37 protein-coding genes are annotated in these 43,969 nt (G+C 27.5%); 19 read left to right on the top strand and 18 right to left on the bottom strand.

Features of this window, described 5'->3' with window-relative positions; translation table 11 throughout:
• Positions 1-335 precede the first annotated feature (335 nt).
• Positions 336-512, top strand: coding sequence for a hypothetical protein (locus tag X274_RS11980; RefSeq protein ID WP_156166148.1), 177 nt, complete (start codon positions 336-338; stop codon positions 510-512).
• Positions 513-685: 173 nt separating this feature from the next.
• On the opposite strand, the gene X274_RS05915 is transcribed toward X274_RS11980, so the two are convergent.
• The 6 genes from X274_RS05915 to X274_RS05890 form a co-directional block, all read right to left on the bottom strand.
• Positions 686-1,027 carry a hypothetical protein gene (locus tag X274_RS05915; RefSeq protein WP_156166147.1) on the bottom strand — a complete coding sequence of 114 codons (342 nt, stop codon included), beginning with the start codon at positions 1,025-1,027 and terminating at the stop codon, positions 686-688.
• Between the two features lie 188 nt (positions 1,028-1,215).
• Complete coding sequence (locus X274_RS11555; protein WP_052913201.1) at positions 1,216-2,454, bottom strand: isoamylase early set domain-containing protein; 1,239 nt, start codon at positions 2,452-2,454, stop codon at positions 1,216-1,218.
• 12 nt (positions 2,455-2,466) lie between these two features.
• Positions 2,467-3,849: a hypothetical protein gene (locus tag X274_RS05905; protein ID WP_047265892.1), complete on the bottom strand. Its 1,383-nt coding sequence runs from the start codon at positions 3,847-3,849 to the stop codon at positions 2,467-2,469.
• A complete protein-coding gene (locus X274_RS05900) occupies positions 3,846-4,571 on the bottom strand; it encodes a hypothetical protein (protein WP_047265891.1) in 726 nt (241 codons plus the stop codon). Before X274_RS05900 ends, X274_RS05905 begins: the two co-directional genes overlap by 4 nt.
• Positions 4,572-4,642: 71 nt before the next feature.
• Positions 4,643-6,532 carry a hypothetical protein gene (locus tag X274_RS05895; RefSeq protein WP_047265890.1) on the bottom strand — a complete coding sequence of 630 codons (1,890 nt, stop codon included), beginning with the start codon at positions 6,530-6,532 and terminating at the stop codon, positions 4,643-4,645.
• Positions 6,533-6,710: 178 nt separating this feature from the next.
• Positions 6,711-7,643 (bottom strand): enolase C-terminal domain-like protein, encoded by a 933-nt coding sequence (locus tag X274_RS05890; RefSeq protein ID WP_047265889.1) that lies wholly within the window; start codon positions 7,641-7,643, stop codon positions 6,711-6,713.
• A 129-nt stretch (positions 7,644-7,772) separates the two neighbouring features.
• Here X274_RS05890 and X274_RS05885 point away from each other — a divergent pair, with 129 nt between their 5' ends.
• The 10 genes from X274_RS05885 (at position 7,773) to X274_RS05840 (ending at position 17,625) form a co-directional block, all read left to right on the top strand.
• A complete protein-coding gene (locus tag X274_RS05885) occupies positions 7,773-9,467 on the top strand; it encodes a cache domain-containing protein (RefSeq protein WP_047265888.1) in 1,695 nt (564 codons plus the stop codon).
• Positions 9,461-10,207, top strand: coding sequence for a GGDEF domain-containing protein (locus X274_RS05880; protein ID WP_335337578.1), 747 nt, complete (start codon positions 9,461-9,463; stop codon positions 10,205-10,207). Before X274_RS05885 ends, X274_RS05880 begins: the two co-directional genes overlap by 7 nt.
• Positions 10,185-10,730: a SiaB family protein kinase gene (locus X274_RS05875; protein WP_047265886.1), complete on the top strand. Its 546-nt coding sequence runs from the start codon at positions 10,185-10,187 to the stop codon at positions 10,728-10,730. The genes X274_RS05880 and X274_RS05875 overlap by 23 nt, the downstream gene beginning before the upstream one ends.
• A gap of 15 nt (positions 10,731-10,745) precedes the next feature.
• Positions 10,746-11,126 carry a DUF1987 domain-containing protein gene (locus X274_RS05870; RefSeq protein ID WP_047265885.1) on the top strand — a complete coding sequence of 127 codons (381 nt, stop codon included), beginning with the start codon at positions 10,746-10,748 and terminating at the stop codon, positions 11,124-11,126.
• A gap of 29 nt (positions 11,127-11,155) precedes the next feature.
• Positions 11,156-12,685: an ATP-binding protein gene (locus tag X274_RS05865; RefSeq protein WP_047265884.1), complete on the top strand. Its 1,530-nt coding sequence runs from the start codon at positions 11,156-11,158 to the stop codon at positions 12,683-12,685.
• A gap of 2 nt (positions 12,686-12,687) precedes the next feature.
• Complete coding sequence (locus X274_RS11550) at positions 12,688-13,335, top strand: response regulator (RefSeq protein WP_052913199.1); 648 nt, start codon at positions 12,688-12,690, stop codon at positions 13,333-13,335.
• A gap of 16 nt (positions 13,336-13,351) precedes the next feature.
• Positions 13,352-13,774 carry a Mini-ribonuclease 3 gene (locus tag X274_RS05855; protein WP_047265883.1) on the top strand — a complete coding sequence of 141 codons (423 nt, stop codon included), beginning with the start codon at positions 13,352-13,354 and terminating at the stop codon, positions 13,772-13,774.
• Positions 13,774-14,493, top strand: a complete 720-nt coding sequence (gene rlmB, locus X274_RS05850; protein WP_047265882.1) for a 23S rRNA (guanosine(2251)-2'-O)-methyltransferase RlmB — start codon at positions 13,774-13,776, stop codon at positions 14,491-14,493. Before X274_RS05855 ends, rlmB begins: the two co-directional genes overlap by 1 nt.
• A gap of 5 nt (positions 14,494-14,498) precedes the next feature.
• Entirely contained in the window at positions 14,499-16,385 is a 1,887-nt protein-coding gene (mutL, locus tag X274_RS05845) for a DNA mismatch repair endonuclease MutL (RefSeq protein WP_047265881.1), read from the top strand.
• A 271-nt stretch (positions 16,386-16,656) separates the two neighbouring features.
• Positions 16,657-17,625 carry an asparagine synthetase A gene (locus X274_RS05840; RefSeq protein WP_047265880.1) on the top strand — a complete coding sequence of 323 codons (969 nt, stop codon included), beginning with the start codon at positions 16,657-16,659 and terminating at the stop codon, positions 17,623-17,625.
• A 120-nt stretch (positions 17,626-17,745) separates the two neighbouring features.
• Here X274_RS05840 and X274_RS11545 read toward each other — a convergent pair whose 3' ends face one another.
• Positions 17,746-19,833, bottom strand: a complete 2,088-nt coding sequence (locus X274_RS11545) for a HAMP domain-containing methyl-accepting chemotaxis protein (protein WP_052913198.1) — start codon at positions 19,831-19,833, stop codon at positions 17,746-17,748.
• Between the two features lie 254 nt (positions 19,834-20,087).
• Between X274_RS11545 and X274_RS05830 the strand changes: the two genes are divergently transcribed.
• Together X274_RS05830 and X274_RS05825 are read left to right on the top strand one after the other, a co-directional pair.
• Complete coding sequence (locus X274_RS05830; RefSeq protein ID WP_047265879.1) at positions 20,088-22,202, top strand: hypothetical protein; 2,115 nt, start codon at positions 20,088-20,090, stop codon at positions 22,200-22,202.
• A 22-nt stretch (positions 22,203-22,224) separates the two neighbouring features.
• Positions 22,225-23,418: a flagellin N-terminal helical domain-containing protein gene (locus X274_RS05825; protein ID WP_047265878.1), complete on the top strand. Its 1,194-nt coding sequence runs from the start codon at positions 22,225-22,227 to the stop codon at positions 23,416-23,418.
• 32 nt (positions 23,419-23,450) lie between these two features.
• Here X274_RS05825 and X274_RS05820 read toward each other — a convergent pair whose 3' ends face one another.
• The 3 genes from X274_RS05820 to panC are packed head-to-tail and all read right to left on the bottom strand — an operon-like array spanning position 23,451 to position 26,632.
• Positions 23,451-23,918 carry a chemotaxis protein CheW gene (locus X274_RS05820; protein WP_047265877.1) on the bottom strand — a complete coding sequence of 156 codons (468 nt, stop codon included), beginning with the start codon at positions 23,916-23,918 and terminating at the stop codon, positions 23,451-23,453.
• Positions 23,899-25,779, bottom strand: a complete 1,881-nt coding sequence (locus X274_RS05815) for a methyl-accepting chemotaxis protein (protein ID WP_047265876.1) — start codon at positions 25,777-25,779, stop codon at positions 23,899-23,901. Before X274_RS05815 ends, X274_RS05820 begins: the two co-directional genes overlap by 20 nt.
• Positions 25,780-25,789: 10 nt before the next feature.
• Positions 25,790-26,632 (bottom strand): pantoate--beta-alanine ligase, encoded by an 843-nt coding sequence (gene panC / locus X274_RS05810; protein WP_047265875.1) that lies wholly within the window; start codon positions 26,630-26,632, stop codon positions 25,790-25,792.
• A 528-nt stretch (positions 26,633-27,160) separates the two neighbouring features.
• Between panC and X274_RS05805 the strand changes: the two genes are divergently transcribed.
• Complete coding sequence (locus X274_RS05805) at positions 27,161-30,919, top strand: glucodextranase DOMON-like domain-containing protein (protein ID WP_052913197.1); 3,759 nt, start codon at positions 27,161-27,163, stop codon at positions 30,917-30,919.
• A 51-nt stretch (positions 30,920-30,970) separates the two neighbouring features.
• Here X274_RS05805 and tmk read toward each other — a convergent pair whose 3' ends face one another.
• The 7 genes from tmk to ispD are packed head-to-tail and all read right to left on the bottom strand — an operon-like array spanning position 30,971 to position 37,421.
• The gene (gene tmk / locus X274_RS05800; RefSeq protein WP_047265874.1) at positions 30,971-31,567 is read right to left on the bottom strand and encodes a dTMP kinase; all 597 of its coding nucleotides are present in this window, start codon (positions 31,565-31,567) and stop codon (positions 30,971-30,973) included.
• 11 nt (positions 31,568-31,578) lie between these two features.
• Positions 31,579-32,259, bottom strand: a complete 681-nt coding sequence (locus X274_RS05795; RefSeq protein WP_047265873.1) for a tRNA1(Val) (adenine(37)-N6)-methyltransferase — start codon at positions 32,257-32,259, stop codon at positions 31,579-31,581.
• A complete protein-coding gene (locus X274_RS05790; protein WP_047265872.1) occupies positions 32,256-34,028 on the bottom strand; it encodes a hypothetical protein in 1,773 nt (590 codons plus the stop codon). Before X274_RS05790 ends, X274_RS05795 begins: the two co-directional genes overlap by 4 nt.
• Positions 34,029-34,889, bottom strand: a complete 861-nt coding sequence (gene hflC / locus X274_RS05785; protein ID WP_047265871.1) for a protease modulator HflC — start codon at positions 34,887-34,889, stop codon at positions 34,029-34,031.
• Complete coding sequence (gene hflK, locus X274_RS05780; RefSeq protein WP_084822651.1) at positions 34,886-35,869, bottom strand: FtsH protease activity modulator HflK; 984 nt, start codon at positions 35,867-35,869, stop codon at positions 34,886-34,888. The genes hflC and hflK overlap by 4 nt, the downstream gene beginning before the upstream one ends.
• A 12-nt stretch (positions 35,870-35,881) precedes the next feature.
• Complete coding sequence (locus X274_RS05775; RefSeq protein WP_047265870.1) at positions 35,882-36,733, bottom strand: deoxyribonuclease IV; 852 nt, start codon at positions 36,731-36,733, stop codon at positions 35,882-35,884.
• Complete coding sequence (gene ispD / locus X274_RS05770) at positions 36,726-37,421, bottom strand: 2-C-methyl-D-erythritol 4-phosphate cytidylyltransferase (RefSeq protein WP_047265869.1); 696 nt, start codon at positions 37,419-37,421, stop codon at positions 36,726-36,728. The genes X274_RS05775 and ispD overlap by 8 nt, the downstream gene beginning before the upstream one ends.
• Positions 37,422-37,509: 88 nt before the next feature.
• On the opposite strand from ispD, the gene X274_RS05765 reads away from it, so the two are divergent.
• Genes X274_RS05765 through gatB form a run of 5 tightly spaced genes read left to right on the top strand, consistent with a single transcriptional unit; the run spans position 37,510 to position 43,515 of the window.
• Complete coding sequence (locus tag X274_RS05765) at positions 37,510-38,454, top strand: ROK family protein (RefSeq protein WP_047265868.1); 945 nt, start codon at positions 37,510-37,512, stop codon at positions 38,452-38,454.
• Between the two features lie 43 nt (positions 38,455-38,497).
• Positions 38,498-39,208, top strand: coding sequence for a rhomboid family intramembrane serine protease (locus X274_RS05760; protein ID WP_052913196.1), 711 nt, complete (start codon positions 38,498-38,500; stop codon positions 39,206-39,208).
• A gap of 3 nt (positions 39,209-39,211) precedes the next feature.
• Positions 39,212-40,723 carry an HD domain-containing protein gene (locus X274_RS05755; RefSeq protein ID WP_047265867.1) on the top strand — a complete coding sequence of 504 codons (1,512 nt, stop codon included), beginning with the start codon at positions 39,212-39,214 and terminating at the stop codon, positions 40,721-40,723.
• Positions 40,724-40,737: 14 nt separating this feature from the next.
• A complete protein-coding gene (gene gatA, locus X274_RS05750) occupies positions 40,738-42,081 on the top strand; it encodes an Asp-tRNA(Asn)/Glu-tRNA(Gln) amidotransferase subunit GatA (protein ID WP_052913195.1) in 1,344 nt (447 codons plus the stop codon).
• Positions 42,082-43,515: an Asp-tRNA(Asn)/Glu-tRNA(Gln) amidotransferase subunit GatB gene (gatB, locus tag X274_RS05745; RefSeq protein ID WP_047265865.1), complete on the top strand. Its 1,434-nt coding sequence runs from the start codon at positions 42,082-42,084 to the stop codon at positions 43,513-43,515.
• Between the two features lie 125 nt (positions 43,516-43,640).
• On the opposite strand, the gene X274_RS05740 is transcribed toward gatB, so the two are convergent.
• The coding region (locus X274_RS05740; protein ID WP_335337577.1) for an HD-GYP domain-containing protein at positions 43,641-43,969 on the bottom strand (329 nt) is incomplete at its 5' end.

Raw genomic sequence — 43,969 nt, 5'->3', positions numbered from 1 at the left:
TATAATTGTTTTTGTTGGTAAAGAAGCAAAATATATTGAGGAAGTAAAATAAAAACGTACTCACCCCTTACAAAATTTGGACAAAAAATAAGAAAGTGATATCATAAAATTTACGATGTCCAAAAAGTAAAGTCGCTCAAACAATACATCGTGTATTGTTTCGCGGCATTACATCCATGTAATTTTGACGACTTCCATTCACCCTTAGATTTTTTTGGATAAAAAATCTAAGGGGAAAAGATTTATAATTATATAATAAAAATCTTTTATCCTATACCCGCGGTAGCGTGTAAGGGCAATCTTCGAGCCTTCATTTCATTTTAGACTTTTTAGACATGCTAATATTTTATAGAAAACAAAAATTTAAACAAATAGCCCAGCGTATCAGAGCAATAGCTCAAAAAATTTTTATAAAATCAAAATTATTTAAACCAATACCCGAAGTTATGGTTATGAATGTAGTTTCTATTTTTGTATATTTTGAAAAATTACCTGTCATGAAAAAAGATTAATAAAAATATCTCCAAGAAATATTTCAGGAGAAAGAAATACTCGTTGAATTTATTAACATGCATCAATATTGATAAAAATGCCAGAATTTCCAGCATTTTTATTATTTTACCTTTGATGGACTTTCAAAATCTGTTTTTATAAAATATATGTTTATTTTTATATAAAATTATATTTATTTAGAAGTTTTTTCTATATAATGTTCGTAATTAAGATCTATATAATTAAATGATTCTTTTATCTTTTTCGCCCAATTTAATGTTATTGGATGTTCTATTCTTGATGATATCATTGTTTCCAAACCCAAACTTTCAGCAACTTTTAAATACTCAGAAGTTTTTAATAATCCCCCAAATTTTGTGATTTCAAATACTAATCCTGTAGAAATATCTTTTAATCTTATTATATCCTGAAGTGTTTTAAAGGATTCATCCCAAAAAACAGGATATTTCGTCAAAAGGTCTTTTACTGCAAATTCACTCCCAACAGGTATTTGAATCAATTTTAAAAACGGCATGTTCTATCCATTCTTTCTTTAAATATTTTAATATACTTCTTTCCTGCCAATAATATACGTCTCTTTTTCTATTCATAAATTCTCCTCCGTTTGTGTTCAAAAAAAATTTTTCTAATCAATTATATGTTATGATTATTATACCATAAATAAAATGAGGCTTTCGCCTCATTTTATTATTATTATATTAATTAAAATTCTGCTTTTGCAGATATGAATAAATAATAATTTTCAAAATCCATATCAAAATCATGCCCTATTTTAAGTTCTGCAAGAACATTACTATTAATAAATTCGACTCCAATTTTATAACCTAAATTATTTGAATTATCATAATACATATCTGTTAAAATATTTATATTTTCTAAAATTGGTAAATTTAGGCCACCTATTAAAAAATATGTATTTTCAGATATATTATAATTTCCGCTTATTTCTAAAAGTGATGTTATCTTTGAATAAAACTCTATATTCTTATTTACAAGAGTATAAATACCTTCGATATATAAATTATCATTAATAAAATCTGCTTTTAAATATTCCAAAGAATCTGAATATTTACCTTCAATACCAACATTCAAAGTTTCCGCTCTTATATATAAATTCATTGTAGTTTCATCAGTTGCAGGTAAATATCCTAAATAAATATATGTATTTTCAAAACCTACCCTTGCAGTAGTGAAATACTTTAATTCATTATTTTCAGAATAAATATCAACAACAACATCAGCTACTCTTAATTTAATACCACCATAAAATCCTGTTTTATTATATTCAATATTGGTTTCATAAAATTTCCATAAAGTATTAGCTGATGAATTATTGAATAATCCAAAAACAAATCTATTATTCTCCCATCTTACTTTTAATGACTCTAATCTAAATTGCCACGAACTGTTATCCGCGACCAAATTAGCTTCAAATTTCATACCTGATTTTTCAGGATTTATTTTTAAATTAAAAACATGACTTAAAGTTGGCGTTTTCAATGAATATGTGTCGGTATCTATCTTTGATTTTAAATCGAACACATATGATCCATTTATAATACCAGATTCTTGTTTAGTTGCTTTTTTTATTTTTAACTCGCCATTTTCTAAAACTAATGAAAATGCACCATTTTTCCCACCAAACCCATCTGGTGCATAGTCTGGAGCTTCTGGATCTTCTTTCCAATCAGTTCCATTTATTACAAATTTATATTGATAGTCACCTGGTGAAAGTTTCAATGTTATCCTCCATATACCACCTTTTATTTTTTTCATTTGCAATGCTGTAGAATCCCAATTATTGAAACTACCAGCTAAATATACAGAAGAAGCTGTTAAATCCTTATACTCAAAAACTACAACACCTTTATACACATATACCTTAGAAAAAGACACTATTGATAATATAATTAAAAATACTGTTAATAATACTTTTTTCATCAAATACACCTCCTAAAATCCTGTTTTAACTGTCAAAGATAATTGTTTTTTAAACTCTTTTGATGCACCAAAATTACCGTCTCCTAAACTTAAGGATAATTCCATATTAGAAAAGCCTGTATATTTTGCTTCTAAATACATAGTTTTATATCTCTCTATTACTCCATATATATACATGCCTTTTCCAAATAGATTTAAATTCCCAAATGATTTTGATAATGAACCATATAACACCTCTGAAAAACCTCCACCGTATACTGTTGAATTTTCTATATTAACATCTTTATTTCCAAAAATATAGGATATATCATAATAATAACCTAATAAATTCCCTTTTAAATTTGAAGAAAATGAGAAATCACCATATTTCTTGATATTAGTCCAATCATCTTCTATTCCTTTTTTATATACAGATAAATTCAACTTACCAAATAGTGGTAAATCAAATGGTAAGTTTATTGTCCATTCCAGATCGTTTAAATTATATTTATCATTCGCAACAGGTATTCCTATGTAAAGATAATTATAGTTATTATAATTAAAATAACCTTTTAATTGACTTAGAGAAAAATTTTCAACAGAAATCTTGTTATTTTTAAAATAATAATCAAAATCAAAAATAATCCCTACTTTGTTTAAGGTTAACTCATTTCTAATATTATTATAAAAACTATCCGGCAGATATGTTTTATTAAAAGCCGGTGCTAAATATTTTAGAAATATTGCATTACTAATTCTACCTAAATTTACTCTATTACCCCAAAAAAGAAGATAATTATCTTCTAAATAAAACTTATCTTTATCATATGAATAACCAAATTCACCAAAAAATTGTGTTTTACCTAAATTTAAATTGTAATCATAAAACCTCCAGTTTATATAATTATATTTTGTGTAATATTCTTTCGAGTAAATAAAGCTATAATAAAAGTTTCCTAAAGGAATTCCTCTAACATGTGAAATCAAAAATGATGACGATCCTCCATCTTTTTTAAATAAAAAATTTTCTGTGTTTCCTATTGGAAGATCATATTTTAATACTAATCCATCGACCGCCCCTATTTTTTCATTATTAAACGCATTTATCCAATCAGTTGTATTAACACTTTTTTTCTTCCATAACGTTTTAAATAAGTTACTCCCGAATTTAAAATCAAATTCACCATCTGTAATATAATATTTATCATCATCACCTTTATTCAAATTTAAACTACCGGAAAAATCCGAACCGTCCGGTTTAATATACAAATCTAATTTTAACCCATTTTCATAAAACTGTGCGGGAGATGATTCCATGGTGTATGTCCATGAAGTTTCAAAATTTCCATTGATTTGTGTATTTGATAGTCCCATTATTGCTAATAGTAAAAAAATTAATACTATTATTTTTTTCATTGAGAATCACCAACCTTAATTTCTTCAATTTCCACATAACTAATTAGAGAATAAAATTTAATCTTAAATCCTGTCACATTATTTTTAAAAGTATATTTTTGATTTTGAGATGAATCAGAATATACTTCACCATTATATATCATTTGCCATGGCATCCAAGTTGTCGAAACAGGAATTTTATATTCTATATTATCTCCTTTGTTATATGAAGAATTAATAGTTATTTCAAAGTAATCACCCATATTATTCATTTGTTTTGGAGTCCAATTGTTAAAAGTACCTGCTGCGTACCAGTTCATATTTAAATTTGTATCATCTCCTACTCCTACGGCTTTTCCCGCTTCTAATTTATCCAGATCTAGATATACTGTAATCTGATTTTGAGTTACTGCTGATTTTAATATTGGAATAGAATCTGAAACAATATTACCGTCACTTTTTACATAATATACCTTATAATATCCAATATTAAACTTATTTCCATTATTATCAATTTCATTAAATATTATATTTGATGCATCGATAGTTGCTTTATATAATTTCAAATTTTCATCGTATGTAAATTTACTATTTTCTATCAATGTTTTATCATCTGTTTGTAACCAATTATTCCCGTCGTATCCTACATATATACCTTCAGGAACAGATAAATCAAGAACTTTCATTAAACAACCTGAAAATAAAAAAACAGAAAAAAATAACAGTATCAATACTTTTTTCAAAAACATCACCTCCATTTACTTTAAAAAAACCCACCCCAAATTTGAGGTGGGGATATTAATCATGAAATATTCTATTGTATTGTATATTCTACCATATTAATAATTGTTAAAGGTACATTCCAATCCCAATTTTCAGGATAAGGATTATTTGGAATTGTATCTGGGGATGAAGAACCATCTCCTCCTACTATTGTTCCAACAAATTTTATCTTATTCCCTTTTGCCAAACCAAGATCTGATAATTTAATCTTAACTTCCATCACCGGATCAACATTAACTTTTTGAGCCATTTTTCCAGATATATCTGTTTTTGTTGCTGCCCCTTCGACAACCCATAGTTGCGGATCTCCATGTTCCCAAGAGGCTATAAAGAAATGTATAGGTGTTCCATCCTGAGTCTGGATGACTCTTGGCCAGCCTCCAAAATTCATATTTGTTGCTCCTCCAGTAGCACCATCTACAGAAAAATATATAATAAAACCATTGCTTGAAGCTTTATATTTTGCTCCTATATATAAGTATTTATCATCATTTGCAACACCTATCCAATTTACGTCATTGTCTGATCCCCATTTGCTATCATCTGTAGCCTCATCAAGAACTGTCTTTGTTGCATAATCTGTCCAATCTGATAAATCCCCATCTATAATTATTTGTCCAGGTGCTGCTATATCATTTTCATCTCTCGGAACAACTTTTAATTGATCATAATTATACATTACAACTCCAGTAATATTATAAGTTATATCAGTACTGAATTCTGTTGTCGTATAATTTTTTACAACAATTGTTGCACCATTTGATTCAAAAGTAGCATTATTATATCCATCATCTATATTTTTACATACACCTTCAAATTTTACTAATTTTCCATAATAATCCCAATTGTCAGCTATTTCAACCCCGCTTATGTCTACGGGGATTATTTCTACATTTGATTTCAAAACAGTTACAGAAGCTGTATCGTTTAAATTATATTTATATACATTATTAATTGAATTTATGAAATGACTTACCGATCCTTCAACATATACTAAATCACCTATATTCAAATTAGCAATATTAGCAGGCTTGTATATTTCAATTCCTTTTGTCTCATCTTGAATAAATACATATGTGCTATATTTATAGTTCACAATACCAATAGAGGAAGCATCATGTGTTCCATTTACATCTATATCATTAACAACTTCGGAGATTGATTTAATTTCGTCTAAAGGTTCAACAATTAATTTTGAAAAATGTGGATCAAATTTTATTCTCGCTCCCATTGTATAATTTCCAGAGGTAAATGCTAAAGTATTTCCACCCGTTCCATAGTAATGATTTTCACTAAATATAAATGGCCCATTGTCCCAATTATTAACTCCTAAACCAATTTTGAATTCAAGCGGATTTCCGGGTCCAAAAATTGTTTTTGTAGATTTTTCTGTTGTATAACTCCCCTCTGTCATTTCAACAAAGTCCCACCCTGTTGGAATTCCAGCAAAATATATTGGAGAAGCGTCTTTAGTATTATCTCCCATTACTCCTGCTATTGTTTTATGATCAGTTGTTGTGTCTGCCGAAGGATCAAAATAGAATATTACCTTATCCATATTTTTAACAACATTTGGATCTATTGGAACACTTGGATCAAACTTTTCAAATCCACCATATGCAATTGAACTATCTCCTGTTATTTGAACAACTTTCCACCACCATACTTTTTCATCATTAGTTGGTGCTGGAACATTATCTATTAAATCTGATCCGGCAATTTCTAATTTATATGTTCCATCGTTTTGCTGTGAAAATTTCCAGTCAGGAATTAAATCAAATTTAAATCCTTCTTCGCTATTAGAAAAATAAAGATAATATCCATCTTCTAGTTTAGTAGGTTCTTCGGGTTTTGGAAAACATCCTACTAAAAATAAAGATAATAATACAGTAATGCTAAAAAAAATAAAAATCTTTTTCATAATTTCCCCTCCTGTTATAAGAATTTTGTTATCTTTTTGTTGCAATAATATTATACCTCTTTACTTTTAAGCAAGAAACGCGAAAAAAAGTTATTATATATAATTTTATTATATTATTTATAATTATTTAATATTAACAGCAAAATCCTTAAAAAAAATAAGGAATCCTTTGGATTCCTTACTTAGACGTTTTTTCTATATAATGTTCGTAATTAAGATCTATATAATTAAATGATTCTTTTATCTTTTTCGCCCAATTTAATGTTATTGGATGTTCTATTCTTGATGATATCATTGTTTCCAAACCCAAACTTTCAGCAACTTTTAAATACTCAGAAGTTTTTAATAATCCCCCAAATTTTGTAATTTCAAATACCAATCCTGTAGAAATATCTTTTAATCTTATTATATCCTGAAGTGTTTTAAAGGATTCATCCCAAAAAACAGGATATTTCGTCAAAAGGTCTTTTACTGCAAATTCACTCCCAACAGGTAATGGTTGTTCTATTGCTACTACGTCAAGGCCTTTAAATACATCAAGTATTTTTTTTACTTCGTAGTGGTTAAACATACCTTTAAAATCTATCCATATTTTGTATTTATCAATATTTGCTTTTAATATCTCTAATTCTTCTAAAGATATTTTTTCAATGAATTCAATTTTAATTATTAATGCATCTATTAATTCATCATAAATGGCATATCCCATATCATTATAAACATATAATTTTTTCATCTCTTCGTTTAAATCTTTTTTTGAAAAAAGTATTTTTGACAAATCTAAATTTTTAGAATTTAGGATATAATCAGCAATAGCAATTTCAACGGCTGTTTTTGATGACATATCAAATTTAACTATATTACTCATTACTTTTTCAAAGTCTGCATAATTGTTCAAATCTTCCCATTCTTCGGTTAATTTTCTCATCTTCTCAATTATAGCCATTGTTGTTTTGTATGTTTCACCAAAATCAGAATTTGGCGTTCCAGCACCTATACCAATTATTCCACTTGAATTTATTTTGAAAACCGCATGTTCTATCCATTCTTTCTTTAAATATTTTAATATACTTCTTTCCTGCCAATAATATACATCTCTTTTTCTATTCATGATATTCCTCCTGATTTTAAGTATTTATAATTTATAGTAATTAAAAAAATATTTAAGTATTTATACTTTTTTCTGATATAATAAATATATAATATTAAAATAAATATATGAGATATGGGGGTTAATATTATGACAAACAGGCATAAAATCATTTTCCCATTATTATTTATATCTATGTTATTGATAATAGGGATGGGATTGTTTTTTTCTATTAACTATTATAATATAAATTTAAGCAAAGCGCAAGACTATATTAAAAGTGAGAATTCTGTTGTTGCTACATTCATCGATGATTATTTTACAGAATTAATTCATTTTGCAGAAACATTTGCAAAAGATAAAGATTTTATCAATGCTGGATTTTCTAAAAAAAGCGAGGAGAAAGTTTTAGAAATATTGAAAAATTACAAGAATTCAAATAAAAATATCGCTTACATTTATACTGGTTATAAAAACAAAAAATTAGTTATTAACGATTGGGAAGTACCTGAAGAATATGATCCAACAATTAGACCATGGTATATTGAAGGTATTAAAAATCCTAAAAGTGTATATATCGGAACACCTTATAAAGAATATAAAACAAAAATATGGTTAATCTCTACAGGAAAAGCTTTAATTAACGAGAAAAATGAAGTAGTTGGTGTCTTATCTATAGATTGCTCTCTTAGTGATTTTGTAAACTTAATAAACTCCGAATTAAGTTACAAAACAGGACAAACTTTTGTTATTAATGACAAAGGAACTATAATTCTACACAAAAATATAGAAAATATAAACAAAAAATTTGAATATATTCATTTCGTCGGATCAAAAGGAATTATAAAAGATAATATTAATAATAAGAGCTATTACATAGCTTATACTAAATTAAATTCCTCTGGATGGTATATTGTTACTATGGTAGAGAAAGCTGAAGTCATGTCACCTATATATAAAGGCGTAATTTCTTATTCAATTATATCTATTTCTTTACTTTTATCTTTTGTTATATTACAAAGTATATTAATATCTAATTTCAGGTTAAAAAAGTTGGTTGAAGAAAGAACAAAAGAATTAGAACAAAAAAACAAAAGAATTATGGACAGCATTTTATATGCTAAAAATATTCAAAATTCTATATTACCATCTGAAAAAATTCTAAAAAACAAATTCAAAGATTTTTTTATACTATGGAAACCTTCAAATATTGTAGGTGGCGATTTTTATTGGTATAAAGAAAGAAATGATGGTTCATTCTATATTGCAGTAGTTGATTGTACTGGTCATGGGGTGCCTGGAGCTTTGATGACAATGACTGCAAATTCTATATTAAACAGAATTATAGACGATACAAATTTAGTTAGTCCTTCAGATATACTTCAAAAATTAAATATTTTATTTAAAAATGCTATTAACTCTTATAATAATGATTATAGATATGATGATGGAATGGAAATAGGACTTTGTTATATTTCGAATAACAAATTAACATATAGTGGTGCTGGTATATCTTTGTATTATACAAAAGATAATAAAACCATAAGAGTAAAAGGAGATAATAAGGGTATTGGATATAAAAGGTCTAAAACTGATTATATCTTTAGTGAACATATTATTGAAATTGAAAGTAACACGAATTTTTATATAACTTCTGATGGATATGAAGATCAAAATAATCCCGAAGGAAAAAGGTTAGGCAGAAAAAATTTTGTTAATTTATTAAATAACATTTATAAAGAGCCGATGGATAAACAGAAAGAAGAAATTGAAAAATTTCTGAAAAATTATATGAAAAATGAAGAACAAAGAGATGACATTACTGTTATAGGTTTCAAATTATAGGTGGTGATATTATTTATTTAAAAAAAGAATTTGAAATTATAAAAAAGGCTGAGAATACTTTAAAGAAAAATCCTTCTTATGATTCTTTAAAAGAATCATATAGATCTTTATTAGATGAATATAAAAAATTACTTGATGAATATTACAAATTAATTCATATCTCAGATATTCAGGATAATTATCTTTTTGAACTAAAGGAGAAATTAGAAAGAAAAAATATTTATTTAAAAAATTTATCTGAAAAAGACACATTAACTGGATTGTATAATAGACTAAAATTCGATGAAATCATTAACTATCAAATCAATTTATATAAAAGAGAAGGAAGAAAGTTTTCCTTAATTATGATGGACTTAGATAAATTTAAGAAAATTAATGATGCATTTGGACATAATATTGGTGATAGAATTTTAATAGAACTTTCAAAGATATTAAGAAGAAACCTAAGAAAAATCGACTTTGTTTTCAGATGGGGAGGAGACGAATTTTTAATAATCTTGCCTAATACCAACTTAAAATCTGCTATAAAAGTGGCTCATAAACTTAAAAAAATTATTTTATTAGATAAAAATTTAAAAAACATAACCGCAAGTATTGGATTAACTGTTTATAACGGAGAAAACATCGACGAAATAATAAATATAGCTGATACTGCATTATATAATTCAAAAAATTCTGGAAGAAATAAAATATTTTTCTATCAAAGGGGGGAGTTTTTTGAATCCGAAAAACATTCTTGAAATTAAAGATCAAATTCGAAAAAATAATATTATTATGAGTTTTATAGGGCCATTTTCTCAAGGTATAATAGAAGAAATAGGAAGAGCATTGAGAGAATATATAAAAAATGATAAAAATCATAACACATCTTCTAACAATATTTTTTCTGTATTTATTGAACAAAGTCAAAACATTAAAAACTATGAACGAATTTTATCTAAAAAAGAAATCAATCATGTATTTTTAGAATCAATAATATTAATTGGAAAAAACGAACAAAACTATTTTATCAGTTCTGGAAATATAGTAAAAAAAGAGGATATACAAAATCTTAAAGAGCGTATAGATGAGATAAATTCTTTAAGTAAAGATGAAATTAAGTTATTATATAAAAAACGATTAAGAGAAAATTTTAAAAGCAAAACCGGCGGCGCTGGCTTGGGATTTCTTGAAATGGCTAAAAGGGCTTCAAATAAATTTGAATATGATTTTATTAAACTAGATAATAATTATTATTATTTTATTCTAATAATAACGGTTTAAATAGGAGGTATTAAAATGGAAAAATTAATTATTAAACCAACTAAATCTACACCAGAAATAATATTTGATCCTGAAAAAAACATCTTATCTATTAAAGGTGAATCATATCCAGAAAATTCCTTTGATTTTTATAATCCTATATTTGAATGGTTAGAAAATTATATAAATAATTTAGATACTGAAACAGAAGTTATTTTTAATTTTGATATTAGTTATTTAAATACCAGTAGCACAAAATCAATTATGTTTATATTAGATATTTTAGAAGAAGCTTATAACAAGAATAAAAATGTGAAAATTAATTGGTATTATGATGAAGATAATGAATTTTCTTATGAAATAGCGGAAAATTTCATGGAAGATTTAACCATACCCTTTACACTAATAAAAAAATAGTGAGATTATTCTCCCAAAGAGGTGTTTTAATGGACAGCATCTTTTCAAATGAATATAAGAAATTAGAAAATCATAAAAATTTTTTAAAAAATAATAGTTTTTCTGTGGAGAATTTAATTGATAAATATGAATGTTTGATCAAAGATTATGAGCACTTATTGAGTCAAACAAAAAAGATTTCTAAGATAAGCGATATTAATCAAATGATGTTAATTGAAACAAAAAAAAGATTAGGGTTATTATTGGACAACTCTGATGAAGGCTTTTTAATGTTTGGAAAAGATTTCTTGATTCACAAAGAATATAGCAAGGAATGTTTAAATATTTTTGAAACAGAAGATATTTCAAAAAGAAATATTTTAGAATTATTATATAATTCGGATTATGAAATTGAAAAGAAGATATTATCTCATATTTTTGAAAATGATGAAAAGGATGATGTGTATTTAGAATTATTGCCAAGTGAAGTTAAGATAAATAATAAAATATTAAAAGTAAAATATAAGATTATTTATTTAGATTCTGTAAAAAGAGTTATGTGCATAATACAAGACATTACGGAAAAAAAAGAATTAGAGGAAAAAATAGAAAATGAAAAAAATAATACAAAAATGTTATTGAATGTTGTAATGAATAGAGATATTTTAAAAAAGAATATAGAGGATTATATTAGATATGTTACAAAACAGATATATAATGATATATCTGTATATTCAATTCAAGATTTTATTATGAATTTTTATAAAAATATACATACTTATAAAGGGTTGTTTCTGCAATGGCACTTTATAAAAACCGGAAAAAAATTAGATAAACTTGAAAACGAATTAGATTTATTAAAAAAATCAAATATAAAAGATAAAAATAAAGTAGTAATTTTTATAAAAGACAGAAAGTTAAATGCTTTTCTAAATGAAGAATTGAATTTTATCAATAGTGTTTTAGGAAAAGATTTTCTAAAAAACGAAATGATCTGGATAGATAAAAATAAAATAATAATTTTAGAAAAATATATTGAAAATGTTTTACCAGAAAAATATTCTCAATTAATATTGGCAGAAATAAAAAAACTTTATTTCAAAGATATAAAAGATGTGTTAGATGTATATAAAAAGTATACCTTTGAATTAGCAGAGAAATTTGAAAAAAAGATTAATTCGTTTGAAATTGATTCTAACTTGTTTATAGATATTGATGATTATTATGACTTTATAAAGTCATTAATCCATATATTTAGAAATATTGTCATACATGGCATAGAAAGACCAGAGGAAAGACTTATTTTAAATAAAACGCCAGGTGGTAATATTAAATGTAAAGTATATGAGAAAGAAAATATTATTCACATTATAATATCAGATGATGGAAAGGGTATAAAAAATATAAATAAAATATTTGAATATGGCTATACATCAAAATATGAATCAAATATATACGCTGGTAAAGGAATTGGGTTATATTCCGTAAAAAATGAAGTTGAAATTTTAAAAGGTAAAATTTCCGTTTATTCCGAACCAAATAAAGGTACAACTTTTAACATCGCAATTCCCAGGAGGTAACTATGTCAAAAATATTGATTATTGAAGATAATATAAATATTAGAAATGTTTTAAAAAAGTATTTAAAAGAATTAGGACATGAAATTGTTGGAGAATTTGATGATATATTCGGTATTGTCAACAAATGCCAAAAACTAAAACCAGATATTATAACCCTAGATTTGTACTTAAAAAATACCGATGGAATAAACGCTATAAAACTTTTAAAAAAAACATACCCTAATTTAAAAATAATTGTTATAAGCGTTTCTAATAAAAAAACAGAAATATTTAAAGCATTGAATTATGGAGCTGATTATTTTATAATTAAACCAGTAGATAAAGAAAAATTAAAGAAAGCTTTCGAGAAAATTCAAATATCTCAAAGCAAAATTTCTAAAATTAGGAGATTGTATAAAAGAGAAGAAGAAAATATTTTGGACGTAAAAAATTTTAATAGTACTCTAACAATTTATATAAAAAAACCATTAAATGGCAAAACCATAGAAAAAATTAATAAAGTTGTAGATGGATTATTAATAATTAAACCTTTAAAAATTGTATTTAGCTATTTTGATGAAAATGAAAGCGTAGGAAAAATAGAGAAATCATTAAATGATATTATAATAAAAATTAGAAATCATGGTGGAATTGTAGAAATTGAAAAATAGTTGAAGGGAGCACAAAATGAGTGAATTTAATAATTTAGGTAAGTTATTCGAAAGTAAGATTAAAGATTTAAGAGAGGTGCCTGTAGACACCTTTGCATATATTGGAGATGCTGTAATTAATTTATATTTTATAAATTATATTATAGATACTGGTAGAAAAAAAGCAGGTAAGTTACATAATGAAAGTAAAAATTATGTTAGTGCAAAAGCACAAGCTAAAATAGTTGATAATATTTTAAATTCTTTCAACGAAGAAGAAAAAAATATATATAAAAGAGGACTTAATTCAAAAGGCGCTAAAAAGCGTGGAAATGATTTAGAATATAGAAAAGCAACTGCATTTGAAACTGTTGTTGGATATCTGTTTTTAAAAAAAGATTATACAAGATTAAATGAAATTTTAGAAAGTTCTAAAAACGTATTAGGGGAGAGAAAATAATGTATGTATATGGCAGAAATGTATTAAAAGAAATTATAAATGCGCATTATCCTGTAAAAAATATTTATTTTACCGATAGTAAAAAAACAGATAAAACATTTAAAGAATTAATTGAATTGACCAAAAAACATAAATATTCATTCTCTTTTGCACCTGATAATGTTCTACAAAAAATGGTTAATGTTTCAAAACATCAAGGTGTTGTAATAGATATTGGAAAAGAATTTAAATATGTTGATGAAACTATTCTGAATAATTTAAGAGAAAACGCTACAATTGTAATCCTGGATCAAATTCAGGATCCTCATAATTTCGGCGCCATTATTAGATCTTCTCTCGCTGCTGATGCTGATTTAATAGTTATTCCTAAGGATAACTCCGTTGAAGTAACCTCAACTGTTATTAAAGTTTCAGTAGGGTTGGCTTTTAGAATTCCTATTTTAAAAGTAACTAATATTTCAAGATTTATTGAGACTATTAAAAAACACGGGTTTTGGGTATATGGTGCTGACATGAGTCATAATATATACTATGAAACAAATTTAACTGGAAATGTTGCTATTGTTATGGGAAATGAAGGAAGTGGTATTAGAGAAAAGATTAAATCAAAATGTGATGCTTTAATTTCTATTCCAATGGCAAACAATGTTGATTCATTAAATGTATCTGTTAGTGCAGGTATTATATTATTTGAAATTTTCAGACAGAAAAGCAGGTGATTTTTATGGCTATTGTTAAATTACCCGAATCGGTAATAATGAAAATCGCTGCTGGTGAAGTAGTTACCGGAACTTTTGCTGTTGTAAAAGAACTATTTGAAAACGCCATTGATGCCTATGCTGATAAAATTACTGTTGAAATAAAAGATGGTGGAAAAACATATATTAGAATTACAGATAATGGTGTAGGAATGTCTGAAGAGGAAATATTACTGGCTGTTCAACCACATACTACAAGTAAAATAAAAGACGTTAATGATTTATATAACATTCATACATACGGATTTAGAGGCGAAGCTTTAGCTGCTATTTCAAGAGTTTCAAGAATGAAAATAACATCTAAGAGAAAAACTGATGATATAGCTACAAGTGTTGAATTTGTGGGCGGGGAACCTATCAACTCTAAAAAAATAGCAGCTTCCAATGGCACAACAATAGAAGTGAGAGATTTATTTTTCAATTTACCTGCAAGAAGGAAATTTTTAAAATCTCCTGCTGTAGAAAGCAGGATGGTTACTGAAATTATTGAAAAATTCATACTGGCATCTAAAGTTGGTATTGATTATATAAAAGATAATAGAGTAGTATATTCTGTATCAAAAGATATCCCTTTAATTGAGAAAATAAATACTATATTTCCAGAAACAAACAAAGAAGATTTCTTTGAAATAAACCTTGAAGAAAAATGGTTTAAAATTAAAGGTTATATCTCACATCCAAGAGTAACAAGAAATAATAGAACTGCACAGGTATTTTTTATAAACAATAGATATATCCGTTCTGGAGAATTATTTGCAGTATTTGAAGCGGGTTATGGTGAAATGCTTGAATCAAGACGTCATCCATATGGAATTATATTTTTTGAAATCGATCCAAAAGAGGTGGATGTTAACGTTCATCCTCAAAAACTTGAGGTAAAAATTTCTGAGTCAAGAATTATTTATAATAGATTTAAAAAAATTATACGTGAGATGCTTATAAAAGAAACAAGATTTAAAATGTCTATTGACATTGAAAAAAGTAAAATTAAGCAAAATACTACCGATCATATAAGTTTAGAACGAGATTTAGATAAAAAAATAAATAATAATAATTCTTTTATTAAAGGAAACTCATACAATCAAATTCCAACAATATCAGAAAAAGAAGAAAAATATAATACATTTTTAATTAAAAAGAAAAAAGATAATAGAATAAATTTACATATTCAAAATGAAAAAAAGGTTAATAATTTCAAAGAAAAAAATACGCTAAAAAATCTTATTAATAGTAATATCATAAATAATATAAAACCGATTGAATCCAAAAAAGAAAAAACACCGAACTTAGACTACTATAAAATAATAGGCGTTGTTGCCAGTAGATATATAATCCTGGAGTTAAAGGATTCTATTCATTTTGTAGATTTTCATGCTGCGCATGAAAGGGTGTTATATGAAGATTTAAAAAAGGAATTTTTTGAAAATGGAAATATAACAACACAGATGGTAATGTTACCAATAGAACTAAATCTTGATGCAGTTAGAAAAGATATTTTGGAAGAACATATCGAAAAATTAAGAAAATTGGGATTTGAAATAACAAAAAATAGCGATGAATACTTTATTATGGGATTTCCATCCAATTTAAGAATAAATGATCCTCAAGCAACGATAATTGAAATACTTGATGAGTTACGACTTGAAGGTATAGAATCTTTAGACAAGGTATTTGACCATGCAATAGCCACAATGGCATGCAGAGCAGCGGTAAAAACCGGTGATGACCCTGTAGGGCTTGAAAAATTAGTTTCAAAAATTATTGAATATAATATCTTAACTTGTCCTCATGGAAGACCTATTTCAATGGAACTTTCTTTTAAGAAATTGGATGAATTTTTTGAACGTAGTTGACAATAGCAAAAAAATATAGTATAATATGAAAAAATCTTATAGGTGGTGTAACATATGATTATAATATTATCAATAAAATTAAATAATTTCAATAATAATAATATCAACCAGCGTTGGTGTAACGCGAGGTAGCTCGTTTTATATACAATCACCGGCGCTGGATGTTTTCATACCAGCGCCGGTTTTTTATTTAAATATAAAATAATTGAAAAACATATTACGGAGAGGGAGAGATTCTTATAAATTTAATTTTTTGAAGGGAGAGGGTATTATGACTAAAAAAACTATTGAAAGTAGGGAAAGAAAGGTTGACACTGTTGAATTGGTAAAAGAATATTTAGAAAATTCTGTTTTTAAAGACGCTACATTAATCCAACATGAAATTTTGAAAAGTATCAGACATGCACTGGATGAAAAAGGATTTGTGGAGTTGCTACCTGTTACTGTTTCTCCAATAACAGATCCACTAAACCATCCGCATTTTGAAGCTGAATTTGAATATTATGGTCAAAAATATTCAGTTACTAAATCTATGATATTGCACAAACAGGTTGCTGTTCTAGTTCATAAGAAAATTTATATAGTCTCACCAAATGTAAGACTTGAAACCGAAGATAAGATGGATTCTGGAAGACATTTATTTGATTTTGTTCAAATTGATATGGAAATGTTGGAGGCAAGCAGAGAAGAAGTTTTTGATGTAATGGAAGATGCTATTATTTATACAATCAAAAATATAAGAAAAAAATTCCCGGAAATAATTAGAAAATATCATCCATCATTAAAAACACCTTCTAAACCTTTTAAACGTTATACTGTTAAAGAACTAAAAGAGAAATATGGTGAAGATGATTATGAAAAAATTGCTTCTTTAAATGCTGATGAGCCATTTTGGATGATTGACATTCCTCTATTAGAAAGAGAATTTTATGATAAACAGGACCCTGAAAGACCTGATGTTTTACTTGATTTTGATTTAATTTATCCAGAAGGTTTTGAAGAAGCTGTTTCAGGTGGAGAAAGGGAACATGAATATGAACAGATATTAAAAAGAATGAAATTGAAAAATACACCACCCGAACAATTTGAAGATTATTTAAAAGTAGCAAAAGCTGGCATATTAAAGCATTCTGCTGGATGCGGCATTGGAATAGAAAGATTTACAAGATGGATACTTTCACTTGACCATGTGGAGAAAACGAGACTATTTGCCAAAACACCTGGAAAACACTCAATATAATAAAAGGGGCATTAGCCCCTTTTATTATATTGAAATTATTATTAATTTTATATTTTTGTAATTTTGCTTTTTATTTACTCACTATAATAAAGGTGCATGTAAATGTACCTTTATTATATGTTATATCTTGAATTTGTTTATTAAATTCATCAATGATTTGGATAATTTATTTCCTTCTTCTGCATTTTCATTAACCTGTCTGGAACTTTCATTTTGTTGTTCTATCGCATTTACCATATATTTAACCTGATCAGATATTTCGGATATCACTTTTGATATTCTATCCATAGCAGCAGCCATTTCTTCTGTAGATGCACTTTGTTCTTCTGCAGCAGAAGATAACTCATGTACTTTCATAACCATTTCTTCAACTCTATCATGAATTATTTTAAACTGCGAAACTATATTTTCTGATTCATCATCGATATTTTTAATGACTTTTACTACTTTGTTTGTTGCTTCGTTAGCGCTTAATGCTCCATCTTTTACTGAAATCAATATCTTTGCTATTTCTTCCGTAGATGCTTTACTCTGTTCTGCAAGCTTTCTAATTTCATCAGCAACAACAGCAAATCCTTTTCCAGCTTCACCAGCCCTTGCCGCTTCTATTGCTGCGTTTAGAGCCAACAGATTTGTTTGCTCTGTTATTTGATTTATAGTTTCTACTATATTACCAATATTTTGTACTTTCTCGGCTAATTCATTTACTTTTTCCTGAGTGTTTTGTGATTCTGTTACTGCATTTTCAACTATATCGACTATTTTCTTTACTGATTTCTCACCATTCACTGCAGCTTCTGATGTTTCATTTGCTTTATAGGATAATTCTTCTGCATTTGTAGATATCATTTGAGCAGAACTTGCAATTTCTTCAACCCCAGACGAAACTTCCTCAACAGATGCAGATGCATCTTCTGTATTTGATTCTATAACTTTTGATTGTGAAGCTAAATCTTCTGAAATTGCATTTTGTTCTTCGGATATTGAGGCTAGTGTATTAGAGGATAACGCCAGTTTATCAGATGCATTGTATATTTGTTTCATTGAATCTCGTAAATCACATGCCATTTTGTCCAATGCGCTGGCCATTTGAGCAATTTCATCTTTTCCCTTTATTTTAAAGGCTACTGTTAAATCTCCTTTTCCAAATGATTGGATTTTTTTCATCAATGTTCTTATTGAGGTTATTATGTTCTTTATAATTAACCAACCAAATATAATAGAGATTAAAACTCCTATACCTATTGAAGAGATAACCACTATTAACGCCTGTTTCACTTTTGAAACTGTTTCTTCACCTTTATGAAGAGCTTCTGTTTTATTATAAGCAACTATTTTTTTCAACACATTTGCCGTTTCCTCAAACAAAGGAAGATTAATATTTAAACTTTGATCTGCCATTTGCTCTTTTAATTGTAAAGCTTCATCTGCTATTTGATTTATTGTTTCAAAAGTTTCGAATATATTTTCTAAATACGGTATAAGAGAATTATTATATACTCTCTGCATTAATGCTATCTGTTTTTCATTCTTCTTTTTTATAACATTGTTTATAGTTTTTGCTGTTTTTAAAAATCCTTCATTATATTTTTTCATATCACTTAACATATCAATTAAATAATCATTTTCTGTTTTATAAGAATCTAACCATTTACCAAAAGCACTATTTCTTGGATTCAACTCTTCGTTAAAAGGCTCTTTTTCAAGGATTGCTTTTTCAATTATCCAGGCCAGTCTATACAATTCGCTTTCATATGTTTTTATATCAAGTTTTAAAGATTTCGGATCCAATATTTTTGTTTCATCTAATTGTTTTGATAAGTTCATAAATTTTGTATGTTCTTTTTTCCATATACTTAATTTGTTTTTATAGTCTTTCCAATATTTTGATTCTTCTACAGACAGATTAAAACTTTCATATTCTTTAATTAACTGATTAATTGAATCCCATATTTCTTTCATTCTTTTGTATTCTTCTTCTCTTAATTTTGCATCAGTCAAACCTAATAAAGTCATTTCAGACTTTTCTATAGATGTTTGAAGCTGATGTATTGACAATATTTTTTGAACTTTAGGTAAGTTTTTATTGGCAATATCTAAAACATAGTTTTTTATATTATTTGTAGACAGCAACCCTAAAACTCCTATTATTATTGCAATTACTACTATTACCGAAAATCCAGAAATTATTTTAGCCTTTAAGCTCATATAATCATCACCTCCAATGTTGTGTACAGTATTATATCAATAATATACTAAAAAATCAAAAACCAATTTTAAACATATATTGACAAGTACATATAAATAATGACAATCTATGTCAAAAATTTATTTAAAATTTTATAATTTTATTTTACTGTATATTTTTAATTATTTTTAATATTCTATCTTTGATATTTATTTAGGAAAATTTCTTTCTTTAAAGAATGATAAATTGAAAGATTATTCCATGGAGGGATTCTATGAAAAAAGTTCTATATATAGTGATAATTATATTATTATTCATATTTTCATCCTGTTTAAAACCTGTTGAATCAAAATTTAAAATAGTTGTAGAAATCTCCTTTTCAGCACAAACAAAGACTGTGATAAATAAGGATATAAATGATGCAACAGGTGAAATTATATTAAGAATAGATTCTCCCCTTGCAAATATTGGACAGGCTTATTTAAAAATAATAAATACTGAAAACACTGAGAATATCAAAACTATTAATTTAAATCCTTTGAATCAAAACACTTTATCTGGCACATATAAATTAACAGAGCCAGGAAAATATGAAATAATTGGTATTTTTAATATCGGTGGAGAAGAACATACAAGTAAAAATAAATTATATATTAATGTTTATGATTATAAAAAAGAATTAGAACCTTCTTTAAAATTCAAAAATGTAGAGGATGGGAGTTTTATTGAGAATAACGAATATTATCCATATAGAAATTATTCCATAATTGTATCCATTGATCCGAAAATTATATATAGCAGTGATTTTTCATACAAAATATTCTTGGATAATTCTTTAATTGAAAATGGTACTTTAAAAAACAAAACTTTTGAATCAACACCAATATTTTTAAAAAAGAAAAATCACATTGTCTCTGTTGAAGTATATGACACAACGAATAATGGGTTTGGAAGAACAACGGTAGAACTAAATCCTAAAAATATAGATACTTCTTTTAATTTAATAACAAAAATTCATAAAAATGATTTCAATGGGCCAATTATAACAAATAATTCAACTTTGTCAACTATTGATCCAATATATATTGTGATGGATATAAAAGAAAATTATGATTTACCAGCATCCTATCTTTTTAATATATCCAATGGTGATAATGAAATAACCCAAGTTACTACCGAAAAAAAACAATTCAAATATGGTCCAATATATTTGAATGATGGTATTAATAATTTAAATATAATCGCTAAAAATTTAATTTCAAAAGATTCAACTGAAAATAATTATACATTTAATGTGGAAAAGATCGAAGAATTTTCTGCTACTCTCAATATATATAAAAAAGATTATCTTGATAATGAAATAAAAATAGATGATAAATCGTTATTAACTGATAAGGATCCTATTTTTTTCAAAGTGTTAGTTAATAAAAATTATGATTTTTCAAATGATTTAAATTATAAATTTTTATTGAAAAAAGATGGTATTGATTATAAAAAACTGGATATAACAACTAATAGTACTATTTTAGAAACAGAAAAGATGCTTTTAAATTCTGGAAATTATGAACTCGAATTAACAATAACAAAATCCGATACGAGTTTTTCAAAAAAATTTTATAAGACCTTTAAAGTTTCTAAATCTATTAATAATTTTAACTTAAATTTTTCTTTAATACAGAAAAATTCAGATGCAAGCACTACTTTATATTATTTACCTGAAAAAATTATCGTTGATCCAGAGTCCACCAGATTAAATGATTTTGATGTGAATTTTGATATAAAATCGGAATATTCATATCCAGCAACCTATGTATATTCTATTTATATTAATAATAATGAATTGTTTAAATCAAATCCTGTTCAAACGAGAACATTTAAATATACCTCTTATGAATTTCCAGAAGGGCATAATTATATTCAACTTAAAGTTAAAGATATAGATAGTAATTATTCTGTAACCAAAGATTTTGAAGTTTTGGTGAAAGAGAAAAATCCTCCAAAATTATATAGGATTTCAATTGAAGGTACAGACGTTTTTTCAAAAGAAAATACATATGATTTTTATAATTTAGAAATTAGCAATCCCATCGTTAATCCAAGAATTATTATTGAATTCTATGATGAATCTGAAATAGAACAAAAAGCATCTTTAAATGTTAGCATAAATATTCCTGAAACTGGAACAAATACCATAATAAATATTCCTATTTCAGCCAGTCAAAAAAATAAATTTATAAAATATAGCGGAATACTTGAAAATATAACACTCGATTCTTCTCAAACTTGGACAATAAAAATAGATCCTTCTCAAATTGAAGATGAATTCGGAAATACTCGAGCAAATGCTGCTGAAAGTATACCTTATACTATCAATTTTAAAACCAAATAACATAAACACGGAGGTGTAACTTATGAGGATTTATCACAACATGGAAGCCTTAAATGCATGGCGAACTTTATCCAACGTAAAAGGAAGTATGGGTAAAACTTTAGAAAAACTTTCTTCTGGTTTAAGAATTAATAGAGCTGCTGATGATGCTGCTGGATTGGCTATTTCAGAAAAAATGAGAAACCAGATAAAAGGTCTCGATAAAGCTATTAAAAATGCTCAAGACGCTGTATCAATGATTCAAACTGCTGAAGGTGCGCTTAATGAGGTGCATTCAATATTAAAACGTATGAGAGAATTAGCTGTCCAATCCTCAACAGAAACAAATACCGATGCAGATAGAGATCAATTACAAAATGAATTTCAGGAATTAAGAGATGAAATTAACAGAATTGCAAAAACTACACAGTTTAATACAAAAAACTTATTAGATGGTTCAATTAAAGGAACAAGAACAGCTGAAGCTAAAATTGTTGCTCCAGGTTCCGCTCACTTCGCAGTTGGAGCATATTCATCAAACATCACAACAAGTGGTAACTTTATTATTGAAGTTGGACAATTTAGAGGTGGCGCAACATCACAATTAGATATAAAAATTTCAAGAATTGATTCAAATGGAGTTGCTCAGGTTACAATTGCAAATGTAACTTTATCCGGTTCAAGAATAGCTGTTACATTAAGTGGGGGGTCAGCAACTATTGGTATTACATGGGATTCAAACCAAATTGCTAAAATAAATGATTATGGTGGAACTCTGGCTTCGGGAACCAAAGTTGATGGTGGTTCTGTAGCTGTATATGGTATTGTTACGTCAAATGTCGATCCTATAAAATTCCATATTGGTGCAAATGAAGGTCAGATTATTACTTTAGGTTTTGAAAGTATGAAGGCAGATGATTTGGGGATTTCCTCTAATGTAAAGATAAGTTCACAAAGTGATGCAGAATTTGCAATTAGCGCTCTCGACGCTGCAGTATATAGAGTATCTGCATTTAGAGCAAAATTAGGGGCTTCTCAGAATAGGTTGGAACATACTATTAAGAACTTAGGAGTTGCTCAGGAAAACTTAACGGCTGCTGAAAGTCGTATTAGAGATGCTGATATGGCTAAAGAAATGGCCGAATACACAAAACAACAAATTTTATTACAATCAGGTACTGCTATGCTTTCTCAAGCTAATCAATTACCTCAACAGGTTACACAATTACTTAGATAAAAATTCCGGCAAAAGCCGGAATTTTATTTTTTTTATTTATTTTTTAAAATCTTCTCAACATTGATTATCAAAACAATTTCATTTTCTAAAGAAAAAGTGTTTTCAACAAAATAAAATTCCTGCATTTCATCTCCAACATCATTTAACGCCATTTGTTCTACGGGGATTACATCAATAATTTTATTCGTAAAAAAACCATAATTTTTCTTTTCAAATTCAAAATTTATTATAATATTATCTTTATTGTATTCTTGGAATTTTTCACTTAATAATCTATTTAAATCAATTAATGTAATAGGTTGATTATTTTGGGTTACCACTCCTACAATAAATTCTGGAGTATTTGGCAAATCCTTTTTTTCAGAAGCAGGAATAAACTCTTTTATATTATCTGTTTTTAATGCATAAGTTATCTCATCTGCTTTAAAAACAACATAATATTCAATTTTCTCTTTTAAAAGTATTACTTTTTTTAATTCTTTAAACGGATTCTTCTTCATTAGTTTCACTTCCTGATTCTTCCTTTTTTTCTATGGCTTCTAATTTTTTAAATATATCTTCAAGGTTTTTTGGTGTTTTTCTTGAAATAAACATTTTCTTTAACTCATCATAATTTTTTTCTATATCTTTAAAATTATCTACTATACTATCCATAATATTTTTATTTTTATTTATGATAAGCTTTAATAAATTAAGTGCATTTTTTACCTGAGCAGATGATATAGAATATTCTTTAATAAAATTTTCTATATCATTATAGCTTGTAGAAACAGTTCTAATTTCAGAAATATTTAAATCTATGGTTTTAAATAATTCATCTAATGTATTTTTATATTCATTTAAATCTTCAATGATATGAAAAATATGAGAATGTGTTTTTGAATTATATTCTTTTAGTACATAAGACATATCTCTCATATCCGATGCAATTACTGCAAATGTTAATGAATTTTTCTCTTTTGATGCTTCTAAAGCGGCATTTAAAGATAATATTTCTGCTCTAAAAGATAATTCACTTACTTTTTCAGAAATATCTGTTATTTTAGAAATCAATTCATTGAAATAAGGAATTTTAGCCTTTGATTTTAATAGATTATGACGCAATTTTTCGAGCTCTTTATCATAAGAATTCAATTTGCTTTTAAAATTATCGGAAACCTTTTGTGAATCATATACAGATTGTGATATTGCTTCAAAAGTTTTTGAAAGCTTTTCAATAGTATTGTTTTCTTCATTTATCCTTGATACTTCTTCCTGAATTAAAGCACTTGTTTTATTTATATTATTTTCCAGATTATTAATCTGTCTGGAAAAACTATTAAATTGTTCTTTTAAATTTACCATTGTTAGCTGCAAGTTATCCGAAAAATCAACAAACATGGGTTCTCTTACATTTATTGTAGAATCAAAGTTCATTTCATTTATTTTTTTCAATTCTGTTTTCATTATATCAATTGATTTATAAAATCTTTTTTTCAATATAATATGATTAAAAAGTATTTCCAAAAAGCTCAGGAATAAAAACAACCCTAATCCAATTAAATAATATTTTGTAAAGGATGGAAATATAAGTTTTTTTTCAACATAAAACCCCATTTTCCAGTTTATATAATCGATTTTGCTTACAAAAAGCAAATAATCTTTTTTATTTTTACTTATTTTCATGAAACCATCTGAATTTTTTAAATCTCTTATTATATTATCTCGAAAATTCTTGGCAAATGTACTGGAATTAATACTTCCATCATTGTTAACGCTAAAATAACTACCAAGATTATCTACAAAAAATATTTCCCCTTTTTTCTTAAATTTAAAAGCATTTGTACTTAAAAATAATTCTTTTAAGTTTAGCGAACCGCCAAAAATGTATTTTTTACCATTTTCATAGTGTTCAACTGCAATTATTATAGCAGTATTTCCAGATATTTTAGAAGTGAAAATATCACTAATTGCCCATTTTTTATTATTGGTATATATTTCTTGAAAATATCTATATCGCGAAATATTTGTAAATATATTTGAACTTGAAATACTTTCTCCATCAGAATTTGCTATGAAAAATTCCTCGAATTCTGGAAATTCTTTTAATTTGCTTTTTAAATATTGTAGTATATTGGATGTTTTAGTGGAATTATAAGAAATTTGTTTTGGCATTAATTTTAATTTTTCTACTTCATTTTCAAAATATAGAGAAATATAATCTCCTTTACTTTCTAAATTATTCATTATACTTTCTGTAATAGGGTTAGAAATATTTTCCCCCAGATCAAATTGAAAAAAATAAATTATAACAATTATTAAAATCCCTAAAATAGAAATAGATACTAAATTCAACAGCCCCTTCATAGATATTCTAAACATTTATATCCTCCTATCCCAAAATAATATTATCAATTAACCTTGCTTTTCCAACAAAAGCAGCTACTGCAATGAGAACTTTATCAGAAATATTTTCAACATTTTCAAGAGTATATTCATCAACAATCTCAATATAATCAACCTTTACTAAAGGATATTCATTAAAAATTTTTTGCATTTCAGTTTTAATTTTTTTGGCACTTTTTTCACCGTTTTCATATAATTCTTTTGCTTTTTTTAATGATTTATTCAACGCAAGTGCCTGTATTCTCTCTTCTTTACTTAAATAGATATTTCTTGAACTCATTGCTAATCCATCATGTTCCCTGATAATAGGCATTTCAATCATCTGGACATCCATATTTAAATCATTAACCATCTTTCTTAAAACTCTAAATTGCTGAGCATCCTTCTGACCAAAATATGCTCTGGTAGGTCTTACAATATTAAACAATTTAGAAACAATAGTTGTTACACCCTTAAAATGTCCAGGTCTTGATTTTCCACAAAGAACTTTTGTCAATTTTATTTCCTCAACATAAGTTGAATAATTTTCTGGATATATTTCTTCCACAGATGGATGAAAAATGTAATCCACATTAAATGGTTTTAGCATTTCCATATCTCTTTCCATATCTCTCGGATATCTATCAAAATCTTCATTTGGACCAAATTGTGTTGGATTTACAAAAATACTTACTATAACAATATCATTATCTTTTCTTGCTTGCTCTACAAGAGATAAATGCCCTTTATGCAAATATCCCATAGTTGGAACAAAACCTATAGTTTTACCTTTTTTTATTAACTCATTTCTAATGTTCTTCATTTTATTTATATTATTGATTATTTCCATAAATTTCCCTCCATTCATTTTAAGAAAATCTAACTAAAAGAATTTTACCACATAATGAAATTTTTTCAAAAATAAAAATCTTATAGGTTGTCTAAAAAGTCTCAAATGAAACGAAGGCTCGAAGATTGCCCTTAACACACCTACGGTGGGTTATTGGATTAAAAATTGGATTTTAATAAAAAAACCTTTGAGCTATTGCTCTCCTTTTCCCTTAGATTTTTTATACCTAAAAAATCTAAGCGTAAATGAAAGCCGTCAAAAAAACAGGACGTTTTTTTGAGTGAAGCTTTTTCATGGATGAAAAATCGATGCGACGGCTGAGAATGAATAATTTTAAGGATAAGCAATCGAGCTGCCTGAGTGAATTTGATTTTTTAGACATCGTAAAAATCTCATTTAGCTTTTTATATATGATATTTATAAAAAACTTGAAATTTTATATCATATTAGTGTATAATTTCAAATGGTTATTGTTATAAATATATAAACACAAAAATTATATTATTTTAAAAGGGGGTTACATTTACTATGAGTAAAAAGTTCTCTAAGATTTTTTTTGTAGTTGTATTTATAGTTTTATCGATATTTTTAATTAGTTGTAGTGCTCAAACAGAACAAAAAGTTTCACCAGGTGAAATAAAATCTGAAATTAATGCTACTGATGTGGAGAACGCAGAAAAAACTAGCGAATCTCTTATTGAATTAACCTTTGAAGTAACTTTACCAGAGAATACTCCAGAAGATGAAAATATTTATATTGTTGGATCGTTTAATGATTGGAATCCAAAAGATGATAATTATCTTTTAAAAAGAAATGGAAATATTGGAACAGTTGTTTTAAATGTTGAAAAGGATACAGAAATTGAATACAAATACACGAGAGGAAATTGGGGGACTGTTGAAAAAGATAAAGATGGTGGTGAAATTGAAAATAGAAAAGTTATTGCTGATGAGACTAAAACTATAAAAGATGTTGTTGAAAGTTGGGCAGATGTTCCAGCCGAAATAAAAACAAAAGCTCAACCAGGTGAAAAAGCAAAAGTTATATTTGAAGTAAATCTTCCACAAAATACACCCATCTCTGATTCTATATATATTGTTGGCAACTTTAACAATTGGGATCCAGGCCAGCTTGAAATGGAAAGAAAAGGGAATAAAGCTGTTTATACACTGGATACTGAAGTAGGAAAAAGATTGGAATACAAATATACAAGAGGAAATTGGGATACTGTTGAAAAAGATGAAAATGGCGAAGAAATTTCAAATAGAGTATTAATAGTAACAGATACTGAACAATTGCAAATAGATAAGATTGCTTCATGGAGAGATATTCCACCACAAGAAACTTCAAATTCATCAGAAACACCTGAAGTAAAAAACATTTCTGATGAAGCAATTGAAAACTTTTTATCTTCAATTCCAAAAGGTGATGAGAATAAAGAACCATTAAAAGTTGCTATTGTATGGCATCATCATCAACCATCATATAAAATTCCAGGAAGTTTAAATGCTGAAATGCCATGGGTTAGAGCACATGCTATAAATGATTATCCATATATGGCAGATTTGGTTGACAAATATTTGACTTCTGGAAGTGTTACATTTAATATTACACCAGTGCTTTTGATGCAGTTAATGGATTACGTTAATAATAATGCTAAAGATAAATATTTGGAACTTTCTTTAAAAGATAATTTAACTGATAAAGAAAAAGAATTTGTAAAATGGCATTTTTTTGATATAAATCCACAATTTATTGATTCTCACCCAAGATATAAAGAATTAAGAGAAAAAAGAGATAAAAATGAAAAATTTACTTCCCAAGATTGGTTGGATTTAAAAGTGGTATGGAATCTATACTGGATAAATATAGAGTATATAAATTCAGATGAAAAGTTGAAAGCATTAATGGAAAAAGATAGAGATTATACAAAAGAAGATTTGAAATATGTAATATCAAAACAATATGAAATTATGTCTGAAATAGTGGATAAATATAAAAAATTGTGGGATGAAGGAAAGGTAGAAATAACTACAACACCATATTATCATCCAATACTCCCTTTATTGGTTGATATGGGATGGCCTGAAGATGCAAAAGCACAAATCAAAAGAGGTTTAGAATATTTCACAAAAATATTTGGCAAAAAACCAGAAGGTATGTGGCCTTCAGAGCAGGCTGTAAGCACACCTCTTGTCCCTATGTTTGCAGACGATGGAATAAAATGGATAATAACAGATAAACAGATATTACAAAAGGCAGGAATTAATACAGGAGATCCCAAACAATTATATAAACCATATAAAGTAACGGTGGATGGGAAAAGTGTTATAGTATTTTTTAGAGATACCGACTTATCTGATAGAATTGGATTTAAATATTCAAATATGTCAAAAGAAAATGCAATTAAAGACTTTTTGAGTGCCTTGCATAAAATTCAAAAGATGAATGATGTGGGAGATATGGTTGTTACAATTGCTCTTGATGGAGAAAATGCCTGGGAACATTATCCTAATAATGGAAATGATTTTAGAAAACTATTTTATCAGGCTTTATCAAATGATCCGTATATAGAATTGGTAACTCCAGGTGAATATATAGAAAGTTATGATATTAAAGATGAATTAACTCAATTACCAAAAGGTTCATGGGTAGGAGGAAGTTTAGATACATGGTATGGTGAAAAAGAAGAAAATGAAGGATGGGAAAGATTAGCTCAAGCCAGAAAAGTTTTAATGGAAAATAAAGATAAATTAACAGAAAAAGAATTTAAAAAAGCTCTTGACATATTATATGCAGCAGAAGGTAGTGACTGGTTTTGGTGGTATGGAAGTGACCAGGATGCAGGTTCAAATGAAGTATTATTTGATATGCAATTCAAAAAATTATTAATACAGATTTATAGAAAAGTAGGTATTTCAGAAGAAAAAATTCCTGGATATTTATTCATAGCAAATAAGAAACCATCTACTGCTTCAAAAGGAAATATTGGAAAAGTAGAAATTACTTTAGATGGAATTATTGATGAAAAAGAAATGACGAAAAGCGCATATTATTCAGATGATGATTCTGGCGTAATGTACAAAGAAGGGGATTTGATTTCAGGCTTTTATGTAGGAAGGGATAATGCAAACATATATGTAGCTATTGAATTAAAAAAATCTATCGATGATTTAGCGGGAAAATACTACAAACTTGAAATTTATACCGATACTCCAAATGCAAAACGTCTAAATACAAAAACTGCCTATTCAAAATCTGGAGAAAAAATAACTGATCTGGGTTTTGCACTTGCAAAAAGATTTAGTTTTAATATACAAAAGTACCCGGCAAGAAAAGACCTATATTATTATAATGCAAGTGGCACAGAGCGCTGGATGATAGGTGGAAAGGTTCCGGATTTAATAGCAGTTAATGGAAATATAGTAGAATTTAAAATACCATTTGATTTAATTGGAATTAAAAGCGGAGATGAATTCAATCTTGCAGTTGTTATGGCTCATACAGAAAAAAATAACTCTAAAGACGTTGATTTTGCTCCAAATTCAGGTCCTGTCCACATAACAATACCAAAAGAGATTGGTGGAAAATTAATAAAGACCTTTAAGGATCCTGTTGGTGATGAAGATGGTCCGGGTGGATATATTTATCCAAAGGACAATGCTTTTAAACCATTTAAAGGTTTATGGGATATAGAGTGGGTAAAAGTATATGATGCAGATGATTCAATTGTATTCAAATTCAAATTTGGAGAAATGACAAATCCATGGGGAGCTCCAAAAGGTTTTTCACATCAACTAATTAATATATACCTTGATACGAAAAATGGAGGATTAACAAAAACATATAAAGATGGCGCAAGAGTCCAATTTGATAAAAAACATCCATGGGATTATTTTATAAAGGTTGCTGGATGGCCATCATATGGTCAATTGCTTGCTACAGTTGATGGTCAGGAAATTCCAGAAGGTGTTCAGGTGGAAGCTGATCCTGGAGAAAAAATTATAACTGTAATTGTAATGAAAAAATTCCTTGAAATAAAAGATAATAGAATTTATGCATATTTTATGGTTGGTTCTCAGGATGGTTATGGAGCAGATCATTATAGAGCTGTAACTCCAGAAAATACTCAATGGACACTTGGAGGATATCCAGAAAATGCAGGAGATTTTGGACCTTATGTTCTTGATATAATTGTCCCAGAAGGATATGAGCAATATAGTATATTATCCAGTTATACTGACTCAGAATATGCAACATTAATACCAGTAGAAATTGATTTTTAAAAAGCTCTTTATAAAAAGAAACAACCCAGATATCGCGGGTTGTTTCTTTGTTTATATATATTTTTTTATTATTTTCAATAATATATCAAATTCTTCATTCAAATCCAATTCGCCATTAATTATTTCAATATCTCTTTCGGGAAACCAATTTTTTAACCTTAAAAATCCATTTCTAACCTTTTCAAAAAAAGCTTTATTTTCCTTTTCGATCCTATCTTTTTTCTTATTTTTCATTCTCTTAAAAGATGTTTCAACAGATATATCAACAACAATTGTTAAATCCGGGATAATACCATCTAATGCATGTTTATTTATTTCAAAAACTTCTTTCCAACCTAATTCGCGGGCATATCCCTGATATACTATAGATGAGTCTACGAATCTATCTAAAATAATAATTTTTTCCATATTTGGTTTTATTAATTCCTCCACCAATTGTGCTCTACTCGCTGCAAATAACAATGCCTCACTTATATGACATATATTATAATCTCCCAATAACAACTCCCTGATCTTTTCGCCAAGCTCAGTTCCACCTGGTTCTCTGTTCCATATAACATTATATTTTTTCAATTTAAAATATTCTGCTAACTTTTTAGATAAAGTAGATTTTCCAGAACTTTCTATACCTTCAAAAGTTATTAACATAGTTTCCTCCTTTATTCATTGCTATTTTTTAAAAATACTGGTGGATTTATTTTTAAATTCTCTCCCCCGTTTTTTCTTAATATCCCACCTATTAATTGCGCAGTTTTATTTTTATTTCCATATGCAATATATATTTCCTGTAATGAAAACCTGTATTTTTGAGCCATATTTAAAAAGGTTACAAAATATGTGGGATGATATACAAAAATCATTCTTTTTTTATTTTTCAAAGCATAATATGCTGCATAAAAAAACTTTTCAAGATTTTTTTCATTAAAAGTTCTTGCTGTTTTTCTATCATTATATGGGCTTTTTAATGATTTTTCTGAGTAATGGGGTGGATTTGTAATAATACAATCCACAGACTCTCTTTTAACATATTTCGTAATATTGTATATATCGTCATTTATGAAATTTACTCTACTTTCCAAAAAATTTCTCTTTAAATTATTCACAGAATAAATATATGGCTCTTTTTGAATCTCAAAACCTGTTACTTTTATATTATTATAGATTTTAGCTAATGCAATCGAAATACTTCCTATTCCTGATCCAAATTCTAATATTACTTTTTCTGTTTTCAACAATTTTGCTATTTCTAAAAGAAATGTTGTTCCATGTGTTGGTAAATGAAATTTATTTGGAGATTTAAGACTTAATTCTTTAAAAAGGGTTTCAATATCAACTTTCATTTAATCACCACACCTGTATTTGTAGTAAGTGTAGCTATATTTGTTTGAAATAATATACTCCTTGAATAATCCGAAACTTCCATTTTTTCAATGTTTGAATTCATGATCTTTGACCATGAGAATCTGCTCTGTCTTAGATTAGAGGTATTTGTTTTATTTAAGAGAATTTTTGTTAATCCATTTATATTTAAAGTATTAAAATAAGATAAATCAGATTGAAACATATTAACATTTTCAAATGTTAATATGTTAAATGTGCTATCTTTTATATACACTTCTTCTGTATTGTGAAATTTTAAATCACTTTTATATCCCAATGTATTATATAAACAAATTCTGAAATCATTTACAGATAACAAATCTGTACCATCTAAAAATTCGGAATCTTCTAAATAGATTAATTTAGCTTTATTTCCTATTATTTTAACATTATCAAAAATCGTTTTTGAAGCTATGAAAATTCCTCCATCAACAATAATTTCTCCATTCCCGCTAATAAGAGATTTCCCAGCTCCTGGCATAATAAAAAATAAACCTTTTATTATTAATTTTGAATTTGACACAAATTTCAAGACACTTCCAGATTCAACCATAACCACACTTTTTTCTCCAAGTGTAGTTTCTCCCCCTATTAAAAACTCGGAATTTATTTGCGGCAAATATAAATTCTCTTCAGAAGAATCAAGGATATTTCTTACAAGATGAACAAAAGTTCCAGAAAATCTTATCGTTGGTTGAGATGGAAAACTCAATGTTCCGTATTTACTTTTTTTTCTTATCATTGCTATATTAGCATTGGTTAATCTGGCATATGCTGCTTTTGTATCTAATGCCTGTTTCCATCCATACTTATATGGAACTTCAACAATATATGAATCAACATTCGTTTCATAATTCCAACCAAATGTATCAACCGAAAAATCTATTAACTTTGGATTACCTGTTGCAATAGGTAGAATGTTTTTTTCTAATTCAACATTCATCCTTTTTTTACTATAATTTCCACCATTATCAATAACTATTAATGTTGCCTCTTTTGAACCATCCAATAAAACCTCATCTATATTAATTAACGAATATATGTTTTTTCCTGTTTTTAGAATTATTTTCAAATCTTCATCTGGTGTCCAATCGTCTGAAACCTTTATATTTGTTTTTCCAAATAATGATATTTTTAGATTGTTATTCAAAATTTTTGGTTTTTCATCAATATCTGTATTTATTTTAATTATTTTATCTTTTGACTTATTATTATATTTATCCACTGCATATAACTTATATTCAAGTACTCCACTATTTTTTTCTAATGGTATTTTTAAACTTATATTAAATGTATATTTTTTATTGTTCCCTTCCAATATAAATTCTTTTAAATCTGTAGCAGGTGAAGATGCTGTTATATTTAAATTCCCACTTTTAATATAATAATTAAAAAAAACAATATCTGGAGCAATATTATCAAAATATAAAATTATATATTTTTTATAAATTTCCTTATTATCTACAAATAATTTTATTGTCACCGTATTTTTTCCATTTTTTAAATCGGTAAAATAATATAAATTTCCTTTCTTATTAAAAGTTATTTCATATCCTTGATCATCAAAAAATTTTAATTTGTAATTATCTATATTTGCAGTTATTTTAACGGGAAAAGAAGGTGACACAATGTCACCTTCAATTTTTATCTCTACTCTTTTTTGTGGATAAAAACATGAACTTAATAAAAACAATAATAACAACACAACAATTAAAATGCTATTTTTCATTTATTTCTCCTCATACAAATATTTTAGTATTGGTGAATCAGGTGATAATAATAAAATATTATCTTTAAATGAATCCTTATATATATCTGCTATTCGCTTTAATTCAAAAAATTCTGGACTCGCGTTGTATGCATCTGCATAAATTGCTATAACGCTTGCATCGGCTGTACCACGTATTATCTCAGCATTTTTTTGTGCTTCTGATAATATTATTTTGACTTTTTTATCTGCTTCTGCTTTGATAATTTCTGATTCTCTTTGTCCTTCAGCTCTTATTTGAGCTGCAATTGAATATCTTTCAGCCATCATTCTATTATATACAGATTTGGATATATCTGGAGGCAAATCTGTTCTTTTAACCCTAACATCAACAATCTCAATTCCAAACTGTTTTAAATTCTCACTGCTTCTTTTTGTGATTTCTGTCAACATTTCTTCCCTTTTTTTGGATAATACTTCATTTAATGTATATTTAGCTACTAAATCCCTTACATTTGAATAAACAACATCATCTATTCTTGTTAAGGCCAACTGTACCGATCTCATACTTTCTATAAACGTCTTGGGATCATTTATTCTCCATATAGTGTATGTATCAACTATAACTGTTTTTTTATCAGCTGTAATGATTCTTTCAGGATCTATATCATATAACATAAGCCTTTTTTCAAATTTTACCACATTATCTATAAATGGTGTTTTAAAACTTATACCAGGTTCCGTAACAATTTTTTTAATTTCACCAAATCTAAGTACTACTGCTTGTTGCTCCTGATTAACAATAAATAATGATGTATAAATAAATAATATTACAATAATTGCTATTAAACTCAAAATGATTGATTTTGTTGTTTTTTTCATTTTGTACCACCACCTATCTCAGGTAAGTTAAGTAATTTAAGAGTATTCGGACTATCCACAATAATTTTTTCTTTTGAATTTTGAATCAAATCTTGAATAGCTTCCAGGATAATTCTTTTTTCTGTAATATCTTTAGCTGCTTTATATTCTTTTAACATTGCTTTAAATCTCTTTGCCTCACCAGTTGCTATTGCTACTCTTTCATATGAATAAGCTTCTGCATCTCTTAAAATTTTCTGTGCCTGTCCCTGTGCTTTTGGTATTACATCATTTGCATATCTATTCGCTTCATTTATAAATTTCTCCTTATCCTGCTTCGCACTATTAACATCATCAAAAGCCTTTACAACTTCATCGGGTGGAGCTACTTCTTGCAAATAAACATTTTCTACCTTAATCCCTGCACCATATTCATCCAGTATTTTTTGCACTTTTGCTGCCGTTTCCATCGCAATTCTATCTCTCTCAGAAGTTAAAACATTATCAATTGGATTAATCGCTACCATTTCTCTCAATACGCTTTCCGTGGCAAATTTCACCATATCAAAGCCATTTAAAATTCTAAATGCAAACTTTACTGGGTCAGCAATTCTATATTGAACTACAGCTTCAAGACTTACAATGTTTTCATCGCCTGTAATCATCAATGATTCTTCAGTAACGGGCTGATATTCAACTCTTCCTCTGTAATTAACTGTTCTGAATCCGATTTCAATTTTCTTTAATGTTTTAATATCAACAATTCTATGTGATTGAAAGGGGTATGGCAATCTCCAGTGTATTCCTGGTCCTGTTGACGAGGTATATTTTCCAAAAGTCAACACCAATCCCATTTCTGATGGTCCAACCTGATAAATACTGGTACTAAAATAACCCAAAATCAATAACACTACAACCAGCCAAAAAATTCTTTTTAAATAATTCTTTTTTCTTCGAGGTTTTTCTTCTTCAACATCGAAGATTTCGAAATTATCTGTCATACTCCATCCCTCCTATATATTTAAAATCTTTTTTATCACTTTTATATCTTTTGCATGCATTTTATCATCACCTGGTGTTTCTAAGTGCATAGGTATTTTAATTATTTCATTAAAAGAAAAGAAAGTCTTAAAACCGTTTATTCCAATTTCACCTTTACCAATAAATTCATGTCTATCTTTGCCTGCACCCAACGGAAACTTCGAATCATTTAAGTGTATCATTTTTAATTTTTCTAACCCTATATAATTTTCAATTTCACTTAATAAGTTTTCCACACCCTCTTTATCTCTAATATCATAATTTGAATCAAAACCATGACAAGTATCATATGTTATCCCTATTTTATATGGAAAACTACATCTTTTTATTATTTCACCAAGTTGTTTCATATTCCAGCCAATATTTCCACCTTTTTTAGCTACATTTTCAAGTAATATTATTACGTCTGTATTATTCAAATCTTCTAATATTATATCCAGAGCTTTTGCAACTCTATCAAAGCCAAATTCTTCCCCTTCTCCAAGATGCGAACCCGGATGAACATTAAAATGTTTTATTCCAAGAGATATGGTAATTTTCAATTCTTCTTTTATTAAATTTATGGACTTTTGCCAATTTTCATCATTTGGTGTTGCAAGATTAATTAAATAACCAGAATGAACTAACACATCATCAAAAGATATATTAAACTTTTTCATTTGTTTTTTAAATTCCTGTATATCTTCATCTTTAGGATATTTAACTTTCCATGTTCTGGGATTATGGGAAAATATTTGAAAAATATTACCATCTATTTTTTTTGTTGCCTGTGGAACATTGTGAAATCCTTTAGATGTACTCATATGCGCCCCAATTTTAAACATTTATTTTACCTTCCTTTATTAACCATTTTGCAAATTTTAAATCGAATTCCGTTGTTATTTTTATATTATATTCTTCTCCTGATATTACTCTCACAAAATTTCCCGCTTTATGAAAAATACTGGCATCATCAGTAAAACCTTTAAGTTCATTCTCAAAATTTGTATATGCTTTATATAACTTTTGAAAATCGAAACATTGAGGAGTTTGATGTAAATATACCTCATTTCTATCCAATATTTTGTCAATTACATTATCAACAACACGAGATAAAGAATTTTTTTCAGATAATGCCAATACAGCAGACCCATACTTTTTGGCTACCTTTATACTTTCATCAATTTTATTTATAGAAATAAAAGGTCTTGCAGCATCGTGAATTGAAACTATAGAAACCTTAAATCCAAATTTATTATATAGAAAATTTAAAGCATTGTATACAGAACTCTGTCTCGACTCCCCCCCCTCTATTATACCACACAATTTGTTAATATTATAACATTCCTTTTTCGTCTCTTCCATATATTTTTCATTAGCAACAACAACAATTTTATCTATTAAATTAGAATCTTCATATTTTTCTAATGTAATTCTTAACAAACTTTTATCTAAAATCTGGTAAAATTGTTTAGGATAAGAAAGGTTTGTCCTTTTACCTTTCCCTGCAGCAACAATAATACCAATATTCATAAAATCACCTCAATTTGTATATTTTATTTTATTATACTATAAATTTATGTTAAAATTATAATTAATAGATTAAGAAAGGAGAGAAAATATGTATTTAATAGGGATTGATTTAGGAGGAACTGAAATAAAAACTGGACTTGTTTCAAAAGCTAAAGGTATCATAAATAAAGTTTCTATTCCAACTGAAACAAATAAAGGTATTGAAAAAGTTGTAGAAAATATATTAAAGAGTATAGAAATTGTTGCAGGAGATAACATAAATAAAATAGAAGGAATAGGAATAGGGTCTCCGGGTTCTATCGACAGAGATGCGGGAATTGTCAGATATTCTCCTAATTTACCATTTCATAATTTCAAACTAGCAAAAGTAGTATCAGATACTTTTAAAATACCTGCATTTGTTGAAAATGACGCAAATGCATTTACACTTGGTGAGTGGTATTTTGGTTCTGCACAGGGATTAAAACATTTCGTCGCATTAACTTTAGGCACTGGCATAGGAGGAGGCGTTATTTCGCATGGATTTTTGATTACAGGAAAAGATGGAATCGGGGCTGAATTAGGACATGTTATAATCGATCCAGATGGGCCATTATGTGGTTGCGGCTCAAGAGGTTGTATTGAGGCGATTGCATCAGCTAAAAATACTGCAAGATGGGCAAAAGAATTTTCTATAAAAATACCAAATAATAAAATCGTAGAATTGGCTGGCGATATTGAAAAAATAGAATCAAAACATGTTTTTATGGCTTTAAAAGAAAATGATCCTGTAGCCAGAATGGTTGTTGATAAAATTACTGATGCTCTTGCAAAAGCTATTGCAAATTATGCTCACATATTCAATCCGGAAATGGTTGTAATTGGAGGGGGAATGAGCAAAGCTGGAAGAGACTTACTTAATCCTATAAGAGAAAAAACTAATTTATATTTAATGCCATCTTTCAAAAATACCTTTAAAGTGATGTTGTCTACTCTTGTAGAAGACGCAGGTATTTTAGGTGCGTCTGCAGCAGCAATGTACCATTCAAGATAATGATTAAATTGTCACAAAAGTATAATTAAAACGAGGTGGAGAAATGGAATTTATTAAAAAAATCTTTGATTTTGATAACATAACACAAAAAATTTTTACTATAAATATTCTGGTCTTTGTTATGATGTTCGTATTTGGCGGTGGATTTCGTGCATTTTCAAATGTATATACCTTAATTTTTGCAGGAGCACAATATGGTAAATTAATTACCATATCACATCAATATTTTAGATTTATTACGTCCATGTTCGTTCATGGCGGTTTTCTGCATATAGCCTTTAATATGTATGCATTATATTATCTTGGAAATATTGTTGAAAGGGTATATGGACCTTATAAATTTATAACCATATACCTTGCATCTGGAATTGGCGGCTCGTTGTTAACGCAGATATTTATGCCGGATGCATTTTCTGTTGGAGCAAGTGGTGCAATATTTGGTTTAATTGGTTTGCTATTTGGGGCAGGTTTCAGAGAAGATACCCCACCTATGATGAAGCCAATGACAGGAACAGCGTTATTACCTGTAATTATAATAAACCTTTTTTTAGGGTTTACCTCATCTGGAATAAATAATTTCGCACATATTGGAGGACTAATTACTGGATTTACATTTGGATGGCTCACATCTGTTTCAGATACATATACATCATATAAAAAGTGGAAAATATCCGCTTACATCAGTTTAATATTAATATTAATTTCATTTATATGGTTATTAATTTTTGATATTCAATTTATAATAGGGGGTTAAATTATGGAAAAATTATATTTTAAAGTTTCCAGAGATCCCATTTATTCTGAAATCTTTATATATCCTCTGGAAATAGTTATAGCAGATACCCCACTGGTGCAAAGACTAAGATATTTAAGTCAATTGGCTGGTGCGGAATACGTATATCCAAGCGCTACACATACAAGATTTTCACATTCTTTGGGCGTTATGCATATAGCAGGGTTATACGCAAAAAAACTTTTTGAAAATAATCATCAAAAAACGCGAATATTAAGATTAGCAGGATTATTACATGATCTGGGGCATGGGCCATACAGTCACCAATTTGATGATGTAATTTATAAACGAATGGGACTAAAGGATGGACATGATGAATATAGAAAAAAAATACTCAATACAAAATTAATTGATCAAACATACAATGTATATAAAAAATTAAATGATGCAAGAACAAAAAATGATTTCTTAAAAGATTTATCATTAACAGTAAAAAAGGAAATAAAAGATGAAGAAGCTGATATAAAAGAAGCTTTAAAATATATTATGAACATGATAAATGAATTATTTGAAGCCGAAAATACTGGCGGAAGCCCAGAATTCAACATAGTTCAGGGACCTCTTGGAGCAGATAGATTGGATTTTGTTTTAAGAGACTCATACTACGCTGGTACAAGAGATTTTGGAACAGGTGATCTTGATAGAATAATACGAAATGCATTTATAAAAAAAGAAAAAAACAAAGAGAAATTATGTTATAACATAAAGATTATAGATAATATATATACTGTTTTGTTTGCAAGATTCATGATGTATAAAAATGTTTATTTTCATAAAACATCCAGAGCAGCTGACCAAATGATTCAGGAAATATTACGTCTTGCAGATGATATTTTAGACTTAAAATCAAGGGTTAAAGATTTAGATAAATTTACATCATTAACTGATCAAAGAATAATTAATGAAATAGAAATTATATATGAACAGGTATATGAAAAAGGCAGAAACAATTTAATTAATCCCGAATTGATGCAGAAAGCTGATAAAATCGCAAAAGCATATAATCTTGTAAAGAGGTTAAAATCAAGAGACCTGTGGAAATTACTAATAGAGATACCATTTTCAACTACGGGTTTAGATCCTTCAGTAATTAGTGTAAGTGTAGCAGAAAATGTTTTAAAACAATTAAAAAATAATATAAAAGCTACAATCAATTCCAATATAGATAAAGAAGATAAATTAGAACTTTCCTATATTATGGATAATTTTGAAAATTTATTTGTAATAGACACCCCATATAAACTTGCATTAATGCATCCAAAAGAATTTTTATCAACAGATGTTTCAATTCTTGATTACAATGGGGATATTTTAGGTTTTGATGAAGTATTTGAAAGATATCCTGCTTATAAATTCATGGAGAGCAATTTAATTCAGATATCCAGAATATATTTGACAGAAGATAAACGTGAAATTCTAAAAAGGTTGGATTTAATTCCTAAAGTAGGTGGAATTAATATAACAACAAGATGGTAATAAGGAGGCGCTTTATGAAAAACTTTAACTTTGATTTAGAAAAAGCGAAAAAGATAAATAATAAAATAAATGCTATTATAGAATTTACCAGAATAGACGGGAATAAAGACGGGAAATATTATTCTACACCATTTTTGGTAAAAGATAACATACAGGTAAAAGGAACCAAAAACACCTGTGCATCAAAAATACTTGAAAACTATAATTCAACTTATACAGCAACAGCTGTTGAAAGATTATTAAATGCTGGATTTACAGTTATGGGAAAGACAAATTTAGACGAATTTGCAATGGGAGGGTCAAATGAAACATCAGCATTTGGTGCAGTAAAAAATCCATGGGATTTAAAAAGAATTCCTGGAGGATCCAGCGGTGGTTCAGCTGCGGTAGTAGCAGCAAAAATAGTTCCTTTTGCTTTAGGATCTGATACAGGTGGTTCTGTCAGACAACCAGCTTCATTCTGTGGTATAGTTGGATTTAAACCCACATATGGAGCTATTTCAAGATATGGATTATCAGCATTTGCCTCATCGCTGGATCAGATAGGTGTATTGTCAAGAAATGTAGAAAATGCTGCTATTGTAGCAGAAATTATGAGCGGAAGGGATGAAAATGATTCAACTACATTGGATATAAAATGGGATTTAACCTCTAATCTGAATAAAGAAATTGAAGGATTAAAACTTGCAATACCAAAAGAAATATTTGAATTAGAGGGAATAGATAAAAAAGTATTAGATATGTTTAAAGATAATATAAAATCTTTAAAAAATGCTGGAATAATAGTGGAAGAAGTATCTATTCCTCATTTAAAGTATACTGTTTCTATATATTACATTATTGCTCCATCAGAAGCAAGTTCTAACCTTTCAAGGTATGATGGAATAAGATTTGGATTAAGAAAGGAAGAAAAAACCATTAAAACCACATATATGAAAACAAGGGATAATGGGTTTGGAATGGAAGTAAAAAGAAGAATATTCATGGGAGCTTTTACACTAAGTTCAGCATATTATGATGCCTATTATGCAAAAGCAGCTAAAATAAGAAATTTATTGAATAATGACTTTGAAAAGATATTTGAAAACTATGATGCTGTATTAACTCCTACATCACCAATACTACCTCCAAAATTCGGAGAATTAAAATCACCTTTGCAATATTATTTAATGGATTTATTTACAATTCCTGCAAATATGATTGGAGCACCAGCTATTAGCATCCCTTCAGGAAAAATAGACAATTTACCCTTTGGAATTCATCTTATATCAAAACCTATTGAAGATGCTAAATTACTAAGAGCGGCAAAACAGCTTGAAAATATTTTTGGTATACTTGATTTACCGGAGGTGCTTTAAATGAAATACAAAACAACAATAGGACTTGAAATACATACTCAATTATTAACTAAAACAAAAGCATTTTGTTTGTGTTCTGCTAATGCCTTTGAAAGCTCACCTAATACCAATATTTGTCCTGTTTGTACCGGGCAACCTGGCGCATTGCCAATATTTAATGAAGAAGCTTTAAATCTTGGAATAAAGGCTGCATTAGCATTAAATGCAAAAATAAATAAATTTTCACGATTTGATAGAAAAAATTATTTTTATCCAGACCTTCCAAAAGGATATCAAATTACCCAATACTTTTATCCACTTGCAAATAATGGGTATATAGAAGTAGATGGGAAAAAAATACGTATTAGACGTATGCATCTCGAAGAAGATTCTGGGAAAATGTTTCATGAAGGAGAGAATCTGGAAAATGCGTCTTATAGCTATATTGATTATAATAGAAGCGGTATACCTTTAATAGAAATAGTTACAGAACCTGATATTGAATCTCCTGAAGAGGCACGAAAATTCATGGAAAAATTGAGAAATATACTGAGATATGCTGAAATTTCTTCTGGAGATATGGAAAAAGGTGCTTTAAGATGTGATGCAAATATATCAATAACTGATACAGAGAAAAATATACACAGTAATAGAGTTGAAATAAAAAATATAAACTCTTTTAAATTTGTTGAAAAAGCACTTGAATATGAAAGAAAAAGAATTATAGAATTAATGGAAAAAGGTGAAAGAATACCTCAAGAGACAAGAGGCTGGAATTTTTCAACAAGATCAACATTTTCCATGCGTTCAAAAGAAGAAGAAGCGGATTATAGATATTTTCCAGAACCTGATATTCCACCTATTATAATCACAAAAGAAAAAATAGATGAAATTAAAAATATGATGCCAGAAATGATAGATGAAAAATCTGAAAGATTTGTAAAGCAATACAAAATAAAAAAGTATGATGCGGATATTCTTGCCGGAGATAGAGAATTGGCTGAGTACTTTGAAAATGCTGTAAAAAATGTTAAAAATCCACAATTTGTAAGTAATCTGATAATTACAGATTTAATGAGAGAAATGAATAAAAATAATTTTGAGTTAAAGGATGTAAGAATAAAAGCTGAACATTACGAAGAACTTGAAAAATTATTGGATAGCGGAAAAATATCAACTAAAATAGCAAAAGAAATATTTATAGAAATGTTTAAAACTGGAAAAATGCCTTCAGAAATTGTGAATGAAAAGGGATTAGAACAAATTGATGATGATAATATAATTGAAGAAATAGTAAAAAGAGTAATAGAAAATAATCCTAAACAATATCAGCAATATAAAAATGGAAAAACAAAACTTTTAGGATTTTTTGTTGGTCAAATTATGAAAGAAACAAAGGGAAAGGCAAATCCTCAAAAAGCAAATCAAATTGCAAAAAGATTATTAGATGAGTAGTTTTTAAATAATAAATAATTCCCCGTAACGGGGAATTATTTATTATGACATTCTACTAATTCAATTTCGCAATATTGGTATACAAGATTTAAATTTTCCTTTTTTATTTTAAGAATAGTTATTGATTATGTCCTATTTTTTTTCTGTTTTTCAATATTTTTAATCAAAATCAATAACTTAGAAGATCTTTTATTAATAATATCCCATAAATCTTTAATATCATTTTCGTATTTTTTCAGTATATTTAAAACTTCAGGGTTAAAGTGCTGAGGGTTAGTTCTATTATCTCCATTTAATATTATATTTATAGCTTCTTCATGAGAAAATGCACGTTTATATGGTCTTTCTGAACGTAGAGCATCATAAACATCTACAACAGAAACTATTGCTGCACATATTGGAATTTCATCACCTTTTAGTCCATATGGATACCCTTCACCGTTATATTTTTCAT

Source organism: Marinitoga sp. 1155, from assembly GCF_001021175.1.
Classification (GTDB): Bacteria; Thermotogota; Thermotogae; order Petrotogales; family Petrotogaceae; genus Marinitoga.
Note: the sequence above shows the minus strand (reverse complement) of the source record. Positions and strands in the feature narration are given on the sequence as shown.

What these genes read in the sequence shown, in the direction of transcription:
- X274_RS05865 (WP_047265884.1), top strand. Translation starts at nt 11,156, where the DNA reads ATGGACAGCATCTTTTCAAATGAATATAAGAAATTAGAAAATCATAAA.
- X274_RS05840 (WP_047265880.1), top strand. Translation starts at nt 16,657, where the DNA reads ATGACTAAAAAAACTATTGAAAGTAGGGAAAGAAAGGTTGACACTGTT.
- tmk (WP_047265874.1), bottom strand. Translation starts at nt 31,567, where the DNA reads ATGTTAATAACTTTTGAAGGTATAGAAAGTTCTGGAAAATCTACTTTA.
- X274_RS05855 (WP_047265883.1), top strand. Translation starts at nt 13,352, where the DNA reads ATGAGTGAATTTAATAATTTAGGTAAGTTATTCGAAAGTAAGATTAAA.
- X274_RS11550 (WP_052913199.1), top strand. Translation starts at nt 12,688, where the DNA reads ATGTCAAAAATATTGATTATTGAAGATAATATAAATATTAGAAATGTT.
- hflK (WP_084822651.1), bottom strand. Translation starts at nt 35,869, where the DNA reads ATGACAGATAATTTCGAAATCTTCGATGTTGAAGAAGAAAAACCTCGA.
- X274_RS05775 (WP_047265870.1), bottom strand. Translation starts at nt 36,733, where the DNA reads ATGTTTAAAATTGGGGCGCATATGAGTACATCTAAAGGATTTCACAAT.
- X274_RS05905 (WP_047265892.1), bottom strand. Translation starts at nt 3,849, where the DNA reads ATGAAAAAAATAATAGTATTAATTTTTTTACTATTAGCAATAATGGGA.
- X274_RS05825 (WP_047265878.1), top strand. Translation starts at nt 22,225, where the DNA reads ATGAGGATTTATCACAACATGGAAGCCTTAAATGCATGGCGAACTTTA.
- X274_RS11555 (WP_052913201.1), bottom strand. Translation starts at nt 2,454, where the DNA reads ATGAAAAAAGTATTATTAACAGTATTTTTAATTATATTATCAATAGTG.
- X274_RS05755 (WP_047265867.1), top strand. Translation starts at nt 39,212, where the DNA reads ATGGAAAAATTATATTTTAAAGTTTCCAGAGATCCCATTTATTCTGAA.
- panC (WP_047265875.1), bottom strand. Translation starts at nt 26,632, where the DNA reads ATGGAAATAATCAATAATATAAATAAAATGAAGAACATTAGAAATGAG.
- X274_RS11980 (WP_156166148.1), top strand. Translation starts at nt 336, where the DNA reads ATGCTAATATTTTATAGAAAACAAAAATTTAAACAAATAGCCCAGCGT.
- X274_RS11545 (WP_052913198.1), bottom strand. Translation starts at nt 19,833, where the DNA reads ATGAGCTTAAAGGCTAAAATAATTTCTGGATTTTCGGTAATAGTAGTA.
- ispD (WP_047265869.1), bottom strand. Translation starts at nt 37,421, where the DNA reads ATGAATATTGGTATTATTGTTGCTGCAGGGAAAGGTAAAAGGACAAAC.
- X274_RS05820 (WP_047265877.1), bottom strand. Translation starts at nt 23,918, where the DNA reads ATGAAGAAGAATCCGTTTAAAGAATTAAAAAAAGTAATACTTTTAAAA.
- X274_RS05790 (WP_047265872.1), bottom strand. Translation starts at nt 34,028, where the DNA reads ATGAAAAATAGCATTTTAATTGTTGTGTTGTTATTATTGTTTTTATTA.
- X274_RS05815 (WP_047265876.1), bottom strand. Translation starts at nt 25,779, where the DNA reads ATGTTTAGAATATCTATGAAGGGGCTGTTGAATTTAGTATCTATTTCT.
- gatB (WP_047265865.1), top strand. Translation starts at nt 42,082, where the DNA reads ATGAAATACAAAACAACAATAGGACTTGAAATACATACTCAATTATTA.
- mutL (WP_047265881.1), top strand. Translation starts at nt 14,499, where the DNA reads ATGGCTATTGTTAAATTACCCGAATCGGTAATAATGAAAATCGCTGCT.
- X274_RS05760 (WP_052913196.1), top strand. Translation starts at nt 38,498, where the DNA reads ATGGAATTTATTAAAAAAATCTTTGATTTTGATAACATAACACAAAAA.
- hflC (WP_047265871.1), bottom strand. Translation starts at nt 34,889, where the DNA reads ATGAAAAAAACAACAAAATCAATCATTTTGAGTTTAATAGCAATTATT.
- rlmB (WP_047265882.1), top strand. Translation starts at nt 13,774, where the DNA reads ATGTATGTATATGGCAGAAATGTATTAAAAGAAATTATAAATGCGCAT.
- gatA (WP_052913195.1), top strand. Translation starts at nt 40,738, where the DNA reads ATGAAAAACTTTAACTTTGATTTAGAAAAAGCGAAAAAGATAAATAAT.
- X274_RS05885 (WP_047265888.1), top strand. Translation starts at nt 7,773, where the DNA reads ATGACAAACAGGCATAAAATCATTTTCCCATTATTATTTATATCTATG.
- X274_RS05830 (WP_047265879.1), top strand. Translation starts at nt 20,088, where the DNA reads ATGAAAAAAGTTCTATATATAGTGATAATTATATTATTATTCATATTT.
- X274_RS05805 (WP_052913197.1), top strand. Translation starts at nt 27,161, where the DNA reads ATGAGTAAAAAGTTCTCTAAGATTTTTTTTGTAGTTGTATTTATAGTT.
- X274_RS05890 (WP_047265889.1), bottom strand. Translation starts at nt 7,643, where the DNA reads ATGAATAGAAAAAGAGATGTATATTATTGGCAGGAAAGAAGTATATTA.
- X274_RS05915 (WP_156166147.1), bottom strand. Translation starts at nt 1,027, where the DNA reads ATGCCGTTTTTAAAATTGATTCAAATACCTGTTGGGAGTGAATTTGCA.
- X274_RS05895 (WP_047265890.1), bottom strand. Translation starts at nt 6,532, where the DNA reads ATGAAAAAGATTTTTATTTTTTTTAGCATTACTGTATTATTATCTTTA.
- X274_RS05870 (WP_047265885.1), top strand. Translation starts at nt 10,746, where the DNA reads ATGGAAAAATTAATTATTAAACCAACTAAATCTACACCAGAAATAATA.
- X274_RS05765 (WP_047265868.1), top strand. Translation starts at nt 37,510, where the DNA reads ATGTATTTAATAGGGATTGATTTAGGAGGAACTGAAATAAAAACTGGA.
- X274_RS05795 (WP_047265873.1), bottom strand. Translation starts at nt 32,259, where the DNA reads ATGAAAGTTGATATTGAAACCCTTTTTAAAGAATTAAGTCTTAAATCT.